The organism is Streptomyces sp. NPDC046465 (genome assembly GCF_040646035.1).
GTDB lineage: Bacteria > Actinomycetota > Actinomycetes > Streptomycetales > Streptomycetaceae > Streptomyces.
Window position 1 is genome coordinate 56,153 of the sequence record NZ_JBEYZK010000021.1, and the last position, 48,530, is coordinate 104,682.

A 48,530-nucleotide genomic window follows, 5' to 3' on the forward strand; every position below is an offset into this window, starting at 1 on the left:
CGAGCTGAAGCTGCTGCGCTCCGAGACCGCGATCATCCGTAACCTGCCGTCCCTGCCCGCGACGGACCTCACGCGCGGGACGACCAGCCTGAACTGACGTAAGGCCCGAGCACCTTGGCGAAGAAACAGAAGAAGCAGCAGGCGGGGGGCACGCCCGCGACGGTGGCGCTCACCGCGGCGGGCACCGCTTTCACCGTGCACGCCTACGAGCACGACCCGGCCCACCCCTCGTACGGCGAGGAGGCGGCCGAGGCCATGGGCGTCTCCCCCGACCGGGTCTTCAAGACGCTGGTCGCCGAGGTCGACGGCGAGCTCACCGTGGCCGTCGTCCCCGTCGCGGGCTCCCTCGACCTGAAGGCGCTGGCCGCCGCGGTCTCCGGCAAGCGTGCCGTGCTGGCGGACCCGGCGGCCGCCGAGCGCACCACGGGGTACGTACGGGGCGGCATCTCACCGCTCGGCCAGCGCAAGAAGCTGCGCACGGTCCTGGACGACTCGGCGTCGGCGCACGCCACGATCTGCGTCTCGGCGGGCCGCCGCGGCCTGGAGGTCGAGCTGGCGCCGGGCGACCTGGCTGCACTCACCGGCGCGGTGCTGGCGCCGATCGGCCGGACGTAGCCGGGCCCGCGCCCGGCCTCGCCTACGACGCGAAAGTGCCCTCGACACGTGTCCCGCCCGGGACTAGTACCGAGGGCATGTCGAAGAAGACGCGCATGCGGAAATGGCGGGCGAAGAAGCGCAAGGCCAACCACGGGAAGCGCCCCGCGTAGGGGCCCGTCCGATCAGAGACGGCCGGTGGCTTCGTCGTCCCTGGGACCCGCGTACGCCACTGGCGCCGGATACGGCTCCGGGTCCCGGGGGCCGAACAGGCCCGTCAGGCCGAGGTGCACGGCCAGCGCGGCCACCGGCCAGGCGAGGAGCGTGCCCTTGGCCTTGAGTTCGAGTGGCGCGTCGAAGACCACGCCCGTGCCGACGGCCTTGGCGTGCTTCACGACGTCCGTCTCGGGGCCGAGCCAGATACCGGCCTTCCAGGCGAGCAGCGCGCCCAGCAGGCTGCCGAGGGCAAGCCCGGCCACCAGGGGGATGCCGCCGCGCCGGTGCAGCAGGAACACGATGACGCCGCAGACGACGCCGAAGCCGAGCGCGAGCAGCGTGAACGTTCCGTCCACGCCCATCGCCTGCTCGCCCTCGGTGTCCTTCAGGTACACCGTCTTGCCGTCGGAGATGAGCGGCACGCGGGGCGCCAGCCACATCCACAGCGCGCCGAGCAGCAGGCCGCTGACGGCCACCACGACCAGGATCACTGCGGACTGCCGCACTTCGGTCTTCATGCCGGGACCGTCCTCCTCGTATCCGTGAGGAGACGTCGCTCCCGACGGCTGCGCGGCTGCCTGCCAGGGGTCGTACGGGGATCGGTCGTGCGGCGGTTGGGAGGGTGTCAGCGGTGCGGTCACCCTCACATCGTGCCAGCAGTCCCTGTGCACCGCGTCACCGGACGGCCGCCCGGCGGAACGCCCACGTCGCGACGGCGAGCGAGACCACGCCGACCCCCGCGCAGACCGCCAGGTCGAGCGCGACGACGGCCCAGTCCGGATCCGGCCCGAACGTACGGGCGAAGGCCTCCACGCCGTACGTCGAGGGCAGCAGATCCCGCGCCCACTGCAACACCGTGGGCATCCGGTCGGCCGGGAGCACACCGAGCAGCAGCGCCGCCGACATGCCCATCTGGCCCAGGAGCGTGGCCAGTTCGGGCCGGGGCGCGAGCAGGCCGAGGGCCGCGCCGAGCCCCGCGAGCGCGGCACCGGCCAGCGGGATCACCGCGAGGAGCACCCACAGGTGGGTGAGCGGCAGGCCGAAGAGTCCACAGCCGACGATCGCCGTGACGAAGGTGCCGGGCACCGTGAAGGAGGCGTACGCGGCGGCGGCGCCGAGGACCACGGCGGCGGGCGGCACCGGCAGCGTGGCGTAGTGGTCGAGGCCGCCGTCGGAGCGGAGCTGCCCGAAGTACTGCGCGAGCAGGTTGAGCGCGACGAACGCGACGACGAGCACGGAGGATCCCGCGACCACGGCCCGCGCCTCGCCGCCCCCGTCGACGACGCCCCGCATCAGGATCATGATCCCGACGGACTGGAACGTCGCCACGAACAGCAGCGGTATCCGGGCGACCCGGGCCCGGGACAGCTGGGCCCGGTACACGGCCGAGAGCGCCGGGAACAGCCGGGCCGGCGGGCCGAGGGGCGCGGGCCCACCGGCCTCCTGCTCCGTCCGGGCACTGTCGGCCCGCACGGCGGCCTCCAAGGGAACCGCACTCACCGAACGCCCCTCCTGCTCAGATACCTGTCAGCCCTCACGATTTCACCAGCCCCCGCCCGCTGCCGCCCAGCGCGAGATAGACGTCCTCCAGGCTGGGCGTGGCCAGCGTGAAGTCGTCGAGCGCGGCGAAGGCGGCCCCGCCGGTCACCGCGGCGACGGCCGCCCGCGCCGCGTCGGGCGCAAGACGCAGGGACCACCGGCGGCCCGACTCGGCGGCGAGCGCGCGGAGCGCGGCCACCTCGGGTACGTGCAGCGGCGCCCGCTCCCGCCAGACGAGCTCCACCCGGACCTCGTCGGCGACCTGCTCCTTGAGTCCGGCCGGGCTGTCGCAGGCGATGACCTTGCCCTGGTCGAGGACGGCGACCCGGTCGAGGACGGTCTCGGCCTCGATGACGTTGTGGGTGACGAGCACGACCGTCGTGCCGTGCTCGGCGCGCCGCCGGTCGATCGCCGCCCAGACGGCACGGCGCGCGACGGGGTCCATGCCGGTGGTCGGCTCGTCGAGGACGAGCAGCGGCCGCTCCCCCACAAGGGCGGTGGCGAAGCAGGCGAGCCGCCGCTGCCCGCCGGAAAGCTTCTTCAGCGGCCGCGAGGCAAGGGGCGTGAGACCCAGCTCCGCGAGGACCGCGTCCCGCTCGGTCCGGGCCTGCGGCAGGTCGAGGCCGCGCAGCCGTCCCGTCGTCTCGACGGCGAGCGACACGGTCAGCTCGTCGAGGGCGGTGGACTCCTGGCCCAGGTAGGCGAGGAGCCGGGCGGCCCGCTCGGGGTGGCGCACGATGTCGTGGCCGAGGATTTCGACGCTCCCGCTGTCGGGCCGCATCAGGCCGGTCAGCTGGCGTACGAGGGTGGACTTGCCGGCACCGTTGGGGCCGAGCAGGCCGAAGATCTCGCCGCGTTCCACCGTCAGGCGGATTCCGTCGGTGGCGCGGATCTCTGGGGTCGCGGGCCTGCCGCGCCGGGCGCGGGCGGCCGGGTAGGTCTTCACCAGGTCGCGCACCGCGCAGACGGCGTCGTTGCCGTGTTCCTGACGGAGTCCCTGTCGGACTGCCGGTGCCGGGCGCGTACTCACGAAGGACGAGCCTACGGGGTCGGTGGGCACGCGCGACGTCCGGGGCGCCCCGTACGCCCGGCATCAGTCACCGGCCCGGTCCCCCGCGGGCGCGTGCTCGGCGGCCGTCCGCACGTCGATCTCCCGCCAGAAACCCGCCCTGATCGCATACCGGTCGTGCTCGTCGATCTGGTCGTCCTTGTGGGCGAGCAGGCCGAACCGTGCCGCGTAGCGGAGCAGCTCCCCGTCGACGCGGTGCGGGATGCGCGGGTACATCGTCGACAGCTTCTGCAGGTTGTGCTGTTCGGGGAGGCGCGCCATCCAGCGCCGTGCGAACACCTGCCCCACCTCGAAGGGGTCGCCGCCGACGGTGGTGATGTCCTCCTCGCGGTCGGCCCAGCGCTGCTCGGCCGTCGTCAGCTGGGCGAGGGTGGGCAGGGCGGCGGCCTCGGGGCCCTCCGCCGCGCCGCCGGGGCGCTCGACCCAGCCCTTGTCGGAGGACCAGCGCAGCGTGGCGTTCGTGGGGTGCTGCGCGGCCTGGGTGCCGGGGCCGCGCAGGGCGGCCAGGTCCTTGGGGGTGGGCACGCCCTTGGCCGTGGCGATGCGGTGCTCGGCGTCCTGGCGGCCGTTGGCGGCGGGTTCGGCGTGCCGGTCGGGGGCGTCCGCCCCGGCGTGCTGCGCGGCGGCGGCGAGCGCGGACTCCGGCAGCGGCGCCGAGAGGATCGCGGCGATCTCGGGGCGCGGCACGGGCGGCGGCGCGCAGCTGCCGGTGAGCTCCTTGGGGCGGACGGCCTTGGTGATCCAGGTCCGGTCCAGGACGCGCCGCTCGTCGGCCTCGGCGACCAGGTCCTCGGACTGGTTGTAGTCGCCGTCGGCGGCCTGCACGGCCCACAGGTGGACGGCGACGCCGTGCTCCTTGGCGGCCATCATGCCGGGCAGCAGGTCGCCGTCGCCGGTGACGAGCACGACGTCGGAGCAGGCGCGGTTGCGGGCCAGCTCGGTCAGCTCGGCGTGCATCGCGGCGTCCACGCCCTTCTGCGCCCACCGGCCGTCGCTGCGGGTCAGGGCGCCGAGCCTGACCGTCACCCGGGGCATGACGCGCAGCCGCCGGTGCTCGGGCTGCGGCACCCGGTCGGGGGCTCCGTCGAACCAGTAGATACGCAACAGGGGGCGCTCGGTGTCCGACTCCGCGCGCTCGCGAAGGCCCTGGATCAGGGCGGTGTGATCGACGGTGATCCGGGACCTGGACGGTTCGCCGGCGAGGAGGCTCGCGGCGGCACCGAGCAGATATCCGGCGTCCACCAGGACGATGCAGCGATCCACGCGGTCCACCCTCTTTCGCTGGAGGTTCCCTGGCGTGTCTGCCCGGAGGTCTCTGGACGTTCCCTCGAAGGCCCACGAAGACACCCTGTAAGGACAACGAATCAGGGGTGCGGGTCCGCGTCGGGTTCCCTTCGAGTCTGCCCGACCGGGCGAAGGTTAACGGCCGGAACTCGATCTTCGGCGTGGCGCATCGGGTGGATCATTCGCCGATGGGCCGTATTACGCACGGTAATTCTCCGAAATGCGCGCTTTGCCGCCATATGTGAATCTGATCGCGTCTGGCCCCCAGATCCCCCTCAGGAGGAAGATCACTATGGCCAAGAACAAGAACCGCAAGCAGGGCAGCCCTCAGGACCGCGCCTCGCAGGCCGAGCAGGCGCAGGAGCAGGCCAAGTCGTCCGCGACGGAGGCCCAGTCGGACATCCAGTCGCAGGCCCAGGGCAGCCCTGCCGATGTTGCCCGTAAGCACCAGCGTCGCTTCGGCCACAACTGACGCAACTGATTCATATCCAGGCACACATGAGGGGCGCACCCGCTGACGGACGCGCCCCTCATGACTCACTCCGGTCGGCTCACCCCGCGAGGCAGGACGGACCGAGGAGCACCTTCAGGTCGCCGAAGAGCGCCGGGTCCGGCTTCACGCGGTGCCGGTCGAGCCGCAGCACGGTGGTCTTCTGGGCACCCTGGAGCTTGATCCGCACCTCGCTGTTGCCCCGGTGGTGGCTGAGGACCTCGCCGAGGCGGGTGATCATCGGCGGGCTCACCTTGACCGTGGGAATGGTGATCACCACGGGCGCGTTGGTGCCCGCGTTCGACAGGTCCGGGACCTGCATCTCCATCGCGACGAGCCGCGGCACGTCCTCGCGCTTGTCGAGGCGTCCCTTGACGAACACCACGGCGTCCTCGACGAGTTGGGTCGACACCAGCTGGTAGGTCGCCGGGAAGAACATGCACTCGATGGATCCCGCGAGATCCTCCACGGTCGCGATGGCCCAGGCGTTGCCCTGCTTGGTCATCTTGCGCTGCAGGCCCGAGATGATGCCGCCGATGGTGACGATCGAGCCGTCCGAGTAGTCACCGCCGGTGAGCTGCCCGATGCCCGCGTCGGCCTTGTCGGAGAGCACGTGCTCCAGGCCGAAGAGCGGGTGGTCGGAGACGTACAGACCGAGCATCTCCCGCTCCTGGGCGAGCAGATAGGTCTTCTCCCACTCGTCCTCGGAGAACTCCACGTCGAGCCCGAAGCCCGGCTCGTCGCCGCCGGACTCCTCGCCCATCCCGCCGAAGAGGTCGAACTGGCCCTCGGCCTCCTTGCGCTTGACCGCGACCACGTTGTCGATCATCGGCTCGTACTGAGCGGTCAGGCCCTTGCGGGTGTGCCCCATCGTGTCGAAGGCGCCCGCCTTGATCAGCGACTCCGTGGTGCGCTTGTTGCAGGCGGCGGCCTCGACCTTGTCGAGGTAGTCGGGGAAGGAGGTGAACTTCCCCTTCGCCTTGCGCGAGCGGACGATCGACTCCACCACGTTCGTACCGACGTTGCGGACGGCCTCCAGGCCGAACAGGATCACGTCGTCGCCCTGGGCGGCGAAGTTGTGCACGGACTCGTTCACGTTCGGCGGGAGGACCTTGATGCCCATGCGGCGGCACTCGTTGAGGTAGACGGCCGACTTGTCCTTGTCGTCCTTGACCGAGGTGAGCAGCGCGGCCATGTACTCGGCCGGGTAGTTCGCCTTCAGGTAGGCGGTCCAGTAGGTGACCAGGCCGTACGCGGAGGAGTGCGCCTTGTTGAACGCGTACCCGGCGAAGGGGACCAGGACGTCCCACAGGGCCTGGATCGCGGCGTCCGAATAGCCGTTCTTCTTCGCGCCCTCCTGGAACAGGACGAAGTTCTTCGCCAGCTCGTCGGGCTTCTTCTTGCCCATCACGCGGCGCAGGATGTCGGCCTCGCCGAGCGAGTACCCAGCGATGATCTGGGCGGCCTTCTGCACCTGCTCCTGGTACACGATGAGGCCGTAGGTGAGGCCGAGCGTCTCCTTCAGGGGCTCTTCGAGCTCCGGGTGGATCGGCGTGATCTCCTGGCGGCCGTTCTTGCGCTCGGCGTAGTTCGTGTGCGAGTTCATGCCCATCGGGCCCGGCCGGTACAGGGCCGAGACGGCGGAAATGTCCTCGAAGTTGTCGGGCTGCATCTGGCGGAGCAGCGAACGCATCGGGCCGCCGTCGAACTGGAAGACGCCGAGCGTGTCACCGCGGCAGAGCAGTTCGAAGGTCTTCGGGTCGTCGAGCGGGAGCGAGAGCATCTCCAGGTCGATGCCCTTGTCGTTCCGCACCATCTTGACGGCGTCGTCCATGATGGTGAGGTTGCGCAGGCCCAGGAAGTCCATCTTGAGCAGGCCGAGCGACTCGCACTGGGGGTAGTCCCACTGCGTGATCGTCACGCCGTCGGTGTGCCGCGTCCAGAGCGGGGCGTGGTCCACGATCGGCTCGCTGGACATGATCACGCCGGCCGCGTGCACGCCCATCTGCCGGACCAGGCCCTCGACGCCCTTGGCGGTGTCGATGACCTTCTTGACGTCCGGCTCGTTCTCGTACATCCCCCGGATCTCGCCCGCCTCGCTGTACCGCGGGTGCTTGGGGTCGGTGATGCCGGAGAGGTCGATGCCCTTGCCGAGGACGTCGGCGGGCATGGCCTTGGTGAGGCGGTCGCCCATCGCGTACGGATATCCGAGCACGCGCGCGGAGTCCTTGATGGCGTTCTTCGCCTTGATCTTGCCGTACGTGCCGATCATGGCGACCTTGTCGGCGCCGTACTTCTCCGTCACGTACCGGATCACCTCGACGCGCCTGCGCTCGTCGAAGTCGATGTCGACGTCGGGCATGGAGACGCGCTCGGGGTTGAGGAACCGCTCGAAGATCAGGCCGTGCGTGATCGGGTCGAGGTCGGTGATGCCCATCGCGTACGCGACGATCGATCCTGCCGCGGAGCCTCGGCCGGGGCCGACCGCGATCCCGTTGTTCTTGGCCCACATGATGAAGTCGGCGACCACCAGGAAGTACCCCGGGAACCCCATCTGGATGATGATGTCCATCTCGTACTGGGCCTGGCGCTGCCGGTCGTCGGGGACCCCGCCCGGGTAGCGGCGCTCCATGCCGACCCGGACCTCCTCCTGGAACCAGGTGACCTCGGTGAAGCCCTCCGGGATGTCGAACTTCGGCATCAGGTCGCGCTTCTCGAACATGCCCGTGGTGTCGATCTGCTCGGCCACCAGGAGCGTGTTCCTGCACCCCTCCTGCCAGGCGTCGGAGGAGTCGATGGCGTACATCTCGTCCGTCGACTTCAGGTAGTAACCGGTGCCGTCGAAGCGGAAGCGGTCCGGGTCGGAGAGGTTCTTGCCGGTCTGGATGCAGAGCAGTGCGTCGTGCGCGACGGATTCGTGGGCGTACGTGTAGTGCGAGTCGTTCGTCACCAGCGGCGGGATGCCGAGCTTCTTGCCGACCTCGAGGAGCCCGTCCCTGACCCGGCGCTCGATCTCGATGCCGTGGTCCATCAGCTCCAGGAAATACCGGTCCTTGCCGAAGATGTCCTGGTAGTCGGAGGCCGCCTGCAACGCCTCGTCGAACTGCCCGAGCCGAAGACGCGTCTGCAGCTCGCCCGAGGGGCAGCCGGTCGAGGCGATCAGCCCCTCCGACCACTGGGAGATCGTCTCCTTGTCCATCCGGGGCCACTTCTGCAGCCAGCCCTCGGCGTAGGCGTCCGAGGAGAGCTTGAACAGGTTGTGCAGCCCCGTCTCGTTCGCCGCCCAGATCGTTTTGTGCGTATAACCACCCGAACCCGACACGTCGTCGCGCTTCTGGTGCGGCTGACCCCACTTGATCTTCCGCTTGTTCCGGCGCGACTCCGGTGCGACATACGCCTCGATCCCGATGATCGGCGTCACACCCGCCTTCTGCGCGGAGTGGAAGAAGTCGTAGGCACCGTGCAGGTTGCCGTGGTCGGACATGGCGATGTGCGACATGCCCATCTCATTGGCAGCGTTGAACATGTCCTTGAGCCGCGCGGCACCGTCCAGAAGCGAGTACTGCGTATGGACGTGCAGGTGCGTGAAGGGCGGCTTGGTCACGGCGGAAGGCCTCCGGAGAACGCTGGGCTACAGGCTGCGGACAGTCTGGGGGGACAGCGTGGAAGTCTAATCCGGGGCACTGACAGCCGGCGGGCACTCGGGAGTACGGTCAAGCGTTGAAGGGGCGGAACATCTGTCCCGCCGGGGGCGGAGCATCCGTCCCCATGTCACGCACCACCCCGTACCAGGAGGCACCCAGCGATGTCGGTCCCGCAGCCCACTGCTGAGCAGCGCGGCGAGCAGATCCTCGCCGTCTTCGACACCGCGTTCGGCGAGCTGCTCGCCGCGGACCCCGCCGCGTTCCGGGTGAAGTTCCGGAAGATGGCCGCCTCCGCCTTCGCGTTCTACCGCGGCACGGCCTGCCTCTTCTACACCGACCAGGAGCGCGAGCAGCACGGCGGTCCCTACCTGGACGAGCGCACCGGCCGCGTATGGATCCACGGCGACCTGCACGCCGAGAACTTCGGCACGTACATGGACGCCCAGGGCCGCCTGATCTTCAACGTGAACGACTTCGACGAGGCGTACGTCGGCCCCTTCACCTGGGACCTGAAGCGCTTCGCCGCCTCCGTGGCCCTGATCGGCTACACCAAGGCGCTCGGCGACGACCAGATCACCGGGCTCGTGCGGACCTACGCCACGGCCTACCGCGACCGGATCCACGACCTGGCCACGGGCGCCAAGAGCGACGAGGTGCCGCCCTTCACGCTGGACACCGCCCAGGGCCCCCTCCTGGACGCGCTGCGCGACGCCCGCTCCCTGACCCGGTTCAGCCTCCTGGACTCGATGACGGAGATCCGTGACTTCGAGCGCCGCTTCGCGTCGGGCGGTGGCTCCATCGAGCTCGACGCCGCCACGCGGTACAAGGTGCTCGCCGCCTTCGACGGCTATCTGGAGACGCTGCCGGAGTCCTCGCTCACCCGCCCCGACTCGTACCGCGTGAAGGACGTCGTCGGCCGTCGCGGCATCGGCATCGGCTCCGCGGGCCTGCCCTCGTACAACATCCTTCTTGAGGGCAACAGCGACGCCCTGGAGAACGACGTCGTGATCTACCTCAAGCAGGCGCAGACCCCCGCCGTCTCGCGCCACATCACGGACCCGGCCGTCCGGGACTACTTCCAGCACGAGGGGCACCGCACGGTCATCTCGCAGCGCGCGCTGCAGGCGCACGCCGACCCGTGGCTGGGCTGGACCGAGCTGAACGGCACCGGCCAGCTCGTCGCCGAGGTGTCCCCGTACGCGGTGGACCTGGACTGGTCGGACATCGACGACCTGGACGAGATCTCCTCGGTCGTCGCCGACCTGGGCCGCGCCACGGCCACGATGCACGCCGCCGCGGACGACGAGAGCGGCCACTCGGACCTGGTGCCGTTCTCCACCGAGCGCGCCATCGACGCCGCCATCGCGGCCGACGAGGACGGCTTCGCGGACCTGCTCGTCGACTTCGCGCACAGCTACGGGGCACGTGCGCGGGCCGACCACCAGATCTTCGTCGACCTGTTCCGCAACGGCCGGATCCCGGGCCTGTAGCCGCCCGTGGACCATGGGACCCCGGCCCCCTTCAGGGACCTCCCACAGGAACACATGGCACACTCCTCGGCGATGGACATGTCCGGGACTCAGCTCAGAGCCGTGCGCGCGGCACTCTTCACGGCGCTCGTCGTGACGCTCTCCGCCGCGTCGCACGTGCTGCTCTCCCGTGCTCCCCTGCCGCTGACGACCATCGCGGCCATCGCCGCCGCCGTCTTCGCCCTCGCGTACGCGACGGCGGGGGCGGAGCGCGGCTACGGACGGATCGCCGCCCTGCTCATCCCCCTCGAACTGGCCGCCGACACGGTGTTCACCGCGGGCCAGCACGTCTGTTACGGCGAGGCCGGCGGCCCCGTCGCGGGCCCGCTGCGCGCCGTCGGCTTCGACGTGCTGTGCGGCGGGACGCCCGTGGGCACCCCGCTGGCCCGGATGACCGCCGAGGGGCACAGCGCCGCCGAACTGCTCGCCGACGCGGACCCGGGCGCCGCCTGGCTGCTGCTCGGGGCGCACGTCGGCGTGGGCCTCCTCGCGGCGGCCTGGCTGCGGCGCGGCGAGCGGGCCCTCGCGCAGCTCCTTCGCGCGGTCGGCGCCGCCACCTTCCGGCCCCTGCTGATCGCGGTCGCCGCGGTCACCACGTCCCGGATGCCCGTACGCCGCCTGCCGCGCCCCGCGCGCCGGGTCCGGACGGCGCGCACGCGGCTGCTCGTGCACTTCGTGGGGCGGCGTGGACCGCCGTGCTCGGCCGCCTTCGCCTGAGCACAGCAGCCCCTTACGCAGTCACGTACACGGAGAAGACCATCATGAGCAAGCGCAACAGCCAGGCCGCCAAGAACGCCGCACGCGAGCGGATCCGCGCCCAGCAGGAGGCCGAGCGCAAGCGCCAGCAGCGCAAGCGGGTCGCCGTCGTCGGCGCCTCCATCGTCGCCGTCCTCGCGATAGCCGGCGGTGTCGGCTACGCCGTCATGCAGTCCAACAAGCCCGGTCACTGGGAAGAGGCCGCGGACAAGAAGCTCGTCAAGCCCGCGAACACCTCGGGCAAGGACGGCACGACGGTCACGATCGGCAAGTCCGACACGAAGAACACGGTCCACCTCTACGAGGACCCGCGCTGCCCCGGTTGTGCGGCCATGGAGCAGTCCATCGGCTCCGCGGTCGACAAGGGCATGAAGGACGGCGACTACAAGCTGGACCTCACCATCGGCACGTTCCTCGACAACAACCTCGGGGGTGAGGGGTCGAAGAACGCCCTCAGCGCGCTCGGCGCCGCCCTGGATGTCAGCCCCGACGCGTTCCTGGAGTACAAGACCGCGCTGTACTCGGCGAAGTACCACCCCAAGGAGACGTCCGACGACTTCGCCGAGGACAAGTACCTGATCAAGGTCGCGAACACCGTGGACTCCCTCAAGAACAACAAGAAGTTCAAGAGCGCCGTCGAGAAGGGGACCTTCGACCGCTGGGCCCTCACGATGAGCGATTCCTTCCAGTCGGCCAAGGGCGTGGAGTCCACCCCGACCATCAAGATCAATGGCAAGGTCGTCGAGACGCCGAAGACCGCCGACGCCTGGAAGGCCGCCTTGAAAAAGGCGGGCGTCACGAAGTAGCGGACCGAAGAGTTTTCGAGAACTGAACAGTTTTCAAGAGGGGGGCGAACTTGCCGAGTTCGCCCCCCTCTCGCGATTACCGATCAGTATCGTAATCGTCCGTGACCAGACGAAATGATCTTCATCCGTCGCTCAACTCCGCTGCCCCGAGCCGCCGTACCGTCGTCAAGGCCGCGGCCGCCACCGCCGCGCTCGGCGCCCCGCTCGCCGCGATACCCGCGCACGCCGCCGAGAGACCCGCCTTCCACCACGGCGTCGCCTCGGGAGACCCGCTGCCCGACGGCGTCCTGCTCTGGACCCGCGTCACCCCGGTCCCCGACGCCGTACCGGGCTCCGGCAAGGGTCCCGAGACGGAGGTGAGTTGGGAGGTCGCCGAGGACAAGGGTTTCACCCGGGTCGTGGCGCACGGCGCCATCACCGCGCGGGCCGCCTCCGACCACACGGTCAAGGCCGACGTAAGGGGCTTGCACCCTGCGTCCACCTATTACTTCCGCTTCCTCGTGGGGGACGTGCACTCCCCCGTGGGCCGCACCCGCACCACCCCCGCGCACGACGCCTCCGCGCACGGCGTCCGCTTCGGCGTGGTGTCCTGTGCCAACTGGGAGGCGGGCTACTTCTCCGCGTACCGCCATCTCGCGGCCCGCACCGAGCTCGACGCGGTGCTGCACGTCGGCGACTACATCTACGAGTACAAGACCGGCCAGTACCCGTCCGCCGAGTACGTCGTACGCCCGCACCAACCGGCCCACGAGATCATCACACTCGCCGACTACCGCACCCGGCACGGCGTCCACAAGACCGACCCCGACGCGCAGGCGATGCACGCCACGCATCCGGTCGTCGCGATCTGGGACGACCACGAGTTCGCCGACAACGCCTGGTCGGGCGGCGCGGTGAACCACTCGGCCGAGACCGAGGGCGGGTGGGCGGCGCGCATGGCCGCGGCGAAGCAGGCGTACTTCGAGTGGATGCCCGTACGCCCCTCGACCGAGGGCACCGTCTACCGCCGCGTCCGCTACGGCAAACTCGCCGACCTGCACCTCCTCGACCTGCGGTCCTTCCGCTCCGAGCAGGCGGGGTTCGGCAGCGGCGACGTCGACGACCCGGACCGCACGATCACGGGCCGGGCCCAACTGGACTGGCTGAAGGCGGGCCTGGCGTCGTCGGACGCGGCCTGGAAGCTGGTCGGCACCTCGGTGATGATCTCGCCGGTCGCCTTCGGCTCCCTGCCCGCCCATCTCCTGGAACCCCTTGCGGAGCTGCTCGGCCTGCCCAAGGAGGGCCTGGCCATCAACGCCGACCAGTGGGACGGCTACACGGACGACCGCAAGGAGCTCATCGGCCACCTGCGCGACCGCAAGATCCAGAACACCGTCTTCCTGACCGGCGACATCCACATGGCCTGGGCGAACGACGTACCGGCCCGGGCGGCCACCTACCCGCTCTCGGCCTCCGCCGCCACCGAGTTCGTGGTCACCTCGGTGAGCTCCGACAACGTCGACGACATGCTCCATGTCGCCCCGCACACGGTGTCCCTCGTGGCCGCGGGCGCCATCAGGGCCGCCAACCGCCACGTGAAGTGGCTGGACATGGACTCGCACGGCTACGGGGTCCTCGACGTCACCGCCGAGCGCTCGCAGATGGACTACTACGCGGTCTCCGACCGGACCGACCCCGCGGCGACCTCGTCCTGGCTCCGCTCGTACCGCACCCGCAGCGGCACGCAGAAGGTCGAGCGGGTGGACGCCCCGGTCCGCTGACGCGCCTGTCCACTGATGCCCGGGACCTCTAGAGGGTCTTCAGGAAGCCGAGCGCCGTGCGCCACGTCGCCTCCGTGGCCTCGGCGTCGTAGTCGTCGAGGTCCGGGTCGGTGTAGAGGTGCCCGGCGCCCGCGTAGCGGTAGACCTCCACGTCGGCCCCGGCCCGGCCCATCCGCAGGTACCAGGCGCTCAGCCAGTCGTCGGACTCGAACGGGTCGGGCTCGGCGACGTGCAGCTGCACCGGCAGCTCGTCCACGGACGCGTTCTCCGCGATGTCGGAGGTGCCGTGCAGGAGCAGCAGGCCGCGCGCCTTCGCGTCGCCGAGGGCGAGGGTCTGCGCGGTGGCGGCGCCGAGCGCGAAGCCGGCGTAGACCAGACCGCGCTCCGAGTAGGGCGCGGCGGCGAGGATCGCCCGCTTCAGGATCTCGTCCTTGCCGAGCTCCTCCTGGAAGGCCCTTCCTTCCTCGACGTCGTCGAAGACGCGGCCCGCGAAGAGATCGGGGGTCGACACCTCGTGCCCCTCGGCGCGCAGCCGGTCCGCCGCCGCGTGCACCGCGGGCCGCAGCCCGTACGTCGAGTGGAAAAGCATGATGTTCATGGGGCCATCGTGCCATTCGGCCCGTACCCCTACCCTCGGAGGCATGGAAGACGTACTGCGCCCGTTGATCGTGATCGGCGGCTCGGTCGTGCTCACGGTGATCGTCGGCTGGCTGGTCGACGTCCTGTTGCGCCGGGCCGACGAACGGCACCACGAGACCCCGCTCTGGGGCCTGCTGCGCCGCGGCCGCGTCCCCCTGCAAGTCGTCCTGTGCGGCGCACTCCTGAGAGGCTCCTACGGCCAGGCCAAGCTCGCCAAGGACCACTCCGAGCAGATCGGCCGGACCCTCACCCTCGTCCTCATCGGCTCGACCGCCTGGCTGGTGGTGCGGATCGCGGCGGCGGTCGTCGAGACGTCGTACGCGCGCTACGCGGCCATGCACCGGGACCCGGCCCGGGTCCGCCGGGTCCGCACGCAGGTGACCCTCATCCAGCGGGTGGTCACCGCGATCGTCGGCGTCGTGGCCACCGCCGCGATGCTCCTGACCTTCCCCGCCATGCAGGCGGCGGGCGCCTCGCTGCTCGCCTCCGCGGGCATCCTCGGCATCGTCGCCGGTGTCGCCGCCCAGTCCACCCTCGGCAACCTCTTCGCGGGGCTGCAGATCGCCTTCGGCGACATGGTGCGGCTCGGGGACACGGTGGTGGTGGACGGCGAGTGGGGCACGGTCGACGAGATCACGCTGACCTTCCTGACCGTCCGCACCTGGGACGAGCGCCGGATCACGATGCCCGTCTCGTACTTCACCGCGAAGCCGTTCGAGAACTGGTCGCGGGGCGGCGCCGAGATGACCGGCACCGTCTTCTTCCAGCTGGACCACACGGCGCCGATCGCGCTGATGCGCGACCGGCTGCACGACATCCTGCGCGACTGCGCGGCGTGGGACGGCCGGGACTGGGGCCTCGCGGTCACGGACACCACGACGAGCACGATCCAGGTCCGCGCCCTGGTCACCGCGAAGGACGCGGACGACATATGGACGGTGCGGGTCACGGTGCGCGAGCAGATGGTCCGCTGGCTCACCGAGCACCACTCCTACGCGCTGCCGCGGGTCACCACCGTCTCGGCCGTCGAACCCCTGACCAACGGCCACCGCCCCCGGCACGACCCGTTCTCGCCGGACGTGCCGCGGACGGGGCGCGGCTGAGCCCGGCAGGGCCGCGTCTCACCGCAGGCTGCGTACGTCGAGGTGGCGCAGGACCCGGTCGACGACCTCGGGGTCGGCGCCGGGTTCGCTGCGCGCCGCGAGGACCTCGTGGCGGGCGGCCGACATCATCTCGCGCTGGATGCGCTGGACCGCCTTGAGCCGGTCGACGCGCTTGGCGTACCGCGCGCGCCGCTCGTCGTCGAGGAGATCCGGGCTGATCCTGGCGCCGATGTCGAGCGCGCCGCGCTGCAGCCGCTCGGAGAGGTCCTCGGGGAGCTCCTCGACGTCCTCGATCTCCTTGAGGCGCCGTTTGGCGGCCTTGGCCGCGCGGAGTGCGAGCCTCCGTTCCAGCTCGCGCTCCGCGTCGGCGTCGGCCCGCACATTGAGCTTGCGCACCAGCCAGGGCAGCGTGAGCCCCTGCACGACGAGGGTCGCCATGATCACGCAGAACGCGATGAAGATGATCTCTTCGCGGGCGGGGAACGGAGTCCCGTCGTCCGTCTTGAGCGGGATGGCGAGCGCAAGCGCGACGGACGCCACCCCCCGCATCCCCGCCCACCACATGACGACCGTCTCGCGCCAGGTCGTCGGGATCTCCTCGTCGACGTCCCGCCGCTTGTGCAGCCGCTTGGCCAGCCAGGTCGCGGGCAGCAGCCAGAGCAGCCGTACGCCGACCACGACGGCGACGATCGCCGCGCCCCAGCCGTACATCTGCCACTGGTGGCCCTTGGCGATGCCGAAGACATTGTGCAGTTCGAGGCCGATGAGCCCGAACGCGATACCGGTGACCAGGGTGTCGACGATCTGCCAGAAGGTCTGCCCGGTGATCCGCCCGAGCACGTCGTCGGCGTCGACTGCGTTCTCCGCGAGGTAGAGCGCGGTGGTCAGGACGGCGAGCACGCCGGAGCCGAGCAGTTCCTCGGCGAGTACGTAACTGACGAACGGTACGAGGAGCGTCAGGCCGGTCTGCAGGGTGGCGTCGCCGAGCAGCCCCATGAGCTTGTTGGTGAGCCAGCCGAGCACAAGGCCGACGGCGACGGCGACCACGCCGGACAGCACCAGGAGGCCCGCGGCGGACGGCAGCGAGAAGGTGCCGCTCATCGCCGCGGCGATCGCCACGTGGTAGAGCACGATGGCCGTGACGTCGTTGAAGAGCCCCTCGCCCTCCAGGATCGACACGAGCCTGCGCGGCAGGCCGAGGGCCCCCGCGACCGCGGTCGCCGCGACGGGGTCGGGCGGCGCGACGAGCGCCCCGAGCGCCACGGCCGCCGCGATCGGCAGCCCCGGCACTATGGCGTTGGCCATCGCGGCGACCGCCGCCGTCGTCACGAAGACCAGCGCAACGGCGAGCAGGAAGATGGGCCGGATGTTGGCCGTGAACTGCCGCCAGGAGGTGCGCTGCACGGAGGCGTAGAGCAGCGGCGGCAGGACCAGCGGCAGGATGTAGTCGGGCGGGATCTCGACGTTGGGCACGAACGGCAGCAGGGCCATGCCGATCCCCGCCAGCGTCATCAGGACCGGCGCGGGAAGCCCGAGCCGGTCGCCCAGCGGCACGGTGACCACGGCACCGAGCAGCAGGATGAGCACCAGTGCCAATTGATCCACGGGTTGTGCCCTCCGGCGGTCGAGACTCGAACGATCAAGACCTCAACCCTGCCACGCCTTCACCGCCAACCGGATCAATGCCTCTCGGCGTCCTGTTCGCGGCGGAAGCGGCGCCGGGCCGGTGCCGGGCCGGTGCCGCGCCGGTGCCGGGCCGGTGCCGGGCCGGTGCTAGTCGGTCAGCGGCTTGCGCATGGCCCGGTGCGGGATGCCCGCGTCGGGGAACTCCGGTCCGTACACCTCGTAGCCGAGGCGTTCGTAGAAGCCCAGGGCGTGGGTCTGCGCGTGCAGGTCCACGGCGGTCAGGCCACGCGCGCGTGCCGCGTCCTCGATGGCCCCGACCAGACGGGCACCGACGCCGAGTCCGCGGGCGGCCCGCGTCACCGCGAGGCGGCCGAGCGCGCCCACCGTGGCGTCCCCGCCGTTCTTCGCGGCCGCGGCGGCGCCGGTCAGGAGGCGGCCCGTGCCGAGCGGCAGACCGTCCTCGCGCACGGCCAGGACGTGCACCGCCCCGGCGTCGTACGCGTCGTACTCCAGGTCTTCCGGCACCTGCTGCTCGGCCACGAACACGTCCTTGCGGACCGCGAAACAGGCCTCCAGGTCGTCGGTGCTCTCCGCGACCCGGATCGTCACACCGGTCACGAGCTCTCCGCCCGCACCCGGTCGAGCGCCTGCTGCAAGTCGTCGGGGTACTGGCTCTCGAACTCCACCCACTGCCCGTCGCCCGGGTGCTCGAAGCCGAGCCGGACGGCATGCAGCCACTGGCGCGTGAGGCCGAGGCGCTTGGCGAGCGTCGGGTCCGCGCCGTACGTCAGGTCGCCCACGCACGGGTGCCGGTGCGCCGCCATGTGCACACGGATCTGGTGCGTGCGGCCCGTCTCCAGCTTGATGTCGAGCAGCGAGGCCGCCCGGAACGCCTCGATGAGGTCGTAGTGCGTCACGGAGGGCTTGCCCTCGGCCGTGACCGCCCACTTGTAGTCGTGGTTCGGGTGGCGGCCGATCGGGGCGTCGATGGTGCCGCTCATCGGGTCGGGGTGGCCCTGCACCAGCGCGTTGTAGCGCTTGTCGACCGTGCGCTCCTTGAACTGGCGCTTCAGGGAGGTGTACGCCCGCTCCGACTTGGCGACGGCCATCAGGCCGGACGTGCCCACGTCGAGGCGGTGCACGATGCCCTGGCGCTCGGCGGCACCGGAGGTGGAGATGCGGTACCCGGCCGCCGCGAGGCCGCCGATCACGGTGGTCCCGGTCCAGCCCGGACTCGGGTGCGCGGCCACGCCGACCGGCTTGACGATCACGAGGATGTCGTCGTCGTCATGGATGATCTCCATGCCCTCGACGGGCTCGGCGACGATCTGCACCGGCGCGGCCGCCTGCGGCATCTCCACTTCCAGCCAGGCGCCGCCGTGCACCCGCTCGGACTTGCCGACCACCGAGCCGTCGACCGAGACCTTCCCCGCCGCGGCAAGCTCGGCGGCCTTCGTACGGGAGAACCCGAACATGCGCGAGATGGCGGCGTCGACGCGCTCGCCCTCCAGGCCGTCCGGCACGGGCAGGGTTCGGATCTCGGGAATCGTGCTCACCCATTGAGTATGCAGGAGCGCACCGACACTCCCGCACCACAGCCCTTCGCAGGGCCTGTGACCTCAGTCCTTCAGTCCTTGTGGACGGTGCCGTCCGGGTCGAGGCCGCGGAAGGAGAGCAGCACGATCAGGATGCCGCCGCAGACGATCGCCGAGTCCGCGAGGTTGAAGACCGCGAAGCCCTTCGGGGCGATGAAGTCGACCACCGCGCCCTCGAAGACGCCGGGCGCGCGGAACAGCCGGTCGGTGAGGTTGCCCAACGCGCCGCCGAGCAGCAGGCCGAGCGCGATCGCCCACGGCAGGCTGTACAGCTTGCGGGCGAGGCGGGCGATCACCACGATGACCGCCGCCGCGATGCAGGTGAAGATGATGGTGAAGGCCTCGCCGAAGCCGAAGGCGGCACCGGCGTTGCGGATGGCGGAGAGGCGCAGCCAGTCGCCGACGAGCTCGATCGGCTCGTGGTGCTCCAGCTTCGCCACCACGATCATCTTGCTGATCAGGTCCAGGGCGTACGCGACGACGGCCACCGCGAAGAGCACGGCGATCCTGCGCCTGCCCTTGGCGGGCTGCCCGTCCTGGTCCGCGACGGCGCCGGACTCGCCGGGCTTCTCCGCCGCCGCACCGGAGTGCTCCGGCTCCGCCCCAGCCGCCTCAGGAATGTCCGGCGTACCGATGATGCGCTCCGCCTCTGCCACGTGAGTCCCTCAACCTAGGTACCTGACTGGGGACGAGCGTACGGCACACGCGTACGCCCCCCGGCGCCCAGGCTGGGCTCAGTAGCGCCGTTCCTCCTTCTGCTTGCACTCCACGCACAGCGTCGCGCGCGGGAAGGCCTGCATCCGGGCCTTGCCGATCGGCTTGCCGCAGTTCTCGCAGAGACCGTACGTCCCGGCGTCGAGGCGCTCCAGGGCGCGCTCGGTCTGCTCCAGCATCTCGCGTGCGTTGGCGGCGAGCGCCATCTCGTGCTCCCGCGTGATGTTCTTCGTACCGGTGTCCGCGTCGTCGTCGCCCGCGCCGTCCCCGGAGTCCCGCATCAGCCCCGCGAGGGCCTCTTCGGAGGCCGCGATCTCGCTGCCGAGGCGCAGTGTCTCGCTCTGGAGTTCGGTCCTGGCCTCCGCGACCTCCGCAGGGGTCCAGGGGTCCTCGCCGGGCCGGACCGCGAGCTCGCCTGACCCCGCCGCGCCCGCCCGCGCCTTGGGCACCGCCGTCGGCGTCTTCGCTGCTGTCGCCGTGCCCGGAGTCTTCTTCGCAACCACCGTCGTGGCTCCCGTCGTCTCCGCGGCCTCAGCCGCATCCTCGGCCGCGGACGCGGCCGTTTCCCTGGCCGTGCTCTTCTTGGCCGTACTCTTCTTCGCCGTACTCTTCTTCGCCGCGCTCTTCCCAGCGGTCGCCTTCTTTGCAGGGACGGCCTTCTTGGCAGCGCTCTTCTTTGCCGGGGCCTTCTTGGCGACGGTCTTCTTTGCGGTGGCTTTCTCGGCGGCTGTCTTCTTGGGCGCCGCCTCCTCGGCCACAGCGCCCTTTCCGGCTGCCGTCTTCTCGGCCGCGGTTGTCTTCCCCGCGCCGGTGGATCTGCCGGACGCCGACTGCTGTACGGCGGTCTTCTTCGCCACCATGGCCGCGGCCCCTTCACATTTTGTGATCTTGCACGCGAATCGTGCTGGGACGATAAATCGACTCCAGGCCCGCGGCAACGGGGCACGCCGCCCGATCCACCCGCCCCGCGGGTACCGCGCGGCGAGTCTGCATGCGTTGTGCCCAACTCCCTGCCGGGTAATCCGACCGGTACGCCGGCCCCGGAACCGGGCGGCGGCCATGTCGCCATTCGGGTCAGTGCCACCGTCTCGACGGGCGCGGACGCGAGCCCGCCCATGGGCCGGATCGGAGGCATAAAATAAGACACGAGTAAGAAGGTGCGCCATGCGCAAGACAGCCGACTGCAGAGAATTCCCGAGCGAGACCAACTGCACCCTCGCCATCTCCGGCGAAGAGGAAGAAGTGGTCCGCGCCGCCAGTGAGCACGCCATGTCCGTGCACGGCCACACCGACAGCCCCGAGCTGCGGAGGACGGTCCGTGAATCCCTCAAGGACGAGGCCCCCCGGCACGCCTGAGCGGCCCCCGCCCCACCGCGCCCATAACCGGTCGGCCCCGCCCGCCCCGGCCCCGTACACTGGGCGCCAGCGAGAAGCGTGGATGGGGACGAGTAGCGGCGTACGCGGCCATGAGCGACCCGGGGACGGTGTGAGCCCGGGGGCCAGCGCGACGTGAAGATCACCCCGGAGCCGCCGGAAGAAAGCCGAAGCCCTCGGGCTGCGGCCGGTAGAACCGGTTTCGCGACCCCAATGAGGGGGCTCACCGGCACGAAACCCGTTCCGGAGGGCCAAGGAGGGTGGTACCGCGGGAGCGCGCCGCACCAGGCGCACACGGCTCTCGTCCCTCCGACGGAAGGCAGCACATCCGTTGGAGGAGCTCGTTGATGACGCCGCCGCAGTACCGCCAGGTGCCCGCCCAGGTCGACCTGCCCGCCCTCGAGCACGCCGTGCTCGATTTCTGGCGCGAGCAGAAGATCTTCGCCAAGAGCCTCGATCAGTCCGAGGGCCGCCCCGAGTGGGTGTTCTACGAGGGCCCGCCGACCGCCAACGGCATGCCGGGCGCCCACCACATCGAGGCCCGCGTCTTCAAGGACGTCTTCCCGCGCTTCCGCACCATGCGGGGCTACCACGTCGCCCGCAAGGCCGGCTGGGACTGCCACGGCCTCCCGGTCGAGCTCGCGGTCGAGAAGGAGCTCGGGTTCAACGGCAAGAAGGACATCGAGGCGTACGGCATCGCCGAGTTCAACGCCAAGTGCCGCGAGTCCGTGACCCGGCACACCGACGCCTTCGCCGACCTCACGACCCGCATGGGCTACTGGGTCGACCTCGACGACGCGTACCGGACGATGAACCCGGAGTACGTCGATTCGGTCTGGTGGTCCCTGAAGGAGATCTTCAACAAGGACCTCCTCGTCCAGGACCACCGCGTCGCCCCCTGGTGCCCGCGCTGCGGCACGGGCCTGTCCGACCACGAGCTGGCCCAGGGCTACGAGACGGTCGTCGACCCGTCCGTCTACGTCCGTTTCCCGCTCACCTCCGGTCCCCTCGCGGGCCAGGCATCACTCCTCGTCTGGACTACGACCCCCTGGACCCTCGTCTCCAACACCGCCGTCGCCGCGCACCCCGACGTCACGTACGTCGTCGCGACGAACGGCACGGAGAAGCTGGTCGTCGCCCAGCCGCTCGTCGAGAAGGCGCTCGGCGAGGGCTGGGAGACCACCGGCGAGACCTTCACCGGCGCCGAGATGGAGCGCTGGAACTACCAGCGCCCCTTCGAGCTCGTCGAGTTCCCGGAGCCCGCGCACTACGTCGTCAACGCCGACTACGTCACCACCGAGGACGGCACCGGTCTCGTCCACCAGTCCCCCGCCTTCGGTGAGGACGACCTCAAGGTCTGCCGCTCGTACGGCCTTCCGGTCGTGAACCCGGTGCGTCCCGACGGCACCTTCGAGGAGGACGTCCCGCTCGTGGGCGGTGTCTTCTTCAAGAAGGCCGACGAGACGCTCACCAAGGACCTCGACGACCGGGGCCTGCTCTTCCGGCACATCGCGTACGAGCACAGCTACCCGCACTGCTGGCGCTGCCACACGGCGCTCCTGTACTACGCGCAGCCCTCCTGGTACATCCGCACCACGGCCATCAAGGACCGCCTCCTCCAGGAGAACGAGAAGACCAACTGGTTCCCGGACTCGGTCAAGCACGGCCGCTTCGGCGACTGGCTGACCAACAACGTCGACTGGGCGCTGTCCCGCAACCGCTACTGGGGCACCCCGCTGCCCATCTGGCGCTGCGAGGAGGACCACCTCACCTGCGTCGGCTCGCGTGCCGAGCTCTCCGACCTGACCGGCACGGACCAGTCGGACCTCGACCCGCACCGCCCGTTCATCGACGAGATCACCTTCACCTGCCCGCAGGAGGGCTGCGGATCGACGGCCACGCGCGTGCCGGAGGTCATCGACGCCTGGTACGACTCGGGCTCGATGCCGTTCGCGCAGTGGGGCTACCCGTACAAGAACAAGGAGCTCTTCGAGAGCCGGTATCCGGCGCAGTTCATCTCGGAGGCCATCGACCAGACGCGCGGCTGGTTCTACACGCTGATGGCGGTGGGCACCCTCGTCTTCGACAAGTCGTCGTACGAGAACGTGGTCTGTCTCGGCCACATCCTCGCCGAGGACGGCCGCAAGATGTCCAAGCACCTGGGCAACATCCTCCAGCCCATCCCGCTCATGGACCAGCACGGCGCCGACGCGGTGCGCTGGTTCATGGCGGCCGGCGGCTCCCCCTGGGCGGCCCGGCGCGTGGGCCACGGCACCATCCAGGAAGTCGTCCGCAAGACGCTCCTCACGTACTGGAACACGGTCGCCTTCCAGGCGCTGTACGCCCGCACCACACAGTGGGCACCCAGTGACGCCGACCCGGCGCCCGCCGACCGCCCGCTCCTGGACCGCTGGCTGCTCAGCGAGCTGCACGCGCTGACCGACCAGGTCACCCAGGCCCTGGAGAGCTACGACACCCAGCGCGCGGGCAAGCTCCTCTCGGTATTCGTCGACAACCTCTCCAACTGGTACGTCCGCCGCTCGCGCCGCCGCTTCTGGCAGGGCGACAAGGCGGCGCTGCGCACCCTGCACGAGGTCATCGAGACGGTGACGCGCCTGATGGCCCCGCTGACGCCGTTCATCACGGAGCGTGTCTGGCAGGACCTGATCGTGCCGGTCACCCCGGACGCCCCGGAGTCGGTGCACCTGACGTCGTGGCCCGAGGCCGACCTGCCGGCGATCGACCCCGAGCTCTCGAAGCAGATGGCCCTCGTGCGCCGTCTGGTCGAGCTCGGCCGTGCCACGCGCGCGGAGTCGGGCGTCAAGACCCGTCAGCCGCTGTCCCGGGCGCTCGTCGCCGCGACCGGCTTCGAGACGCTCGGCCCCGAGCTGCGCGCGCAGATCACCGAGGAGCTCAACGTCTCCTCGCTGGCGACACTCTCCGAAGTCGGCGGTTCCCTGGTCGACACGACCGCCAAGGCGAACTTCCGGGCCCTCGGCAAGCGCTTCGGCAAGGGGGTCCAGGCGGTCGCCAAGGCCGTCGCCGAGGCCGACGCGGCAGCGCTCTCCCTGGCCCTGCGCGAGGGCACGGCCTCCGTCGAGGTCGACGGCGAGACGGTGACGCTCGCCCCGGACGAGGTCATCATCACGGAGACCCCGCGCGAGGGCTGGTCGGTGGCGTCCGAGTCCGGTGCCACGGTCGCCCTTGACCTGGAGATCACCGAGGAGCTGCGCCGGGCGGGCCTGGCCCGTGACGCGATCCGGCTCATCCAGGAGGCCCGCAAGAACAGCGGCCTGGACGTCGCGGACCGGATCGTCCTGCGCTGGACCTCTCCGGACGCCGAGGTGGTCACGGCCCTGTCCGACCACGCCGGGCTCATCTCCGACGAGGTCCTCGCCACGGAGTTCGCTTCGGGTGAGGCGGACGACACGTTCGGGGAGCCGTTCACGGACGACTCCCTGAAGCTGACGTTCCGCCTCCGCAAGGCGTAACCGCTCGTACGAAGGCCCGGCCCGCCAGAAATCTCGGCGGACCGGGCCTTTGTGTTGCGTACCCACACCCGGTGTGTCGTGTACCCACACCCGATGTGTTGCGTACCCACGCACAAAAGGGCCGGGCCCCCGGAAAAATCCGGGGGCCCGGCCCTGAACGCTGCCGACGCCTATGGCGTGGTCACGCCCGTCAGTTGTCGTCCTCGTCGATGAGGAAGCCACGCATCGGCGACGGGGCCTGCTGCATCGGCTGCTGGCCCTGCGGCCGCACCGGCGCCATCGGCTGGGTCATAGCCGGGGACATCTGCTGCTGGCCGCCGTACGACGGGCCGCCGGGGGGCTGGTTGTTGCCACCCATCGACTGGTTGCCGCCGCCGTAGGACGGGGCACCCGCACCGGCCGGGGCCATCGAAGGCGCCGGGGACGGCGGCAGCGAGGCGGTGGCCGGAGTACGCGGCGGAGCCAGCGAGTCGTCGGCCTGGGTCTCCAGCTGGCGCAGCTGCGACTCCAGGTAGGACTTCAGACGCGTGCGGTACTCGCGCTCGAAGCCGCGCAGGTCCTCGACCTTGCGCTCAAGCGTGGCGCGGGCGGACTCCAGGGAGCCCATCGCGACGCGGTGCTTCTCCTGCGCATCCCGCTCCAGGGCGTCGGCCTTGGCTCGGGCGTCACGCTCGAGGCCCTCGGCGCGCGAGCGGGCCTCACCGACGATCTTGTTGGCCTCGGAACGGGCCTCCGCGATCGCCTGGTCAGCGGTCTGCTGCGCGAGGGAGAGCACACGGGCGGCGCTGTCGCCACCGGGGCCCTGACCGGGCTGCGGCATCTGCGGGCCACCCATGGGGCCCTGACCCATCGGACCGCCCATGGGGCCGCCCATCTGACCCTGGCCCATCGGACCCTGACCCATCGGGCCCTGACCCTGCGGACCGCCCTGCGGGCCGTGCCCGCTGGGGCCTGCGGGCAGCTGCGGCGCACCGCCGGGCAGCTGCGGCGGGCCGCCCATGGGGCCGCCCATCTGCTGCTGCTGCTGCGGCGGGACCGGCTGCGGGCCCGATATTGCGGCAGGCACGGGGGCGCCGGGACCGCGCTGGTCCTGGGGCCCGTCGGGGCCCTTGCGCATTCCGCCCTGCTGCTGGTTCTGCGCTGCGGCACGGGTGGCTGCGGCCAGCTTGGCGCGCAGGTCCTCGTTCTCACGGAGCAGGCGGGTCAGTTCGGCTTCGACCTCATCGAGGAAGGCATCGACCTCGTCCTCGTCATAGCCTTCTCGGAGGCGGACGGTCGTGAACTGCTTGTTCCGCACGTCCTCGGGGGTCAACGGCATCTCTTCACCTCAACGTAGTCGTCGGCATTCGGCAAGACCGTATCGTTCACAGCCAACTCACGACGGAGATCAGGATGTAGACGATGATCATCAGTACGAAGAAGGACAGGTCGAGCGCCACGCCCCCGAGACGTAGCGGCGGGATGAACCGCCGCAGAAGCTTGAGCGGTGGATCAGTGACAGTGTAGGTGGCCTCCAGAACGACCACCATCGGCTTGCCGGGTTGCCATGAGCGGGCGAACTGGAAGACGTAGTCCATGACCAACCGGAAGATCAGCACGATGAGGAAGCACATCAGCGCGATGTAAAGCACCTGCAAGACCACGCTCATGTCCGCGGTTCCCTCTCCCCTGTTACTCGTGCTTCGTCGTTCGGTACTGCGTCTACGGCAACTACTGCGTCACTTGCGTCTCAGCTCTGGTTGAAGAACCCGCCCTCTGCGATGCGAGCCTTGTCCTCCGCCGTTACATCGACGTTAGCAGGCGACAACAGGAACACCTTCTGCGTCACTCGTTCAATGCTGCCATGGAGACCGAAGACCAGACCGGCGGCAAAGTCGACAAGTCGCTTCGCGTCCGTGTCGTCCATCTCGGTCAGATTCATGATCACCGGAGTGCCTTCGCGGAAGTGTTCCCCGATGGTACGGGCCTCGTTGTAGGTCCGCGGGTGCAATGTGGTGATGCGGTACGGCTCCCGCTCGGACACGACCTTGGGCATGATCACCGGTGCGTTCTTCTCCAGGCTCTGGCGTTCAGGTGTGATGGATGCCACGGGGGCGATTCGTGCCGGACGTCCGGATTCCGCGGCTAGCGAAGCGGAATGGGGTGCCGGTTCACGCTGGGCGGGTGGCTGCACCACTCGTACCGATTCGTCCCTTTGCGACTGGTGGGACTGGTGCGACTGATGCGACGGTTCGTGCCTTCTGCGGTCACGCTCGGGCTCCGGCTCGGGTTCGAACTCGTCATCGGGGTCGAACCCCGGACCGTCGTACCCATCGTCCTCCACGAGGCCGAGGTAGACCGCCATCTTGCGCATCGCGCCGGCCATGCTCTGAGTCCTCCGCTCTGTGGTGGATCGGCTGTCGTCACCAACTGCCCGCGATCCACGAGGCCTCCCCGCCCGACAGCGAGAATGACCATATTTTCTGCTGTGGTCCGACTTCTTGGCGACGTTACCCGAGCCCGGGTCGGACTCCGAGTACCGCCGTACCGACGCGCACATGTGTCGCCCCGGCCGAAACGGCCTGCTCGAGGTCCGCACTCATCCCTGCCGACACCATGTTCGCAGCAGGATGAGCCGCGCGCAGGAGGGTTGAGAATTCCATCAACCGCTCGAACGCCGCCTGTTGCCGCCCCGCATACGGTCCGGTCAGCGGCGCGACGGTCATCAGACCATCGAGCCGCAGCCCCGGCGCCCCGGCCACGAGGCCGGCCAACTCTTCGATTCCGCCCGGACCCACGCCGCCGCGCTCGCCCCGGCCGTTCTCCTCGGCGTCGAGGGCCACCTGGATGAGGCACCCGAGCTCGCGCTCCGCGCCCGCGGCGGCCGTCGAGAGAGCTGTGACGAGCTTGGGACGATCCACCGACTGCACCAGACCGGCATAACCGACCACGGAACGGACCTTGTTGGTCTGCAGTTGACCGACAAAGTGCCACGTCAGGGGAAGATCCGCACATTCCGCCGCTTTCGGCGCCGCGTCCTGGTCGCGGTTCTCCGCGACGTGCCGCACGCCGAGTTCGGACAGGATCCGTACATCGCTCGCGGGATAGGTCTTCGTGACCACGATGAGGGTCACTTCCTCCCGCTTGCGCCCGGCCGTCGCGCACGCCGCGGCGATGCGCTCCTCGACCTCCGCCAGATTTGCCGCGAGTTGAGACTTACGCTCCGTCATGCCCTATCAGTCCAGCCAGACATAGCCCGCGAGACGACCGGTGGTCCGGTCGCGGCGGTACGAGAAGTGGTCACCGGATTCCAGCGTGCACACCGGCGACTGCTCCCGGTCGTGCACCCCGAGCCGCCCGAGCTGGGCGTGCACCCCGGCGGTCACGTCGACCGCGGGCGTGCCCCAGCTCGTCTCGGCGTACGCCGTGGGTTCGACGGCGGCGACATCGGCGCGCATCGCCTCCGGCACTTCGTAACAGCGCCCGCAGACCGCGGGTCCGGTGCGGGCGACGATGCGGCCGGCGTCCGCGCCGAGCCGCACCATGGCCTCGACGGCGGCGGGCACGACCCCCGCCAGCATGCCGGGACGCCCCGCGTGTGCCGCGGCCACCACCCGCGCCACCGGATCGGCGAGCAGGACGGGCGTGCAGTCGGCGGTGAGGACCGCGAGCGCGAGGCCCTCGCGGGCGGTCACCACCGCGTCGACGGCGGGGATCTCGGCGTCGGTGCCCCACGGGCCGTCGACCACCGCGACCTCGCGGCCGTGCACCTGGTGCATCCAGACCACCCGGTCCGGGTCGATGTCGAGGGACTTCGCGGCGAGGGCGCGGTTGGCGCGCACGGCCTCCGGGTCGTCGCCGACCGCGCCGCCGAGGTTGAGCTCTTCGTACGGAACGGCGCTCACCCCGCCCCACCTGTCGGTGAAGGCGAAGTGCGCGCCGTCCGTCGTGCTGTGCTCGCTTATCACTTCAAGAAGTCCGGCACGTCCAGCTCTTCGGCCTGGCTGTCCTGGTAGGGACGGGCCGGCGGGACCTGCGGCGGGGCCGAGGGTGCGGACGGGGCCTCGTTCACGGGGGACGGCTCGGCCGGCTCCGGGGTCGAGGGCTCGTCGCGCGACGTGACGCTGCCGAGGCCGCCGAAGGCCGGGCGGGACGATTCCGCAGGACGGGACGGTGCCGAGGACGGCGCCGACGGCTCCTCGCGCTTGGCGGAGCCGGATGCCGAGCTGAGGACGGTGTCCCGCTTGGACGGCGGCTGTCCGCCGTCGAAGCCCGCCGCGATGACGGTGACCCTGACCTCGTCGCCCAGGGCGTCGTCGATGACGGCGCCGAAGATGATGTTGGCCTCGGGGTGCGCGGCCTCGCTGACCAGCTGGGCCGCTTCGTTGATCTCGAAGAGGCCGAGGTCGGACCCGCCGGAGATGGAGAGCAGCACGCCGCGGGCGCCGTCGATGGACGCCTCGAGGAGCGGCGAAGAGATCGCCATCTCCGCCGCGGCCACCGCGCGGTCGTCGCCGCGGGCCGAGCCGATGCCCATGAGCGCCGAACCGGCCTCGGACATGACCGACTTGACGTCGGCGAAGTCGAGGTTGATCAGGCCGGGCGTGGTGATGAGGTCGGTGATGCCCTGGACACCGGAGAGCAGGACCTGGTCCGCCGACTTGAAGGCGTCGAGGACGGAGACCTGGCGGTCCGAGATGGACAGGAGCCGGTCGTTGGGGATGACGATGAGGGTGTCGACCTCTTCGCGCAGCTCCGCGATGCCGTCCTCGGCCTGATTGGCGCGACGACGGCCCTCGAAGGTGAACGGCCGGGTGACCACGCCGATGGTGAGGGCGCCGAGCGAGCGCGCGATGTTGGCGACGACGGGTGCGCCGCCGGTGCCGGTGCCACCGCCTTCGCCGGCGGTGACGAAGACCATGTCGGCCCCCTTGAGGACCTCCTCGATCTCCTCGCGGTGGTCCTCTGCGGCCTTTCGGCCGACGGCCGGATTGGCGCCGGCGCCGAGGCCGCGGGTGAGTTCACGGCCGACGTCGAGCTTGACGTCGGCGTCGCTCATCAACAGGGCTTGCGCGTCGGTGTTGATGGCGATGAACTCGACGCCCTTGAGACCGACCTCGATCATCCGGTTGATGGCATTGACACCACCGCCGCCGACACCGATGACTTTGATGACTGCGAGGTAGTTCTGCGGTGCTGCCACGTCGAAGGCCTCTCGCCTCGAGTTACGTGTCGCCGTTTCGCATCGATGCGAGGCGGCGACTGATGCCGAATGGGACGGTCCGAACGCCGACCCGAACCCTAACGCTGAAGTTTAGGGTTACCAGTGTGTCTGTTCCCTGGACTCTTCCGAACAGGACACTAAGTCGACAAGTGGCGCACGTTCAACGAACACGCCGAACCTCCCGTTTTTCTTTTCACCCTATGTGATCAGCCGTAGCGCTGCCGAACCAGGGTGCTGGCCTGCGACGATATGCGTCAACTCGACGCTGATGCGGGGGCGGTGGGGACGCTCACATCGAAGTGCCCTGCCTTGGGCGCCGCTTTCATCAGTGCGGTGAGCGTCCGGGCTTTCGTGCGCCCCTTCTCGCCACTGCCCCAGTCGACGGTGCGACCGCCGCTCAACTCCAGCGAGATGGAGTCGAACGAGCGGACCTTGACGTTCCGGGTATCGCGGGCGACCGCTTCGGGCAGGTCACCCGCGACCCGTACCGCTTCGCGCAGCAGCCGGCCGGTGCCGAAGCGGCGCAGGCTCGCCGCACCGCTCTCCCGGTCCAGCGTCAATTCGAGGCGCGGCACCGCCTTCGGCGCGCGCTCGACCGTGGCGAATCGCACTCCCTCGGCGTCCACTTCGACGAACTTTCCACCCTTCTCGATGAGCAGAACCGGCTTACGTTCCGTCACTTCGAGTCGGATTCCGTGCGGCCAGGACCGGGAGACGTCAACCGAGTCAATTCGGGGCAATTTCGAGCGCAGCCGGTCTTCGAGAGCATCCGTATCGACCGAAATCAGTGGTGTTCCGAGAGGCGCGTCCGCCGCCTCGCGCACCTCGTCCGGCGTCAGCTCCCGGGTGCCCGACGTCTGCACGCGCTCCAGCCGGAGCCACTGCGAGCCGTAGAGCACCCAGAGGCCGCCGGCGCCGAGCAGCGCGACGAGGACCAGAATGACAATCAGAGTGCGCGTACGCGGCAGTCTGGCGCGGCGTACGCGCGGCGGGCGGGGCGGGCCGGACTTCTTCTGCTGCCGTTCGGCGGTGGTCGGTCCGGCCACGGTCCCCTGCCTTCTCACGCGTTGCGGCGTGACGCAATCGCCTCGTACACCATGCCGACGAGCAGCTCGTCGGCGTCCCTGCGGCCGAACTCCGAGGCGGCGCGGGACATCTCGTACAGCCGGTGCGGATCGGCCAGTACGGGCAGGACGTTGCCCTGGACCCACTCGGGGGTCAGTTCCGCGTCGTCGACGAGCAGTCCGCCGCCCGCCTTGACCACCGGCTGGGCGTTCAGCCGCTGTTCGCCGTTGCCGATCGGCAACGGGACGTACGCGGCGGGCAGCCCGACGGCGGAGAGTTCGGCCACGGTCATCGCGCCCGCGCGGCAGAGCATCATGTCGGCCGCGGCGTACGCGAGGTCCATCCGGTCCACGTACGGTACCGGGATGTACGGGGGCATCCCCGGCATCTGCTGCACCTGCGGCAATTCGTTCTTCGGGCCGACCGCGTGCAGGATCTGGATCCCGGCGCGCTGGAGGACCGGAGCGGCCTGCTGGACGACCTCGTTGAGGCGCCGGGCGCCCTGCGAGCCGCCGGACACCAGCAGCGTCGGCAGGTTGGGGTCGAGACCGAAGGCGGCGCGCGCCTCCGGGCGGACCCGGGCCCGGTCGAGCGTGGCGATGGTGTGCCGCAACGGGATGCCGATGTAGCGGGAGTTGCGCAGCTTGCTGTCGGGGGTGGCGACGGCCACCCCGGCGGCGTACCGCGAACCGATCTTGTTGGCGAGGCCGGGCCGCGCGTTGGCCTCGTGCACGACGATCGGCGTCCCGGTCCGCTTGGCCGCGAGGTAGCCCGGCAGGGCCACGTAGCCCCCGAAGCCGACCACGCAGTCCGCCTTGGTGCGCTCCAGGATCTGCTCGGCCGCCTTGATGGTGCCGCGCAGCCGCCCCGGGACGGTGATCAGCTCAGGGGTGGGCTTGCGCGGCAGCGGGACGGCGGGGATCAGCGCCAGTTCGTAGCCCCGCTCGGGTACGAGCCGGGTCTCAAGTCCACGCTCCGTGCCCAGGGCCGTGATGCCCACGGTCGGGTCCTGCCTCCGCAGGGCGTCCGCGAGGGCGAGCGCGGGCTCGATGTGGCCGGCGGTCCCCCCACCGGCGAGTACGACATGCACCGAAATTCACCGCTCTCCGGACGAACGCGCCTTGACGCGCCGTCTCATCGTGTTCCATCTCACCCGAGGTTGCCGCATGGCCAGGGCCGCCTTCGCCGCGGGGTCCGATCGCGCGAAGGCGATGAGGAGTCCGATGGCGAACATGGTCGGCAGCAGGGCCGAACCCCCGTAGGAGAACAGCGGGAGCGGGACACCGGCGATCGGCAGCAGACCGAGCACCGCACCGACATTGATCACGGCCTGCGCCGTGATCCAGGTGGTCACGCCTCCCGCGGCATACCTGACGAAGGGGTCCTCCGTGCGTCCGGCCACGCGGATACCCGCATAGCCTAGAGCCGCGAACAGGGCGAGCACCGACAGTGTCCCTGCCAGGCCGAGTTCCTCCCCCGTGATGGCGAAGATGAAGTCGGTGTGCGGTTCAGGCAGTTGACCCCATTTTTCCACACTCGCGCCGAGTCCGGAACCGAAGAGTCCGCCGCTGGCCAGGGCATAGATCCCGTGCACGGCCTGCCAGCACTGGTCGCCGGGCCCGGGATCCGTGGCGCCGATGCAGGCGAGCCTGGCCATGCGGTTGGGGCTGGTCTTGATGAGAATCACACCGAGCACGGCCGCGATGCTGAGCACACCGGCGAAGAGCCGGGTGGGTGCGCCCGCGAGCCACAGCAGTCCGAAAAGGATCGCCGTGAGAATGATCGCCGTACCCATGTCGCCGCCGAGCATGATGAGTCCGAGCAGCATGAAGGCGACCGGCACGAGCGGCACCAGCATGTGTTTCCACTGGGTAAGGAGCCGCTTGTCGTGTTTGCGTGCGAGCAGGTCGGCGCCCCACAGGACCAGCGCGAGCTTGCCGAACTCACTGGGCTGGAGCTGGAACGGGCCGCCCAGGTAGATCCAGTTCTGGTTGCCGTTGACGCTGCGCCCTATCCCCGGGATCTGCACGAGGACCATCAGGAAGACGGTCACCGCGAGGATCGGGTAGGCGAGCGCCCGGTGCAGCTTGAGGGGCATCCGCATGGCGACGAGCAGCAGGATCGTGCCGAGCACGGCCGCCACGAACTGCTTGCGGAAGAAGTACGAGGCGGGCAGGTTCAGCTGCAGCGCCTGGATCATCGAGGCCGAGTAGACCATCACCAGGCCGAGCACGGTGATCAGCAGGCTGCTGCCGAAGATCAGGTAGTACGCGGTGAGGGGCCGGTCCCACGCCCGGCGGGCCCGGGTACGCAGCCGCTTGAGCCCGCTCACGCCCGGAGGGTGGGAGGCTCCTCTGGCGCGTACCGGAGCCGGTCGTTTGGCGACCCGCACGGAAGACCTGGCCACGTTCCCCTCCCAAGGGTGTGCCCGGCGCCCCGCCGGGACAGGGGGCCCGGTCAGGCGCGCGTGGAGCCGAGACCGCGGACGGCGTCCGCGAACGCTTCACCACGCTTGTTGTAGTTGGTGAACATGTCCATCGACGCACAGGCCGGAGCCATGAGGACGGTGTCCCCCGGCCGAGCCAGCTCCGCCGCCCGCCGTACCGCCTCGGACATCGCCCCAGTGTCGGTGCGGTCGAGGTCGACGACCGGGACCTCGGGCGCGTGTCGCGCGAGGGCTTCGCGGATCAGCTCGCGGTCGGCGCCGATGAGGACGGCACCGCGCAACCGCTTCGCGGCGGCGCCCACGAGCTCGTCGAAGGTGGCCCCCTTGGCGAGGCCGCCGGCGATCCAGACGATCGACTCGTACGCCGCCAACGACGCCTGTGCGGCGTGGGTGTTGGTGGCCTTGGAGTCGTCGACGTACGCCACGCCTTCGACGTCGGCGACGTGCTCGATGCGGTGGGCGTCCGGGCGGAAGGCGCGCAGGCCCTCGCGGACGGCGCCCGCCGGTACGCCGAAGGCGCGTGCGAGGGCGGCCGCGGCCAGCGCGTTGGCGATGTTGTGCGGCGCGGGCGGCTGGACGTCGGAGATCTCGGCGAGCTCCTGGGCCTGCTTCTGGCGGTCCGGCACGAAGGCACGGTCGACCAGGATGCCGTCCACGACGCCCAGTTGCGAGGGCGCGGGCGCGTTCAGCGTGAAACCGATGGCGCGGCAGCCCTCGTCGACGTCGGCCTCGCGGACCAGGTCCTCGGTGGCCCGGTCGGCGACGTTGTAGACGCAGGCGACCTGATTGCCCTCGTAGATACGGCCCTTGTCGGCGGCGTACGCCGCCATGGAGCCGTGCCAGTCGAGGTGGTCGGGCGCGAGGTTCAGGACGGCCGCGGAGTGGGCGCGCAGCGAGGGCGCCCAGTGCAGCTGGTACGAGGAGAGCTCGACGGCGAACACGTCGTACGCGTCGTCGCCCTCCAGGACGACGTCCACGATCGGGGTGCCGATGTTGCCGACGGCGGCCGTGCGCAGGCCCGCCGCGTGCAGGATCGAGGCGAGCATCTGCGTGGTCGTGGTCTTGCCGTTGGTGCCCGTGACGGCGAGCCAGGGGGCCGCGTCGGGCCCGCGCAGGCGCCAGGCGACCTCGACGTCGCCGATGACGTCCACGCCCGCCTCGGCGGCCGCGGCGAACAGCGGCGACGACGGCTTCCAGCCCGGCGAGGTGACCACCAGGCCGGTGCCCTCGGGCAGCGTCTCGGCGTCGCCCAGGCGTACGGAGACACCCGCGCTCTCCAGAGAGGCGGCACGCTCCTGGTGCGCCGCTCCGGAGCCGCCGTCCACGACGGTCACCGACGCGCCGAGGCCGGCCAGGGCGCGGGCGGCACTGATGCCGCTCACGCCGAGACCGGCGACGGTGATGTTCTTGCCCTGCCAGTCGGCCGCAGAGGTCACTTTTCGGCTGCCCATCCCGCGTAGAAGAGACCGAGGCCGACGATCACGCACATGCCCTGGATGATCCAGAAGCGGACCACCACAAGGACCTCGGACCACCCCTTGAGTTCGAAGTGGTGCTGTAGTGGCGCCATCTTGAAGACCCGCTTGCCGGTCATCTTGAAGGAGCCGACCTGGATCACGACGGACATGGTGATCAGGACGAAGAGGCCGCCGAGGAGCGCGATGAGGAGCTCCGTGCGGGAGCAGATCGCGAGGCCCGCGAGCGCGCCGCCGAGGGCGAGCGAGCCGGTGTCACCCATGAAGATCTTGGCGGGCGAGGTGTTCCACCACAGGAAGCCGAAGCAGGCGCCCATGAGGGCGGAGGCCACGACCGCGAGGTCGAGCGGGTCTCTCACCTCGAAGCAGGCCTGCGGGTTGGTCAGCGTGACCGCGTTGGCGCAGGACTCCTGGTACTGCCAGACACCGATGAAGGTGTAGGCGCCGAAGACCATGACGGAGGCGCCGGTGGCGAGGCCGTCCAGGCCGTCGGTGAGGTTCACGCCGTTCGACATCGCGAGGATCATGAACAGCGCCCAGACCACGAAGAGCACCGGGCCGATCGACCAGCCGAAGTCCGTGACGAACGACAGCTTGGTGGAGGCCGGGGTCTGGTTGCGGTTGTCCGGCCAGTTCAGCGCGAGGACGGCGAAGCCGATGCCGACGATCAGCTGGCCGGCCATCTTCGCCTTGGCGCGCAGACCGAGCGAGCGCTGCTTGACGATCTTGATGTAGTCGTCGAGGAAGCCGACGAGGCCCATGCCCGCCATCAGGAAGAGCACCAGGAGGCCGGAGAGCGTGGTCTCCGTGCCGGTGATGACCTTCGTGAGGAAGTACGCGATGAGCGTGGCCAGGATGAAGGCGATGCCGCCCATCGTCGGCGTACCGCGCTTGCTGTGGTGCTCGCGCGGGCCGTCGTCCCGGATGAACTGGCCATAGCCCTTGCGGGCCAGCAGTTTGATCAGCAGCGGGGTGCCGACCAGGGTCAGGAAGAGCCCGATCACACCCGCGAAGAGGATCTGCCTCATCGGCCGGAGACCTGCCCCTCAGAAGACACCGCGGTGTCGTCGAGCAGCGCCGTGGCGACCCGCTCTAGACCGACCGACCTGGACGCCTTCACCAGCACGACGTCTCCCGGGCGCAGCTCGCTGCGCAGCAGGTCGATCGCCGCCTGTGCGTCGGACACGTGCACCGACTCCTCACCCCACGAACCCTCGTTGTATGCGCCCAGTCGGAGCCAGGACGCTTCCCTGCCCCCGACTGCCACGAGCTTGCTCACGTTCAGCCGGACAGCGAGCCGTCCGACCGCGTCGTGTTCGGCGAGACCCTCGTCCCCGAGCTCGGCCATGTGACCGAGCACCGCCCACGTACGACGCCCCTTGCCCATGGCCACGAGCGCGCGCAGGGCCGCTCGCATGGACTCGGGGTTCGCGTTGTAGGCGTCGTTGACGACCGTCACGCCGTCCGGGCGCTCGGTGACCTCCATCCGCCAGCGGGACAGCGTGCCCGCCTCGGAGAGCGCGAGGGCGATCTCGTCCACGGACATGCCCAGCTCATGGGCGACGGCGGCCGCGGCAAGCGCGTTCGACACGTGGTGCTCACCGTACAGCCGCAAGGTCACGTCGCTGCACCCGGAGGGTGTGTGCAGCGTAAAAGCAGGCTGTCCGTTCTCTGTGAGCCGGACATTTTCCGCGCGTACGTCGGCGTCGTCGGCCTCTCCGAAGAGCAGGACGCGGGCCTTCGTACGCGAAGCCATCGCGCGGACGAGGGGGTCGTCGGCGTTGAGGACCGCTGCGCCGTCCGCGGGCAGCGACTCGACCAGCTCACCCTTCGCTTGTGCGATCTGCTCGCGGCCGCCGAACTCGCCGATGTGGGCGGTGCCGACGTTCAGGACGAGGCCGATCTTCGGCGGCGTGAGTTCGGTGAGGTACTGGATGTGGCCGATTCCGCGCGCCCCCATCTCCAGGACGAGGAACCGCGTCTCGTCCGTGGCGCTGAGCGCGGTGAGCGGAAGGCCGATCTCGTTGTTGAGCGAGCCGGGCGTGAAGACCGTGGGCGCCTTGCGCTGGAGCACCTGCGCGAGGAGGTCCTTGGAGCTGGTCTTGCCGACGGATCCCGTCAGCGCCACCAGGGTCGCGCCGAGCCGCTTCACCACGTGGCGGGCGAGGGCTCCGAGGGCCGCCTGGACGTCGTCGACGACGATGGCGGGCACGCCGACGGGCCGCGCGGCGAGCACGGCGACCGCGCCCGCGGCGACCACGTCGGCCGCGTAGTCGTGGCCGTCGACGCGCTCGCCGACGAAGGCGACGAAGAGGCTGCCGGGCTCCACCTCACGGGAGTCCCGGACGACGGGTCCGGTGACCTGGACGGCCGGATCCGGTATGTCGTACGTCTGCCCGCCGATGACGGTGGCGATCTCGGCGAGGGAGAGGGCGATCACAACTTCATCCCTGGGTTTGCTGGATAGCTTCGCGAAGCACCTGGCGGTCGTCGAAGGGACGCACCACCCCGGCGATGTCCTGTCCCTGCTCGTGGCCCTTGCCCGCGACGAGGACGGTGTCGCCCGGCTGCGCGCGGACGACGGCCGCGCGGATGGCGGCGGCCCGGTCCTCGAACACGGCGACGTCGCCGCGCTCGTGGGCCGGTACGTCGGCGGCGCCGGCGAGCATCGTGGCGAGGATCGCGAGGGGGTCCTCGCCACGGGGGTTGTCCGCGGTCAGTACGGCGGTGTCGGCGAGGCGGGCCGCGGCCGCGCCCATCGGCATCCGCTTGGTCTTGTCGCGGTCGCCGCCGCAGCCGAGCACGATGTGCAGCTTGCCCTCGGTGACCTTGCGCAGCGCGCGCAGGACCGATTCGACGGCGTCCGTCTTGTGGGCGTAGTCGACGACGGCGAGGTAGGGCTGGCCCGCGTCGATGCGCTCCAGGCGGCCCGGTACGCCGGGCACCGCGGCGACGCCGTCGGCGGCCTGCTGCGGGTCGATCCCCGCGACGGCCAGCGAGACGATCGCGGCGAGGGTGTTGGCGACGTTGAAGGGGCCCGCGAGCGGCGACGTGGCGGTGATCCGCTCGCCCTTGGGGCCGACCGCGACGAACGTGGAGTCGAACAGCCTGACGTCGACGTCCTCGGCGCGCCAGTCGGCGTCCGGGTGCCCCTCGGCGGAGAAGGTGGTGACGGGCACCTCCGACTCGGTGATGAGCCGACGCCCGTACTCGTCGTCGAAGTTGACCACGCCGAGCCGGGAGCGCCGCTTGGTGAACAGCTGCGCCTTGGCCTGGAAGTAGTCCTCCATGCCGGAGTGGAACTCCATGTGCTCCGGGCTGAGGTTGTTGAAGATGGCGACGTCGAAGACGCAGCCGTCCACCCGCCCGAGCACCAGGGCGTGGCTGGAGACCTCCATGGCGACCGCCTCGACGCCGCGCTCGCGCATCACCGCGAACAGCGCCTGCAGGTCGGTGGCTTCGGGGGTCGTGCGCTCCGACTTGATGCGCTCGTCGCCGATGCGCATCTCGACCGTGCCGATGAGACCGGTCGAGCGGACGCCCTTGAGGCCGCCCTCGATCAGGTACGCGGTGGTGGTCTTGCCGGACGTGCCGGTGATGCCGATCTGGAGCAGGTCGCGGCCGGGGTGGCCGTAGACCGTCGCGGCCAGCTCGCCCATGCAGGCGCGCGGGCTCTCGACGACCAGGACCGGCAGGCCGGTCGCGGCCGCGCGCTCGGCGCCGGTCGGGTCGGTGAGGATGGCCGCGGCACCGAGGTCGGCGGCCTGCGCGACGAAGTCGGCGCCGTGCATGCGGGCGCCGGGCAGCGCGGCGTAGATGTCGCCGGGGCGCACCGCGCGCGAGTCGTGCGTGATGCCGGTGATCTCCGTGCCGTCGGCACGTGCCGGGGTGCCCGGGGTCGCCGGGTCTCCTGGTTCGGCGACGCCCAGCTGCGCTGCGAGCTCCGTCAGTGCGGCCGGGGTGACCTGGACGGGCCGCGGCGGTCCCGGATATGTCACGGGAGCGCCCTTCTGGGTGGTTTGGGACTGATCAGCGTGTGGCACGGCGGTGAGCGTACCGGGCGCACCCCCCGTGGGGCGAAGTGAGGGGCGTGGCGCGGGGTGGTTCCCCGGGTCCGGGGTGATCGTTGTCACGGGCGGTTCCTGGTCGGTCTGTCGGGCTCAGGGCTTGAAGGTCACCGGGAGGCGGGCCGGGCCGCTTCCGGTGGGCGGGACTTGCAGCGTCTTGAGGGCGAACTCCATGACTTCCTTGTAGATGGGGCCGCAGATCTGGCCGCCGAAGTAGCTGCCCCTGGTGGCGTTCTGGATGGCGCAGTAGACCGTGACGCGCGGCTTGTCGGCGGGTGCGAATCCGGCGAAGGACGAGGTGTAGCCCTTGTAGCGGCCGGTCGCGGGGTCGACCCGGTTGGCCGTACCCGTCTTGCCCGCGACGCGGTAGCCGGGGATGCGGGCCTTGGCTCCGGTGCCTTCTTCGTCGTCGACGACGGACTCGAGCATCCGCGACACGGTCTTCGCCGTTCTGTCGCTCACCACCCGGGTCTTCTTCGGCCTGGCCGCGGGCGTGAAGCGGCCGTCGGGGCCCTTGGTGCCGCGCACCAGCGAGGGTTCGACGCGTACGCCGCCGTTGGCGATGGTCGAGTAGACCGAGGCCGCCTGCATGGCGTTGATCGAGAAGCCCTGGCCGAACGGGATGGTGAACTGCTGCGAGGTGGACCACTTGTCGGCGGGCGCGAAGATGCCGGAGGTCTCGCCGGGGAAGCCGAGCCCGGTCTCCTTGCCGATGCCGAACTTGCGCAGATACGAGTAGAGGACCTGGTTGGTCTCCTTCTGCGTCTTGCCCAGCTCGCCGGTGGCGAGGATGGTGCCGATGTTGGAGGACTTGGCGAGCACGCCGTTGAGCGTCAGCTGCCAGGTCGGGTGGTCGATGTCGTCCTGGAAGAGCCGGTCGCCGCGGTGCAGCCGGTTGGGCACCGTGACGTGGGTGCCGGGTGTGGCCGCGTTCTCCTCCAGGACGGCGGCCATCGACATGACCTTGGCGGTGGAGCCGGGCTCGAAGGCGTCCTGCAGGGAGGCGTTGCCGAGCGCGGCGCCGTTGGCCTGGGAGAGGTCGTTCGGGTCGAAGCCGGGGGCGTTGGCCATCGCAAGGACCTCGCCGGTCTGCGTGTCCTGCACTATGACGTAGCCGCGGTCGGCCTTGGACTTCCTGACCTGCTCGCTGATGGCGCTCTGCGCGGCCCACTGGATGTCGCGGTCGATGGTGAGCTCGACGTCGGAACCGGGCACGGCGGGCGTCTCCGTGGAGCCCGCGGTGGGCACGCGGCGGCCGCCCGACTGGGCGTACTTGATCTTGCCGTCCTCGCCCGCGAGCTGCTTGTCGAGCTGCTGCTCCAGGCCGCCCGCGCCCTTGCCGTCGGCGTTGACCCAGCCCAGTATCCCGGCGGCCAGTTCGTCGTTCGGGTAGACCCGCTTGCTGCTCGGGTCCGCGAGGACGCCCCCCAGCACGTTCGGGGATGCCGGGTCGGCGGCGGCCCGCTCGGCGAGCGCGCCGCGCAGGTCCTTGATCTGCTTCCACACCTGGGGGGTCTGGCGGCGGGCGAGCAGGACGTACCGCGTGTCCGGCTTCTTGAGCTTCTCGGTCAGCTCGGCGACGTCCTTGCCGAGGATCGGGGCCAGCAGCGCGGCCGCCTGCTCCGGAGCGTCGTCGGTCTTCAGCTCCTTCGGCGTGAAGAGCGTGGGGTCCGCCGTGATGTCGTACGCGTCCACGCTGGCGGCCAGTTCGACGCCGCCGCGGTCGGTGACGCGGCCGCGCTCGGCGGCCAGGGTGTGCGTGAAGTAGCGGTTCTTCTCGGCCTTGGCGGAGTACGCGCTCGCGTCGACCGCCTGCACCTGCAGCAGCCGTACGACGAAGGCCAGCATCACCAGGGTCAGGCCGAGGCTGACCATGCGAAGGCGGGGCCGGGGGCTGCCCAGGCGGATGGTGCGGCCCTTGCCCTTGGCCGCGGGGCGGCGGGTGCCGGGGCGGCCGCCCGACGCGGGGCGGCGGGGGGCGCCGGGCCGTGCGGGGCGGACGGGCCTGGCGGGTCGTGGCACCCGGCGCCGCGGGGGTTCCCTGTCGGACACTTGCGTCACCTGCCGGAGGTCGTCGTGGGGCCGGGGTTCGTGGGCCGTGGGGGCGTGGGCGCCGGGGCGGCGGGCGCGGCCGGGGCGGGCGGCTGTGCGGCGGGGGCCGAGGGGGCCGGTGTCCCGGGCGGGGGCGTGGCCGGGAGCGAGACGGTGGCGGCCGGGGACGCCACCTCCTGCGGGCGGGGCGCGGGGTAACCCAGGGACGTGGGCCGGGTCGCGGCGCCCGGCACGCCGCGCACGGTGCCGTCGGGGTCCAGGAAGGCCGGGTCGCCGCCGGGAACCATGCCGAGCTCCCGGGCGCGCCGCTGAAGGGCCTCGGGTGCGGCATAGCCGTCCACGTCGCGCTGGAGCTCCTGCTCCTCCTCGGTGAGGTCCTTCGTCTCCTTCTTCAGCTCGCTCAGCCGGAACGAGCCTTCGTTGAGGGAGGAGTTCAGGATGAGCAGGGCGATCAGACCGCCGCCGAGGAGCAGCACGACGAGGAGGACGAAGGGGGTGCGCGCGGCCTGGCTCGGACCCTGTGGCAGCAGCCGCGCGAGGCGGGCGGCTCTCCCCCGCAGCTCGGGCTTCTTGGTCATGGAGCCTCCTCGCGGACTCTGATCAGCGGGTTCTGCCCAGGGGTTCAGCTCAGGGGTTCTGCTCAGGGGTTCTGCTCAGGGCCCGAGGTCTCACCCGACGTCTTCGCGGATGCGCTGTGCGCCCCGCAGCCGCGCCGGGGCCGCCCGGCGGTTCTCGGCGATCTCCTCCTCTGTGGGGAGTTCGGCACCGCGCGTCAGGAGCTTGAGCCGCGGCTGGTAGCGCTCGGGGACGACGGGCAGCCCGGGGGGCGCGGTCGTCGCGGCGCCGGCCGCGAGCACCTGCTTGACCAGCCGGTCTTCGAGGGACTGGTACGACAGGACGGCGATCCGCCCGCCGACGGCGAGCGCCCCCACGGCCGCGGGAACGGCCCTCTCCAGGACGCTCAGCTCGCCGTTGACCTCGATGCGCAGGGCCTGGAAGGTGCGCTTGGCGGGGTTGCCGCCGGTGCGCTTGACGGCCTGCGGCAGCGCGTCGCGGATGAGCTCGACGAGCCGCGCGCTGTTGCTGAACGGCTCCTTCTCGCGCTCGCGCACGACGGCGCCGACAATGCGCTTGGCCTGCTTCTCCTCGCCGTACGCCCGCAGGATCCGCACCAGTTCGCCGGGCGTGTACGTGTTCAGGACCTCGGCCGCGCTGATGCCGGTCGTCTGGTCCATGCGCATGTCCAGGGGGGCGTCCTGGGCGTACGCGAACCCTCGGTCCGCCTCGTCCAGTTGCATGGAGGAGACGCCGAGGTCGAAGAGGACGCCCTGCACGCGCGGGATGCCGAGGCGGTCGAGCACGTCGGGGAGTTCGTCGTAGACCGCGTGCACCAGGGTGGCGCGGTCGCCGAAGGGGGCGAGGCGCTCGCCGGACAGGCGCAGCGCTTCCTTGTCGCGGTCCAGTGCGACGAGGCGCGCGGACGGGAAGGTGGCGAGGAGGGCCTCGCTGTGGCCGCCGAGGCCCAGGGTGCAGTCGACGACGACGGCGCCCGGCTCGGCGAGCGCGGGGGCCAGCATGTCCAGGCACCGTTGGAGCATCACCGGGACGTGTCGGCTGTTGTCGCTCAAGGGGCCCTCTCAGGTCCGGCGCGGCGTGCGTACGCACCGCCGGGTCCCCACCCGCTCCGTGAAGGGGAATGGACTGCTGGCGCCGGGGAAGTGGCGTCAGCCGACCGGGAGCGGGAGGAGGCCGAGCCGTACGTACGCGCCGCGCACGTGGGGAGATCCGGGGAATCTCCGGGATGTGCGGTCCAGCGGGGAGCAGGTCACGTCTCCCGCTTCGCGTCACTTTAGTCGACGGTGTCGCCCGGTCAATCAACCGGCCTGCGCGTCGCGGACCGGCCACGGGCGGCGGCGCGAATCCGCCGGAGTCACCCGTTCGGCCGCAGGTCAGACACTGTTGTGGGTTAGCTCACAACAAGAGTCTTTGGCGTTCTTTGTCCCTTCTCACAGCGGGCCCGGACGATCAGGGGCCACTAACGTTTTGCCTATGTCGACTTCCGCAGCCTCCTCGGACCGCACTCCCGCTGAGCCCACCGGCGACATAGCCGTCGGTGCGGTCACCGACCGCCTCGTCGAGGCGAACCAGAAGTACGCCGCCGCGTTCACCGATCCCGGCATGGACGCCCGCCCCGTCCTGCAGGTCGCCGTCGTGGCCTGTATGGACGCCCGCCTCGACCTGCACCGCGCCCTCGGCCTCGAGCTGGGCGACTGCCACACCATCCGCAACGCGGGCGGCGTGGTCACCGACGACGTGATCCGCTCCCTGGCCATCAGCCAGCGGGCGCTCGGCACGCGCAGGGTCGTGCTGATCCACCACACCAACTGCGGCATGGAGACCCTTACCGAGGGCTTCCGGCACGACCTGGAGATGGAGGTCGGCCAGCGTCCCTCGTGGGCGGTGGAGTCCTTCGCCGACGTCGAGCAGGACGTGCGGCAGTCGATGGCGCGCGTACGGACCTCGCCGTTCCTGCCGCACACCGACGACGTCCGCGGCTTCGTGTTCGACGTGACCTCCGGGCTGCTGCGGGAGATCGACCCTGCGTGACTGACAAAGCGCCGTAAGGCCCGACAAATCGGCGCCAGTTATCCACAGGCGAGTGACACGACGCGGTATGCCCAACAACAATGCGGGGGTGACATCACGCGGAAGCTTGTCCGCGTGCTGTCGATGAATTCGGGGTGTACCGGGTCGCGCGCGCGTGGCGGCCCGGAAATGGGGAATTCCCTGCTCCTCAGGAGCGTGGGGGAAGGGCCGAGGAGGGCCGGGTGACGACCTATGACGATCGAGCGAGCCTCACAGATCTGACGACCACGGCGGAGCGTGTCCGCAGGTCGGTGGAGAGTGTGATCGAGGGCAAGCCAGAGGTCGTACGGCTTTCGCTGACCGTGCTCCTGGCGGAGGGGCATCTGCTCATCGAGGATGTGCCTGGCGTGGGCAAGACCATGCTCGCCAAGGCGCTCGCGCGATCCATCGACTGTTCCGTGCGACGGATCCAGTTCACACCGGACCTGCTGCCTTCGGACATCACCGGTGTCTCCATCTTCGATCAGCAGCGCAGGGACTTCGAGTTCAAGCCGGGCGCGATCTTCGCGCAGATCGTGATCGGCGACGAGATCAACCGGGCATCTCCGAAGACGCAGTCCGCGCTGCTGGAGTCCATGGAGGAGCGCCAGGTCACCATCGACGGGCAGACCTACGAACTGCCCAGCCCGTTCATGGTGGTGGCCACCCAGAACCCCGTCGAGATGGAGGGGACCTATCCGCTGCCCGAGGCGCAGCGCGACCGCTTCATGGCGCGGGTCTCGATCGGCTATCCGGGCCCGGAGGCCGAGCTCCAGATGCTCGACATCCACGGCGGGGCCTCGCCCCTCGACGACCTCCAGCCGGTGGCGCACGCCCACGAGATCGTGAAGCTCATCGACGCCGTGCGCACGGTCCACGTGGCCGACCCCGTCCGGCGGTACGCGGTGGAGCTGGTCGGCGCCACCCGCAACCACCCCGACCTCAGACTCGGCGCATCCCCGCGCGCGACCCTGCACCTGCTGCGCGCCGCCAAGGCCTCCGCCGCGCTCAGCGGCCGGGAGTACGCCCTGCCGGACGATGTGCAGGCGCTGGCCGTCGCGGTGCTCGCACACCGCCTGCTGCCCACGGCGCAGGCCCAGTTGAACCGTCGTACGGCGGAATCCGTCGTCCTGGAGATCCTGCAGCGCACCCCGGTGCCCGCCGCGACGCCACCCGGCGCCGGACCCTACTTCAACCAGCAGCCGCCCGGCGCCCGGAGGCTTTGATGACGGCCGGGGGGCCGCCCGCGGGCCCCGCCGAGGACGACAGGGGCGGGCTGCGCACGGCACTCGCGGGCCTGACCACCCGCGGACGCTCCTTCCTCGCGGCCGGCGTCGCCGCCGCGATCTGCGCCTACGTCCTGGGCCAGGGCGACCTCCTGCGCGTCGGGTTACTGCTCGCCGTGCTGCCCCTGGTGTGCGCCACGGTCCTGTTCCGCACCCGCTACCGCGTCGCGGGCAGCCGCAGGCTCTCCCCCGCGCGCGTGCCCGCCGGTTCGGAGGCCCGCGTCCACCTGCGGATGGACAACATCTCGCGGCTGCCCACCGGCCTCCTGATGCTCCAGGACCGGGTACCGTACGTGCTCGGGCCGCGCCCCCGGTTCGTGCTCGACCGGGTCGAGGCGGGCGGACGGCGCGAGGTCTCCTACCGCGTCCGCTCCGACCTGCGCGGGCGCTATCCGCTGGGGCCCCTGCAGCTGCGCCTGACCGACCCGTTCGGGATGTGCGAACTGACCCGCTCCTTCTCGACGTACGACACCCTGACCGTCATCCCGCGCGTGGAGGCGCTGCCCCCGGTGCGGCTCACGGGCGAGGCCAAGGGGTACGGCGACGGCCGCAACCGCTCGCTGGCGCTGGCCGGCGAGGACGACGTCATCCCGCGCGGGTACCGCCACGGCGACGACCTGCGCCGGGTGCACTGGCGCTCCACCGCCCGCTACGGCGAGCTGATGGTGCGCCGCGAGGAGCAGCCGCAGCGGGCCCGCTGCACGGTGTTCCTGGACACCCGGGGCGTCGGATTCCGAGGCGCGGGACCGGACTCGGCCTTCGAATGGGCGGTGTCGGGCACGGCGTCCGCCCTGGTGCACATGCTCGAACGAGGCTTCTCCGTGCGCCTGTTGACCGATACGGGGACCTCCGTGCCGGGCGAGGGCTCGGACGGCTTCGCGGGCGCGAGCCAGGAGTCGGCGGACGCGGCCGGACTGATGATGGACACCCTCGCGGTGATCGACCACTCGGACGGCGCCGACCTCTCCCGGGCGTACGACGTGCTGCGCGGCGGGAACGAAGGGCTCCTCGTCGCCTTCCTCGGCGACCTCGGCGACGAGCAGGCGACGGTGGTCGCCAAGATGCGTCAGCGCAGCGGCGCCGCGGTCGCCTTCGTCCTGGACAGCGCCGCCTGGGCGCAGGGGCCCGGCAGCGGTCCTTCCGGTGCCGGGGAGGCGAGCGTGCGGATGCTGCGCGAGGCGGGCTGGACGGCGCTCCCGGTGGCTCCGGGGGCGAGCCTGGAGGCGCTGTGGCGGCAGGCGGACCACGCCCGCACCAGCGCGGGTCCGGCGCCCGCCGCGGGCACGACGACCGGGGGATGGGCATGAGCGGCGACCGGGACGGTGAACGGTCCGCGCCGCGGGGACGTAGGACAGGGGCACGTACGACGGTGGCGCGCACGGCGGCAAGACGTTCGGCAGTGGCAGGCACGGCAGTTGGGGGACGGTCATGAGCGGGCGCGCGCGCCTCGCGGTGTGTGCCACCGCGGCCACGCTGATGGCGTCGGGCGCGCTGCTGCCGCTCGTCGACCCCGCGACGTGGTTCTTGCAGGCGGTGATCCTGCTCGTGCTGCAGAGCGGGGTGGGCGCGCTGGCCCGGCGGGTGCCGCTGGCCAGGGCGCTCACGGTGGCGGTGCAGGCCCTGGTGACGCTGCTCCTCCTGACGCTGGTCTTCGCCCGCGAACAGGCCCTCGCGGGGGTCCTGCCGGGGCCCGCGGTGTTCCGCGAGTTCGGACTGCTCCTGGAGGCGGGCGGCGACGACGTCAGCCGGTACATGATCCCCGCGCCGCTGAGCGACGGCATCCGGCTGATGCTGGTCGGCGGCGTCCTGGTGGTCGGCCTCGTGGTGGACGCCCTCGCGGTCACGTTCCGCACGGCCGCCCCCGCCGGGCTCCCGCTGCTCGCCCTGTACTCGATCGCGGCCGGGCTCTCCGAGGGCGGCGGCGCCGGCTGGCTCTGGTTCCTGCTGGCCGCCGCCGGTTATCTGCTGCTGCTCCTGGCGGAGGGCCGGGACCGGCTCTCCCAGTGGGGCCGGGTGTTCGGCGGCGCGGCGCGCCCGCCCGGCCGGGTATCCGGCGGCCTGGAGAGCGACGGCGGGGCGCTCGCGCCGGTCCGCACCGGACGGCGCATCGGCGCCCTCGCCCTGGGCATCGCCCTGGTGGTGCCGTTGGCGCTGCCCGCCCTTGACGGCGGTCTCCTGGACGGCAACGGCGGCGCGGGCGGCGACGGCTCCGGCGGCGGTGGCACGATCTCCGCGGTGAATCCGCTGGTCGCGCTCCAGGACAGCCTGAACCAGCCGGAAGACCGCGAGGTCCTGTCGTACCGCACGAACGCCGAGGGCACCGACGACCTGTATCTGCGGATCGTCTCGCTCGACCAGTTCGACGGCACGACGTGGAAGACCACCGTCCGGCGCATCGAGGACGTGCCGTCACCGCTGCCTGACCCCCGTGGGCTGCGCCCCGACGTCCGCAGGACCGAGATCCAGACCAACCTCTCGGCCGCCGAGAGCTACGCCCAGAACTGGCTGCCGATGCCGTTCCCCGCCAGCCAGGTGCAGATCGGCGGCCGCTGGCGGTACGAGCCGGTGGGCCGCTCCCTCGTCGGCGACAGGGGCCAGACCACGCGAGGCGCGCAGTACCAGGTCAAGAGCCTGGTCGTGGAGCCCACGGCCGAGCAGCTTGCGGCCGCGCCGCCGCCCGACGAGGACCTGCGGCGCGAGTTCACGAAGGTGCCGGACTCGCTCCCCGGGGTGGTCGGCAGCACGGCCCGCCAAGTGACCAAGGGCGCCGCGAACCCGTACGAGCAGGCGGTCAAGCTCCAGGACTACTTCGCCTCGGACGGCGGGTTCACGTACAACACCCGGGTGCGGGCGGGCAGTGGCCCCTCCGCGATCGAGCGGTTCCTCAAGCAGAAGGAAGGGTTCTGCGTCCACTTCTCCTTCGCGATGGCCTCCATGGCGCGGACGCTGGGGATTCCGGCCCGGGTCGCGGTGGGCTTCACGCCGGGCACCGCGCAGGCGAGCGGCAAGATGTCGGTCGGGCTGCGCGACGCGCACGCCTGGCCCGAGCTGTACTTCGAGGGCGTGGGCTGGACCCGTTTCGAGCCGACGCCGAGCCGCGGCACGGTCCCCGAGTACACCCGCTCCGATGTCCCCTCCGGCGGTGCGAGCGACCCGGACACCCCGGAGCCGTCCGCCTCCTCCGAGCCGTCCACGGCGCCCTCCGCGTCGGACACCTGCCCGCCCGACCGGAAGAAGGAGGGCGGCTGCCAGAGCGCGGCTCCGCAGATCGCGTCCGGTTCTGGCGGCGACGGGCCGCCCGTCGGGATGATCGTGGGCCTCTCCCTGGGGGCGCTGCTCGTCCTCGTGGTGCCTCTTCTCCCCCTGCTCTGGCGGACCAGGGCGCGGCGGGTCCGGCTGGTCCCCGGGGGACGCACCGAGGCGGACGCGGCGGCCCGGACGCTGGCCGCCTGGCTGGAGGTGACCGATACGGCCTGGGACCACGGGATTGCGCCGGACGAGTCACAGACCCCGCGGAAGGCGGCCGCGCGGATCGTCCGCGTCGGGCAGCTGGCCGCCGGGCCCGCGGAGGCAGTCCACCGGGTGGCCGCCGCGGTGGAGCAGGTGCTCTATGCCCCGCGCCCGCAACAGGTGACGGGCCTCTCCGAGGACGTGCGGCGGGTACGGGACGGGCTCAACGCCTCGGCGGGCCGTACCGCCCGGCTGCGGGCGCTGCTCGCGCCGCGTTCGGCCGCGCGGGTGGTGTGGGCGGTCTCGGACCGTTGGGCGGCGTCCGGCGCGCGCTGGCGCGAGCGGGGCGCGAAGCGGTGGGCGACGCTGGCGCGGAAGCTGCCGCGCCGGGCCGGTCAGGAGAGCTGAGAGCCGGTGTCCGAAGGCGGGGCGCTCCACCGGCGCTGGGCGCGGCGCTGGGCGGTGCGCTGGGCGGGGCGCTCCACCGGCGCTCGACCGGCTCACGACCGGGTGGGTCACGCCACATGTCCCGCCACATGGAGGGTCACGTAGGCGTGTGGGGTGGGGGGGGCCCGCGGCCGACCCCCCCGCGCCCGAGAACAGGCTGCGTAGGCACTAAAGGTCGAGGCACG

41 protein-coding genes (1 of these 41 cut by a window edge) are annotated in these 48,530 nt (G+C 70.9%); 14 read left to right on the forward strand and 27 right to left on the reverse strand.

Translation table 11 applies throughout. From position 1 onward, the window contains the following. Positions 1–97, forward strand: the 3' portion of a protein-coding gene (locus ABZ953_RS29490; protein ID WP_361729899.1) for an LON peptidase substrate-binding domain-containing protein. 650 nt of this gene lie to the left of the window's left edge; the window shows 97 of its 747 coding nt (coding positions 651–747); the start codon falls outside the window, past its left edge; the stop codon is at positions 95–97. Between the two features lie 17 nt (positions 98–114). Further along, positions 115–615: a Cys-tRNA(Pro) deacylase gene (ybaK, locus tag ABZ953_RS29495; protein ID WP_361729902.1), complete on the forward strand. Its 501-nt coding sequence runs from the start codon at positions 115–117 to the stop codon at positions 613–615. Positions 616–779: 164 nt separating this feature from the next. On the opposite strand, the gene ABZ953_RS29500 is transcribed toward ybaK, so the two are convergent. From ABZ953_RS29500 to ABZ953_RS29515, 4 genes are all read right to left on the reverse strand, one after another. Further along, positions 780–1,451, reverse strand: a complete 672-nt coding sequence (locus ABZ953_RS29500) for a DUF2567 domain-containing protein (RefSeq protein WP_361729905.1) — start codon at positions 1,449–1,451, stop codon at positions 780–782. A 34-nt stretch (positions 1,452–1,485) separates the two neighbouring features. Continuing rightward, complete coding sequence (locus ABZ953_RS29505; RefSeq protein WP_361730157.1) at positions 1,486–2,283, reverse strand: ABC transporter permease; 798 nt, start codon at positions 2,281–2,283, stop codon at positions 1,486–1,488. Between the two features lie 61 nt (positions 2,284–2,344). Then, the gene (locus ABZ953_RS29510) at positions 2,345–3,379 is read right to left on the reverse strand and encodes an ABC transporter ATP-binding protein (RefSeq protein WP_361729908.1); all 1,035 of its coding nucleotides are present in this window, start codon (positions 3,377–3,379) and stop codon (positions 2,345–2,347) included. A gap of 63 nt (positions 3,380–3,442) precedes the next feature. Further along, the gene (locus tag ABZ953_RS29515; RefSeq protein WP_361729911.1) at positions 3,443–4,681 is read right to left on the reverse strand and encodes an NYN domain-containing protein; all 1,239 of its coding nucleotides are present in this window, start codon (positions 4,679–4,681) and stop codon (positions 3,443–3,445) included. A 313-nt stretch (positions 4,682–4,994) separates the two neighbouring features. Between ABZ953_RS29515 and ABZ953_RS29520 the strand changes: the two genes are divergently transcribed. Beyond that, complete coding sequence (locus ABZ953_RS29520; protein ID WP_361729914.1) at positions 4,995–5,174, forward strand: hypothetical protein; 180 nt, start codon at positions 4,995–4,997, stop codon at positions 5,172–5,174. 79 nt (positions 5,175–5,253) lie between these two features. Here ABZ953_RS29520 and dnaE read toward each other — a convergent pair whose 3' ends face one another. Beyond that, complete coding sequence (dnaE, locus tag ABZ953_RS29525; protein ID WP_361729916.1) at positions 5,254–8,796, reverse strand: DNA polymerase III subunit alpha; 3,543 nt, start codon at positions 8,794–8,796, stop codon at positions 5,254–5,256. 201 nt (positions 8,797–8,997) lie between these two features. On the opposite strand from dnaE, the gene ABZ953_RS29530 reads away from it, so the two are divergent. From ABZ953_RS29530 to ABZ953_RS29545, 4 genes are all read left to right on the forward strand, one after another. Then, entirely contained in the window at positions 8,998–10,326 is a 1,329-nt protein-coding gene (locus ABZ953_RS29530) for a DUF2252 domain-containing protein (protein ID WP_361729919.1), read from the forward strand. A 72-nt stretch (positions 10,327–10,398) separates the two neighbouring features. After that, positions 10,399–11,082, forward strand: a complete 684-nt coding sequence (locus tag ABZ953_RS29535) for a hypothetical protein (RefSeq protein ID WP_361730160.1) — start codon at positions 10,399–10,401, stop codon at positions 11,080–11,082. Positions 11,083–11,126: 44 nt separating this feature from the next. Next, positions 11,127–11,927 (forward strand): DsbA family protein, encoded by an 801-nt coding sequence (locus ABZ953_RS29540; RefSeq protein ID WP_361729921.1) that lies wholly within the window; start codon positions 11,127–11,129, stop codon positions 11,925–11,927. 101 nt (positions 11,928–12,028) lie between these two features. Further along, positions 12,029–13,687 carry an alkaline phosphatase D family protein gene (locus ABZ953_RS29545; protein ID WP_361729924.1) on the forward strand — a complete coding sequence of 553 codons (1,659 nt, stop codon included), beginning with the start codon at positions 12,029–12,031 and terminating at the stop codon, positions 13,685–13,687. Positions 13,688–13,715: 28 nt separating this feature from the next. On the opposite strand, the gene ABZ953_RS29550 is transcribed toward ABZ953_RS29545, so the two are convergent. Continuing rightward, on the reverse strand, positions 13,716–14,285 hold the full coding sequence (locus ABZ953_RS29550; RefSeq protein ID WP_361729927.1) for a dienelactone hydrolase family protein: 570 nt from the start codon (positions 14,283–14,285) through the stop codon (positions 13,716–13,718). 43 nt (positions 14,286–14,328) lie between these two features. Between ABZ953_RS29550 and ABZ953_RS29555 the strand changes: the two genes are divergently transcribed. Further along, positions 14,329–15,429: a mechanosensitive ion channel family protein gene (locus ABZ953_RS29555; protein ID WP_361729930.1), complete on the forward strand. Its 1,101-nt coding sequence runs from the start codon at positions 14,329–14,331 to the stop codon at positions 15,427–15,429. Between the two features lie 18 nt (positions 15,430–15,447). On the opposite strand, the gene ABZ953_RS29560 is transcribed toward ABZ953_RS29555, so the two are convergent. The 5 genes from ABZ953_RS29560 to ABZ953_RS29580 form a co-directional block, all read right to left on the reverse strand. Then, complete coding sequence (locus tag ABZ953_RS29560) at positions 15,448–17,034, reverse strand: Na+/H+ antiporter (RefSeq protein ID WP_361729933.1); 1,587 nt, start codon at positions 17,032–17,034, stop codon at positions 15,448–15,450. A 168-nt stretch (positions 17,035–17,202) separates the two neighbouring features. Continuing rightward, the gene (locus tag ABZ953_RS29565; RefSeq protein ID WP_361729936.1) at positions 17,203–17,673 is read right to left on the reverse strand and encodes a GNAT family N-acetyltransferase; all 471 of its coding nucleotides are present in this window, start codon (positions 17,671–17,673) and stop codon (positions 17,203–17,205) included. Then, the gene (locus ABZ953_RS29570) at positions 17,670–18,611 is read right to left on the reverse strand and encodes an RluA family pseudouridine synthase (RefSeq protein WP_361729939.1); all 942 of its coding nucleotides are present in this window, start codon (positions 18,609–18,611) and stop codon (positions 17,670–17,672) included. Before ABZ953_RS29570 ends, ABZ953_RS29565 begins: the two co-directional genes overlap by 4 nt. 71 nt (positions 18,612–18,682) lie before the next feature. Next, entirely contained in the window at positions 18,683–19,306 is a 624-nt protein-coding gene (lspA, locus tag ABZ953_RS29575; RefSeq protein WP_361729942.1) for a signal peptidase II, read from the reverse strand. A gap of 78 nt (positions 19,307–19,384) precedes the next feature. Beyond that, positions 19,385–20,224 (reverse strand): TraR/DksA C4-type zinc finger protein, encoded by an 840-nt coding sequence (locus tag ABZ953_RS29580; RefSeq protein ID WP_361729945.1) that lies wholly within the window; start codon positions 20,222–20,224, stop codon positions 19,385–19,387. 304 nt (positions 20,225–20,528) lie between these two features. Here ABZ953_RS29580 and ABZ953_RS29585 point away from each other — a divergent pair, with 304 nt between their 5' ends. Next, positions 20,529–20,720, forward strand: coding sequence for a DUF1059 domain-containing protein (locus ABZ953_RS29585; RefSeq protein WP_361729948.1), 192 nt, complete (start codon positions 20,529–20,531; stop codon positions 20,718–20,720). A 365-nt stretch (positions 20,721–21,085) separates the two neighbouring features. Then, the gene (gene ileS, locus ABZ953_RS29590; RefSeq protein WP_361729951.1) at positions 21,086–24,229 is read left to right on the forward strand and encodes an isoleucine--tRNA ligase; all 3,144 of its coding nucleotides are present in this window, start codon (positions 21,086–21,088) and stop codon (positions 24,227–24,229) included. Positions 24,230–24,419: 190 nt separating this feature from the next. Here ileS and ABZ953_RS29595 read toward each other — a convergent pair whose 3' ends face one another. The 16 genes from ABZ953_RS29595 to rsmH all read right to left on the reverse strand — a co-directional run bounded on the left by ABZ953_RS29595 (position 24,420) and on the right by rsmH (position 42,165). Then, positions 24,420–25,547 (reverse strand): DivIVA domain-containing protein, encoded by a 1,128-nt coding sequence (locus tag ABZ953_RS29595; protein ID WP_361729954.1) that lies wholly within the window; start codon positions 25,545–25,547, stop codon positions 24,420–24,422. A 46-nt stretch (positions 25,548–25,593) separates the two neighbouring features. After that, a complete protein-coding gene (locus ABZ953_RS29600) occupies positions 25,594–25,878 on the reverse strand; it encodes a YggT family protein (protein WP_361729957.1) in 285 nt (94 codons plus the stop codon). Positions 25,879–25,958: 80 nt separating this feature from the next. Then, positions 25,959–26,594, reverse strand: a complete 636-nt coding sequence (gene sepF, locus ABZ953_RS29605; protein ID WP_361729959.1) for a cell division protein SepF — start codon at positions 26,592–26,594, stop codon at positions 25,959–25,961. A 124-nt stretch (positions 26,595–26,718) separates the two neighbouring features. Further along, the gene (locus ABZ953_RS29610; RefSeq protein ID WP_361729962.1) at positions 26,719–27,438 is read right to left on the reverse strand and encodes a YggS family pyridoxal phosphate-dependent enzyme; all 720 of its coding nucleotides are present in this window, start codon (positions 27,436–27,438) and stop codon (positions 26,719–26,721) included. Positions 27,439–27,444: 6 nt separating this feature from the next. Beyond that, positions 27,445–28,176 carry a peptidoglycan editing factor PgeF gene (gene pgeF / locus ABZ953_RS29615; protein WP_361729965.1) on the reverse strand — a complete coding sequence of 244 codons (732 nt, stop codon included), beginning with the start codon at positions 28,174–28,176 and terminating at the stop codon, positions 27,445–27,447. After that, complete coding sequence (gene ftsZ, locus ABZ953_RS29620; RefSeq protein WP_361729967.1) at positions 28,173–29,411, reverse strand: cell division protein FtsZ; 1,239 nt, start codon at positions 29,409–29,411, stop codon at positions 28,173–28,175. Before ftsZ ends, pgeF begins: the two co-directional genes overlap by 4 nt. Positions 29,412–29,686: 275 nt before the next feature. Beyond that, the gene (locus ABZ953_RS29625; protein ID WP_361729970.1) at positions 29,687–30,478 is read right to left on the reverse strand and encodes an FtsQ-type POTRA domain-containing protein; all 792 of its coding nucleotides are present in this window, start codon (positions 30,476–30,478) and stop codon (positions 29,687–29,689) included. A 14-nt stretch (positions 30,479–30,492) separates the two neighbouring features. Further along, complete coding sequence (gene murG, locus ABZ953_RS29630) at positions 30,493–31,587, reverse strand: undecaprenyldiphospho-muramoylpentapeptide beta-N-acetylglucosaminyltransferase (protein ID WP_361729973.1); 1,095 nt, start codon at positions 31,585–31,587, stop codon at positions 30,493–30,495. Positions 31,588–31,593: 6 nt separating this feature from the next. Further along, the gene (ftsW, locus tag ABZ953_RS29635) at positions 31,594–32,904 is read right to left on the reverse strand and encodes a putative lipid II flippase FtsW (RefSeq protein WP_361729976.1); all 1,311 of its coding nucleotides are present in this window, start codon (positions 32,902–32,904) and stop codon (positions 31,594–31,596) included. Between the two features lie 50 nt (positions 32,905–32,954). Then, positions 32,955–34,394 carry a UDP-N-acetylmuramoyl-L-alanine--D-glutamate ligase gene (murD, locus tag ABZ953_RS29640; protein WP_361729979.1) on the reverse strand — a complete coding sequence of 480 codons (1,440 nt, stop codon included), beginning with the start codon at positions 34,392–34,394 and terminating at the stop codon, positions 32,955–32,957. Beyond that, positions 34,376–35,446 (reverse strand): phospho-N-acetylmuramoyl-pentapeptide-transferase, encoded by a 1,071-nt coding sequence (gene mraY, locus ABZ953_RS29645; protein WP_361729982.1) that lies wholly within the window; start codon positions 35,444–35,446, stop codon positions 34,376–34,378. Before mraY ends, murD begins: the two co-directional genes overlap by 19 nt. Next, positions 35,443–36,858 carry a UDP-N-acetylmuramoyl-tripeptide--D-alanyl-D-alanine ligase gene (gene murF / locus ABZ953_RS29650; protein ID WP_361729985.1) on the reverse strand — a complete coding sequence of 472 codons (1,416 nt, stop codon included), beginning with the start codon at positions 36,856–36,858 and terminating at the stop codon, positions 35,443–35,445. The genes mraY and murF overlap by 4 nt, the downstream gene beginning before the upstream one ends. 4 nt (positions 36,859–36,862) lie before the next feature. After that, the gene (locus ABZ953_RS29655) at positions 36,863–38,551 is read right to left on the reverse strand and encodes a UDP-N-acetylmuramoyl-L-alanyl-D-glutamate--2,6-diaminopimelate ligase (RefSeq protein ID WP_361729988.1); all 1,689 of its coding nucleotides are present in this window, start codon (positions 38,549–38,551) and stop codon (positions 36,863–36,865) included. A gap of 27 nt (positions 38,552–38,578) precedes the next feature. Next, positions 38,579–40,537: a penicillin-binding protein 2 gene (locus tag ABZ953_RS29660; protein ID WP_361729991.1), complete on the reverse strand. Its 1,959-nt coding sequence runs from the start codon at positions 40,535–40,537 to the stop codon at positions 38,579–38,581. Between the two features lie 5 nt (positions 40,538–40,542). Continuing rightward, complete coding sequence (locus ABZ953_RS29665) at positions 40,543–41,115, reverse strand: hypothetical protein (RefSeq protein WP_361729994.1); 573 nt, start codon at positions 41,113–41,115, stop codon at positions 40,543–40,545. Positions 41,116–41,205: 90 nt separating this feature from the next. Next, positions 41,206–42,165 carry a 16S rRNA (cytosine(1402)-N(4))-methyltransferase RsmH gene (gene rsmH / locus ABZ953_RS29670; RefSeq protein ID WP_361729996.1) on the reverse strand — a complete coding sequence of 320 codons (960 nt, stop codon included), beginning with the start codon at positions 42,163–42,165 and terminating at the stop codon, positions 41,206–41,208. Positions 42,166–42,586: 421 nt separating this feature from the next. Here rsmH and ABZ953_RS29675 point away from each other — a divergent pair, with 421 nt between their 5' ends. The 4 genes from ABZ953_RS29675 (at position 42,587) to ABZ953_RS29690 (ending at position 48,306) form a co-directional block, all read left to right on the forward strand. Beyond that, positions 42,587–43,144 carry a carbonic anhydrase gene (locus tag ABZ953_RS29675; RefSeq protein WP_361729999.1) on the forward strand — a complete coding sequence of 186 codons (558 nt, stop codon included), beginning with the start codon at positions 42,587–42,589 and terminating at the stop codon, positions 43,142–43,144. A 221-nt stretch (positions 43,145–43,365) separates the two neighbouring features. Further along, positions 43,366–44,388 (forward strand): MoxR family ATPase, encoded by a 1,023-nt coding sequence (locus ABZ953_RS29680; RefSeq protein ID WP_361730002.1) that lies wholly within the window; start codon positions 43,366–43,368, stop codon positions 44,386–44,388. Continuing rightward, positions 44,388–45,755 carry a DUF58 domain-containing protein gene (locus ABZ953_RS29685; protein WP_361730005.1) on the forward strand — a complete coding sequence of 456 codons (1,368 nt, stop codon included), beginning with the start codon at positions 44,388–44,390 and terminating at the stop codon, positions 45,753–45,755. Before ABZ953_RS29680 ends, ABZ953_RS29685 begins: the two co-directional genes overlap by 1 nt. Positions 45,756–45,876: 121 nt before the next feature. Beyond that, positions 45,877–48,306 (forward strand): DUF3488 and transglutaminase-like domain-containing protein, encoded by a 2,430-nt coding sequence (locus ABZ953_RS29690; protein WP_361730008.1) that lies wholly within the window; start codon positions 45,877–45,879, stop codon positions 48,304–48,306. Positions 48,307–48,530: the final 224 nt, after the last annotated feature.

Coding starts and splice junctions, on each gene's coding strand:
- ABZ953_RS29595 (WP_361729954.1), bottom strand. CDS start 25,547: ATGCCGTTGACCCCCGAGGACGTGCGGAACAAGCAGTTCACGACCGTC.
- ABZ953_RS29540 (WP_361729921.1), top strand. CDS start 11,127: ATGAGCAAGCGCAACAGCCAGGCCGCCAAGAACGCCGCACGCGAGCGG.
- ABZ953_RS29535 (WP_361730160.1), top strand. CDS start 10,399: ATGGACATGTCCGGGACTCAGCTCAGAGCCGTGCGCGCGGCACTCTTC.
- ABZ953_RS29585 (WP_361729948.1), top strand. CDS start 20,529: ATGCGCAAGACAGCCGACTGCAGAGAATTCCCGAGCGAGACCAACTGC.
- ABZ953_RS29555 (WP_361729930.1), top strand. CDS start 14,329: ATGGAAGACGTACTGCGCCCGTTGATCGTGATCGGCGGCTCGGTCGTG.
- ABZ953_RS29610 (WP_361729962.1), bottom strand. CDS start 27,438: ATGACGGAGCGTAAGTCTCAACTCGCGGCAAATCTGGCGGAGGTCGAG.
- ABZ953_RS29580 (WP_361729945.1), bottom strand. CDS start 20,224: ATGGTGGCGAAGAAGACCGCCGTACAGCAGTCGGCGTCCGGCAGATCC.
- ABZ953_RS29690 (WP_361730008.1), top strand. CDS start 45,877: ATGAGCGGGCGCGCGCGCCTCGCGGTGTGTGCCACCGCGGCCACGCTG.
- ileS (WP_361729951.1), top strand. CDS start 21,086: ATGACGCCGCCGCAGTACCGCCAGGTGCCCGCCCAGGTCGACCTGCCC.
- mraY (WP_361729982.1), bottom strand. CDS start 35,446: ATGAGGCAGATCCTCTTCGCGGGTGTGATCGGGCTCTTCCTGACCCTG.
- ABZ953_RS29685 (WP_361730005.1), top strand. CDS start 44,388: ATGACGGCCGGGGGGCCGCCCGCGGGCCCCGCCGAGGACGACAGGGGC.
- ABZ953_RS29600 (WP_361729957.1), bottom strand. CDS start 25,878: ATGAGCGTGGTCTTGCAGGTGCTTTACATCGCGCTGATGTGCTTCCTC.
- ABZ953_RS29530 (WP_361729919.1), top strand. CDS start 8,998: ATGTCGGTCCCGCAGCCCACTGCTGAGCAGCGCGGCGAGCAGATCCTC.
- sepF (WP_361729959.1), bottom strand. CDS start 26,594: ATGGCCGGCGCGATGCGCAAGATGGCGGTCTACCTCGGCCTCGTGGAG.
- ABZ953_RS29675 (WP_361729999.1), top strand. CDS start 42,587: ATGTCGACTTCCGCAGCCTCCTCGGACCGCACTCCCGCTGAGCCCACC.
- ABZ953_RS29520 (WP_361729914.1), top strand. CDS start 4,995: ATGGCCAAGAACAAGAACCGCAAGCAGGGCAGCCCTCAGGACCGCGCC.
- ABZ953_RS29550 (WP_361729927.1), bottom strand. CDS start 14,285: ATGAACATCATGCTTTTCCACTCGACGTACGGGCTGCGGCCCGCGGTG.
- murD (WP_361729979.1), bottom strand. CDS start 34,394: ATGGGCAGCCGAAAAGTGACCTCTGCGGCCGACTGGCAGGGCAAGAAC.
- ABZ953_RS29665 (WP_361729994.1), bottom strand. CDS start 41,115: ATGACCAAGAAGCCCGAGCTGCGGGGGAGAGCCGCCCGCCTCGCGCGG.